The sequence below is a fragment of the Caproicibacter fermentans genome, from assembly GCF_014303955.1.
GTDB classification, from domain to species: Bacteria; Bacillota; Clostridia; order Oscillospirales; family Acutalibacteraceae; genus Caproicibacter; species Caproicibacter fermentans.
Window position 1 is genome coordinate 342,341 of sequence record NZ_CP060286.1, and the last position, 57,671, is coordinate 400,011.

Consider the following 57,671-nt stretch of genomic DNA (forward strand, 5'->3'; position numbering starts at 1 on the left):
CGGGTAATGGATATTTGCCATCAAGTAACACCAGAGCTGAAAGAGATTATGCCGGGACATTATACGGCATGCCATCTGTACGACGAGCAAAACACATCGGGGCAACAATAAATAAGAACAGCGTCCGCTTAGTTCGGACGCTGTTCTTATTTTATATAATTGGTGAGAAATAAAGGTTTTTGATTTTGGGCGCAGCTGCAATAAAACTTATTAGGATTCCGGAAGCTTCGCGTCGCGCAGGAAAGAAGAAGAGAGTATCCCCAACAGCGCCACTGCGATTCCCACTTGAAATACACGGCTGACTCCGGAAATTTCCCATCCGATCACATTTCGTGCTGTCAGGACTGTTCCAAAAAATGCGCTCCCGGTTGCCGTCCCGATATTTCGAAAAAGGGTTACGGCGGATGTCACTGAGCCGATCCGACATTTGGAGACTGAATTCTGCGCGTTGACATTTCCTACAGGCATATTCATTCCAACGCCCCAACCCATGAGAACGGCATTCAAGATCAAAACGGAGTAACCGGTTGATTTGTCCATGACGGAAAATCGCCACATGCTGAAACCGATTAAGCAAAAACCGATCAATGACCAGATGCGATACTGGTTGGTCCGGGAAATCAAACGCCCAACGATGTTTGCGGCAAGGACCAGGCTGACCATCATCGGCGCCAGCACCAGACCAGAACCGGTTGCGCTCATCTTAAGAATATTCTGTTCAAAATAAGGCAAATAAACGACTGCGCCGATTAAACTCATCTGGTTGAAGAACGATAAAGCCAGAGCCATGTTGATTCTGCGGTCGGTAAAATATTCTGAGGGAAAAATTGGGCTTTTTACCCGGTGCTGCAAAAGAATGAAGATTAGAAGCATCAGGAAGGCAAAAACCGCCATTCCAACGATCCACGGAGAGTTCCAGGGCAGCACGGTTCCGGCAAGGCTGAGGGAAGTCAGAACCGGGAATAAAATCAGAGCAAGGACAATCATGCCGGAAAGATCGGTCTTTTGTTTGATAATCTGCCGATCGTCCGGCAGTGTGAAAAACAAAGCGATAAAAGCAAAGACACCAATCGGAAGATTCAGATAAAAAATCCATCTCCAGCCGAAACGATCCGAAAGGAAGCCGCCGGTCACCGGGCCGATCAGATTAGCGAGACCGTACATGGAGGACACGATTCCCGTATATTTTCCGCGCTCTGCCGGCGGAAACAGGTCCGCGATGATCGTAAAGACTCCCGCTACGATGACGCCGCCGCCTGTTCCCTGCAAAGCACGGAATAAAATCAGTTCCGGCATGTTTCCGGACAATCCGCACAGAGAAGAGCCTGCCAGAAACAGAGCGATGCCGCATAGAAAAACCGGTTTATGTCCGCGTAGATCTGAAATAGTGCCTGAAATTGGAATTGCAATGGTTGAACACAGAAGATAAGACGTGAAAGGCCAGGCGTAATACGCTTTTCCGCCGAGATCACTCACAATATTTTTCATGGCGGTACTAAAAATGGTGGAATCCATGGCATAGATCAGCAGGCTCGCCATTAAGCCGGCAAAAATCGGACTCAGACGTTTGATCCTTGTTTGACTCAATAATTTCACTCCTATATAAGATATTAGTGTAGAGTATACTATATGGGCATAAAAAATCAGGAATTAGACTCCTTGATTTTTTGAAGATAGGCTTCGGTCCAACGGCAGAACAGCCGATACATATCCTGATATAGCCCGATAATAGCAGCCGCTTCCGGGAGATCTTCATTATGCCGGAGAGAATCATTCAGATTCGTCAGCGAATTGTTCAGGTTTTCAATCAATTCTTCCATCAGGCGTGCTGCGTCGGAGCGGTTCAGCTTATTCAGGTGAGCTACAAGGGTGGTGAAATCAATGTAGACAGTACCGGGGTTTTGAGCCAGACGTTCCATTAAGTTAAAAAAGTATTTGCGGCCTTTTTCATTGACCGTATAAATGGTTTTTTCAGGCATTTCGCCGTCCCGTACGACTTCGGCGTCAAGATATCCCCGCCGATGCAGATTGATGAGATTTTTATAGATGGCGGGTGTGCTGATTTTAGTCCAGCGACGAATATTCATGGATTCCATTTTCTTCTTCATCTCATAAGCGTTCATCGGCTCTTTGATCAGAATGCCGAGAAGCATAATATTAACGGTTGACATCTGGGCCTCTCCTTTCTACTGGTATACTTTACACTAACAGTATAAATCTTTTTGCAGAGAAGATCAACACTTTTTTGAATCATTTGATTTAAACCCTCTGTAATCCTAATTTAACGTAAATTTAACATGATTCAAATAAAATAATAATGCACTTTTATGCCCGGTTCTCATTTGGAATCGAACAATTCGGAATAAATCATCCGAAGAAAGGGTACATAAATCAGTATGGAAATAAAATTGGTTTTAAAGGATCTTAATCTGTACTACGGAGATTTTCAAGCGCTAAAAAATATTTCGCTGGAAATTCCCAAAAATCAGGTCACCGCTTTTATCGGCCCCTCCGGCTGCGGAAAATCCACCTGCCTTAAAACGATCAATCGCATGAACGATCTGGTGGAGAACTGTCGGATTGAAGGATTAGCCGCGATCGACGGCGAAGATATTTACAGTCCGCAAATGGATGTCACTTTACTTAGAAAGAGGGTTGGAATGGTATTTCAAACCCCGAACCCGTTTCCAATGACGCTGTATGACAATATTGCCTACGGCCCGAAAATTCATGGAATACGATCGAAAAGGCAGCTGGATGAAATCGTGGAACAGTCCCTTCGCAGCGCCGCGTTGTGGGATGAGGTGAAGGACCGGCTGAAAAAGTCCGCGCTGGGCCTGTCTGGCGGGCAGCAGCAGCGGCTTTGCATTGCAAGGGCCCTTGCGGTTGAGCCGGAAGTGATTTTGATGGATGAACCGACCAGCGCGCTCGACCCGATTTCAACGCTGAAAATTGAGGACCTGATGGATGATCTGAGAAAAAAATATACGGTCATTATCGTGACTCACAATATGCAGCAGGCCGCCAGAATCGCGGACAGAACCGCGTTTTTCCTGCTTGGAGAGATTGTGGAATACACCGACACGGTCGAAATGTTTAACCGGCCGAAGGATGAGCGGACGGAACGGTATATTACCGGCCGCTTCGGCTGACTTGCTTTTTTGCGGCTTTCAGTGATACTATAAGGAGGATGAACCATGCCGAGAAAAATATTTGACAGGGAATTGGAAGATCTGATCTCCAGAATGACGGAAATGGGCAATGCGGTAGACCGGAAAATAGAACAGACAATTTCCGCGTTAAAGACGATGGACCTTGAGCTTGCCGCTGAAGTTGCTGGTTCCGACAATGAAATTGACCGAATGGAGCACAGCATTGAAAAAAACTGCATGGAATTGATTGCGTTGCAGCAGCCGATCGCCGGCGACCTTCGCATTATTGCCGCCTGTCTCAAAATCTTAACGGATATTGAGCGCGAAGCCGATCAGTGCGCGGATATTTGCGAGATTCTTACAGTCGGGGAACTGAACACGAACAGCCTTGCAACTGCGCATGTGGTTCAGATGCTGGAGACGGCCAGAAAAATGTTCCGCCGGTCGATGGATGTGTTTCTCAGCCGGGAAGTTGAAGAAGCGAGAGCTGTCTGCAGGGCTGATGATGAAGTTGATTCGATGTTTTCAAAGATTATTCTTGAGGTCTGTACAATCATCACGGAGAATCCGCAGAATGTCATGCGGGAAGTCGATCTTCTTTTCATCTCAAAATACGCGGAGCGTATGGGCGACCACGCAACCAACATTGCCGAATGGGTTATTTTTATGGAAACCGGAGTCCATCCCGATCTGAATGAGGGCGAATTATAAGCGGGAGGGTACTATGTCGCTGATTTATGTTGCCGACGATGAACCAAATATCAGAAACATTGTTTCAATCGGCCTGAAGGACAGCGGATTTGAAACGGAAGAGTTTGCGGACGGGACCTCCCTACTGAACGAGGTAAGGAGAAAACGTCCGGATGCGATTGTTCTGGATTGGATGATGCCGCAGCCGGACGGATTGACGGTTTGCCGCATTTTGCGGGAAAACGAGGAAACTCATTCCGTTCCGATTTTAATGCTGACGGCAAGAGGAGAGGAAATCGACCGGGTGCTCGGGCTTGAAATCGGTGCGGATGATTATATCGTGAAACCGTTCAGTATAAAAGAACTCTGCGCTCGCGTCAAGGCGGTTTTGCGCCGAACCGGCCGCAGGGAAGAACCGCGGGATGAAGTCTTTCGCCACGGTTCTCTTGTTGTGGACGTACTGCGTCATCAGGTTTCACGCGACGGCAGGCCGATCGACCTGACCGCGAAGGAATTTGACCTTTTGGTCATGCTGATGAAAAATCGGGGCAGAGTGATGACGCGCGATTCCCTTCTGGACAAGGTCTGGGGCGTGGAATATTTCGGGGATACCCGAACGGTCGATGTTCATGTGCGCTATCTGCGCCAGAAAATAGAGGAAGACCCGGACTCTCCCGTTTGTATTCAGACAGTCCGGGGAGTCGGGTACCGATTTTCCGAGGATTGACCGGAAGGGGGCCGCAAATTGAAAAAAAGGCTGATTGCAATTAACGCGGTCATCGTGATTATCGGATTCACGGTAGCATTTGCCATTGCGGGTATGAAGATACAAGCGCAGTACCGTATGGAATTTACAAACCGTCTGGACACCGCCCTTGCAATTCTTCAGACGCGGAAAGAAGATATTTTGCAAAACCCAAAAACTGTTGCGGAGAATGTCGGCAAAGAGCTTTCTCAGTCCGGACAGCAGATTCGGATCAGCATTATCGATCCGTCGGGGAAAGTAGTAGGAGACAGTGCAAAGGAAGAAATTGACCAGAACCACTTAACAAGGCCGGAAATCCAAGCGGCTCTGCACAGTGGCAGGGGATACGATACCAGAATGAGCGCAAGTGTTCAGCAGCGGTATTATTATGAGGCAATTTATCTTCCGGGCGACTTTTATCTGCGGGCGGCGCTGCCGACGGCCGAGCTGGATGCCGCACTGAAACGCCTGTGGATGACGGCGCTGCTCAGCATGCTGCTGGGAATCGCGGTGGTTTGCGCTCTGACGGGATATTTGGTATACCGGGTGACGGAACCGCTTCAAAAGCTTTCGGCGGCTGCAAAACAGATTTCCGGCGGGGACTACTCCTGCCGGGTGGACGGCAGTTTCCGGGATGAGGTGGGGGAACTTGCCCTCTCCTTTAACCGGATGGCGGAGAGTACGGAGAACGCGGTTGCACAGCTGAAAAGCCAGCAAAAACAGCTGGAAGGCGTGCTTCAGGGAATGAACGACGGGGTGATCGCCGCCTCGAAGGATGGTATGATTCTGTTCATGAACCAGAGCGCGGGCCGGTTGCTTAAAAACCCCTCCATATCCGCGGGAAGAAAGCTGGAGGGCAGCCTGCTGATTAACCGGATCGCCGAAAGAATGAAAGCGGCCCTTCAAGGCGACTCCTTCGACAAGCAGAATATTGAGACCGAGGACGGAAAGCAGTATTCCGTTTATACGGCGGTGATTCCGGGGCAGAGAGATGCCGCCGCGCTGGCGGTAATTACGGATGAAACCAGAATCCGTAAGCTGGAGCGCCTGAGGAGCGAATTCGTCGCAAATGTCACGCACGAACTGAAAACTCCGCTGACTTCGATCCGCGGCAGCATCGAGCTCTTGAAAAGTACAAACCGGGATGAAAAAACGCGTCTTTACTTTTATGACGTTCTGGATATTGAAGCGGAACGGCTGCAGCACCTGATTGACGATATGCTGGTTTTATCACAGATTGAAAACGCGAAGGAAGATCCGTCGGCCCGCCCGTGCGTGGTGGCGAACGCAGTTGAAAAATGTGTTTCACGTTTAAGGCCGGTCGCGGAGAAATCCGGAATTGCAGTTCAGATTCAGGTGGATCCTTCTCTGATTGTATCCTGTTCACCGACCAGACTGGAGCAGCTCATCGGCAATTTGATCGAAAACGCCATTAAATATAATCGCCCGGACGGACGGGTCGATATTATTGGTGTGCGGCAGAGAAAAACAGCGGTCATTCGCGTGAAAGACACCGGAATCGGAATTGCGCCGGAGCATTTTGGAAGGCTGTTTGAACGCTTTTACCGTGTGGATGCCAGCAGATCCCGGGAAATTGGCGGAACAGGCCTCGGCCTTTCCATTGTGAAGCACCTGGCCGTTTTGTATGGCGGAGAAGTGGGCGTGGAAAGTCAGGCGGGAAAAGGAAGCACCTTTACCGTCAGACTTCCTCTTGCGCAGGATGGGTCGGAGAAAAGCGCTTTAAAGACGATATGAGACTGAAATCTAAAAAAGGGAGGGAACAGCGGCCGGCCGCTGTTCCCTCCCTTTTCTATGTATTTTCTTTGATGACACCGTTGCGATACGATTGAAGAAGCGCGGAAAGCTCCTGAATCTGAGAATTCAATTCGACTCCCGTGTCGGTATCCGCGACCGTGACGCGCTGTTTAATAGCTTCCACAACCATCACCTTCGGCGAATCCTCCCCGTAAAGAGTACCCGGTTTTAAGGGCTGATGCTCGGCAAGAGCCAAATAACGGGAATTCGCAATAAAAGTATAACCGCCGATCCCCGTCTGCTTCTGGTAGGACTTCGAAATGCCGCCGTCGATCATAAACAATCGCCCTCCGCCCTTGACCGGATTTTCGCCCTGCTTCAGTTTTACCGGTACATGGCCGTTTATAATATGCGAGTCGGCAGGATCGAGACCAAATTCCCGCAGTATTTTTTCACATGGTTCGCGCTGCTCGATAAAATGATAATACGGATTCATTTTTTCCTCATGGGTTGCCGGGGCCTCAATAAAGTATCTTTCAAAAGTGGACATTTTACTCTTTCCAAACAACGGGGATTTGACTCCACACCACAGGTACCACATCATATCCTGCGCGTTTTCTCGTTCCGGGGTGCCATCCGGGGCAAAATAGGCCTCTCTGACCACGGAGTCGAGATATTCCAGAAGCTCCCTGCCTTTTCTTTTTCGGCCGCCAAGTCCTACCGTGTCAAATTCGCCGTCTTGAGTCATGGGGATGCAACCGTGATAGAGGAGGTTTGAATTCATGCGCAGATACATGCTGCCGTGCGAATAAAGAAAGCGAATGTGCTTTTGAAGGCGCTCGCTGTGACGAAACGAATAGGTGATCGCCTTCATCAGTTCTTTTTCCTCTTTGGTCAATTCCAATGGGTTTTTGGGGTCGACCGTGGGGAACGATTTATCCCGAAGCGGGTAAACGGTTCCGTCGAGATGGATTATGCCGTTTTCAAAATCAATCTGCTTTAAAAGAAGACGGCTGCTCATTTTATATTCCGGATGCTTTTCAATCAGCTGCCCCTCCAGTTTAAACTGGATGACGGCGATTGCCTTGTGCATTTTGGCCGCAAGAGGAAGATCGACGGGATCGTAGAGATTTTCGTCCAGAATATGCGGGGTAAAATATTCGCACGGGTCGTCTCGGTAAACACGTTCTGCGAAAGCGGAGAGAGGTCTCAGATTAATCCCGTATCCATCCTCCAGAAGGTCAAACGTATTGTAGCTGATTCCCAGCCGGACAACGTTCGCCATCAGCGCTCGGTTGCCGGAGGCGGCTCCCATCCACGAGATATCGTGATTGCCCCACTGAATGTCAATGTCGCGAAAATCTCCGAGCGCGTCCAGAATGGAATCAGGGCGGGGACCGCGGTCATAAATATCGCCGATGATATGCAGCCTGTCGATCAAAAGCTGCTGGATGAGATTGCATAAAGCGGTAATAAACTCCACACTCATGCCCGTCTGCACAATCGACTTGATGATTTCACTGTAATAATGCGGCTTGTTTTTGCCGCCGTCCGCGTGCAGAAGCTCGTCAATAATATAGGCAAAGTGTTCCGGAAGCTTTTTTCGAACCTTGGAACGCGTGTATTTTGACGCCGCTTCTTTGCAGACTTCCACCAGCCGGTAGATCGTGATGCGGCACCAGTCGTCAAATCCTGATTCGCGTCTCGCGGCGCGGGCAAGTTCCGGTTCCGGATAATAAATCAGCTTGGCAAGCGCCGTGCGTTCCTCCTCGGAAATTGACTGCTCAAATAATTCGTCAATTTTTTTTCTGACGACGCCGGAAGCGCTTTTTAATTGAAACAGGAATGCCGCGTGTTCACCGTGCAGGTCGCTGAAAAAATATTCGGTTCCTTTCGGAAGGCTCATGATCGCGCGAAGATTGATAATTTCAGAAGCGGCCGCTTCGGCGTCCGGGTATTTTTTGGCAAGCAGCTTTAAATAATGTTCATCAGTCATCTGATTCTCTCCCATTCATTTTTCTCGGCTTCTTTATTCCGTACTGGAAAAGAAACATTACGGGCACTGTTTTGCACTGTGAAAACAAAGGAAAGTATGCTATACTTGAGATAATACAAACCGGGAGGCGCTAATGATTTGGGATATAAAGAAGAATTCGAAGCGATTTATTTAGAAAAAATTAAGAGGGACGGTGCGGCGGAGCTTCTTTCCTGGCTGAATTCCACGGATTTTTTCACGGCACCTGCCAGCACGAAGTTCCATTGCGCCTGTCTGGGCGGCCTTGTGCAGCACAGCGTAAGCGTTTACCGCGTGATGATGGAAAAGCATTTTGACCCCGCGGCGGACAACGAAGAAAGCTTTGCGATCTGCGCTCTGCTTCATGACGTATGCAAGGCCCAGTTTTATAAAAAAGGTACCAGAAACGTGAAAAACGAGGAAACCGGGGCATGGGAAAAACGTCCCTATTACTCAATAGAAGACAGCTACCCCTATGGGCACGGGGAAAAATCAGTCTTCTTAATCGAACGTTTTTTACGGCTGAAAACCTCCGAGGCCATCGCGATTCGCTGGCATATGGGCGGATTTGACGATTCGGCGAAAGGCGGAAGCTTTGCAATCAGTCAGGCCTATGAAAAATATCCGATTGCCGTCAAGCTTCACTTGTCCGATCTTGAGAGTACATATCTGCGGGAGAAGGGTACTTCCGCAATTCACCGCAAATGACTGCTTCGTCCGTATTTTTCAGCCGCCGATTTTTCGGCGGCTTTTTTATCTTTTCTATGCTGATTAACGGTACTATTATAACATGAAAAGATAAAAAATGTATTGACAAATCGAAAATATGCTGTATTATTGTACTATACACTTAATACAATAATACAAGGAGAAGAAAGCATGAAAGAAATTGTATTTCAGTCACGGTCGCTTGTACGGCGGTTTGGCGCTTTTACAGCTGTCGACGACATGAACGTTGAATTAAAAAAAGGCGATATCTTTGCACTGGTAGGACAGAACGGAGCGGGTAAGACAACGCTGCTCAAAATGATCTGCGGCCTTACCCCGCCGACCTCAGGCTCGATGGAGCTGTTCGGATACTCCGGTACGAAAGAGCTGGGACGCGCGCGCAGGCGCATCGGCAGCATTATTGAAACACCCGGATTTTACCCCTATCTTTCGGCATGTCAAAACCTGGAGTATTACAGAATTCAGCGGGGTATCGGCAAAAAAAACTGCGTGGAAGAGGCTTTGCATTTCGTAGGACTGGACACGGTCGGCAATAAGAAATTCAAGAGCTTTTCCCTTGGAATGAAACAGCGTTTAGGTCTTGCACTCGCAATTTTAAACGACCCTGACTTTTTAGTATTGGATGAACCGATCAACGGCTTGGATCCGGTGGGAATCCGCGAATTCCGTGAAATTTTATTGAAGCTGAATCATGAAAAAGAAACGACCATCCTGGTTTCCAGTCATATTTTGGGAGAACTGTCTCAGATCGCGACACGGTACGGGTTTATCAGCGGCGGACGTTTGGTGGAATGCCTGACCGCAGAAGAGCTTGAAATGAAATGCCGCGTTACTCTGAAGCTGGAAGTGGATAATTCCGCAAAAGCGGCGGCTGTTCTGACGGATCGTTTCTCCATGAAGCAAATCGAGATTTTGGATGAGACCACTCTCCTGCTTTCTGAAGGCCTGGATCGGCCGGAGTTTGTGGTAAAAGCTTTGGTGGAATCCGGAATTTTGGTGTCACAGGCTTATCGCACCGGAGCCAATCTGGAAAACTATTTTATTGATTTGATTGGAGGAAAACAAATTGCTTAAACAGATGCGCGCGGATCTTTACAAAGTGTTTCACCGTCCGTTCTTTTACCTTTTACTGGCCGGCATGGCTGTCCTCGCTTTTTTTGTAAATTTTTCGCTGTCAAAGGTTTCTTCCACGAATTCAGTTTATGATTCATGGATGATCGTTTTATTGTATTTTTTATCCTGGCCTGTCCTTTTGATGCCGATCCTGATCGATCTGGTCAGTGCAGAGGACTATAAAGAGCATACGCTTAAAAATACTATTTCCTATGGAATGAACCGCACCAAACTGTATTGCTCCCAAATTGCCGTGTCGACGATTCTTGGCGTTTTGGTCGGAATCGTCGCTCTCGGCACATATTGCGGAAGCTCCCTGATTTTTTTAAAAATCGATCCTTCTTTCACAACGGCGTTCACGGCTGATTTTTTCAGCAGGGTAGGCGTTAGCTGCATCGGGTACGCGGCTGCGATTCCAATCGCTGCGTTTTTTGCGATGATACTTCAAAAAAATTCGCTGTTTGTATTTGCCTTTTACGCGGTTATCTTTCTGCCACAGCTTCTTTTGAAGCTTGTTCACCTTTCCAACCTGAGCAAATATTTGCTGATGCCGCAGTTCAGTATGCTTGCGGCGGGAACCAATCGGCAAATGCTGGATTCTTCCCTGGTTTTTATTATTACAGCAATTTTCTTTATCATTTTGGGCGCGGTGTTTTTCAGAAAAAAAGATATTTGCTAAAACCCGCGATTTGCTCTTGACAGAAGCGGAAAAGTATTGTATAACTGTATTAATGTATTAGTACAATGGTTCATTCGGAGGTGAGAAAATGGCATGGGATTTAAAATCCGACAGACCGATTTATTCCCAACTGGTTGAACAAATTCAATTAATGGTGGTTTCAGGAATCTATGCGGCCGGATGCAAACTACCGTCCGTTCGCGACATGGCTGCCGAAGCTTCGGTAAATCCGAATACGATGCAGAGAGCGCTCTCAAAGCTGGAAAGCGACGGGCTTCTATATTCGCAGCGCACAAGCGGACGTTTTGTAACGGAGGATGTTCAAAGAATTATGCAGACGAAAAATGATCTTGCGGCGGATCTGATCAATGACTTTATACAGAAGATGAATCGTCTTGGGTTCGACAGAGAACAGACCGTAAGCCTGTTGAACCGAATGATTAAGGAGGAAGGGCAGAATGGATAGCATACTCGAGTGTCGCAGCCTGGTAAAATATTTTCCGGGGTGCCTTGCGCTCAATTCCGTTAACCTGACGGTTCCGAAGGGGAGAATCGTCGGCCTGCTTGGCCCGAACGGAAGCGGAAAGAGCACGTTGATTAAACTTGCCAACGGACTGTTAACCCCAAATGCCGGGCAGATTTTGGTTGGGGGTATGGCCCCCGGCGTTGAGACGAAAAAAATTGTATCTTACTTGCCGGAGCGCACTTATCTCAATGACTGGATGAGCGTTCAGACCATGATCGATTATTTCGGCGATTTTTATGAAAATTTTAACAAGTCAAAAGCTTACGATATGCTGCAAAGGCTTCACATCAATCCGGGTGACCGTTTGAAGACGATGTCGAAGGGAACCAAAGAGAAGGTTCAGCTGATTCTTGTGATGAGCCGGGAAGCCCAGCTTTATATTCTCGATGAACCGATCGGCGGCGTCGACCCCGCCGCGCGTGATTATATTCTTGACACGATAATCGGCAATTACAGTGAAAACGCCACGGTCCTCATTTCGACCCACCTGATTACCGATGTGGAGAAGGTTCTGGATGATGTTATCTTCATCAATATGGGCAACATTGTTCTGACTTCCACCGTTGACGATATCAGGGAGAAAGAGGGAAAGAGTGTCGATTCGCTTTTCAGGGAGGTGTTCAAATGTTAGGCAAACTTCTGAAATATGAATTTAAAGCGACCGCACGAACATTTCTCCCGATTTATGGATTGATTCTTGTTCTGGCCATTATTAACAAGTTGTTCTGGAATCAGAGCATTGACAATTTTGAAATTCCCCGCATGATTTCAATGTCCGTTTATATTATGCTGATTGTGGCGGCTTTTGTCATTACGCTGGTTGTCACGATCCAGCGTTTCAATAAAAATCTTCTCGGGGACGAAGGGTACCTGTCGTTCACTTTGCCTGTGAAGGCCCATTACCATATCGACTCGAAAATGATTGTCACATTAATCTGGTCTGCTCTGAGCATTATCGTTTCCGCTGTCTCCGTTTTTATTATGGTGGTAAACCCGGAGGTGCTGACCCAGTTCAGCCGCATGTGCGCCGACCTTGCGGAAGTCTATCGGCAATACGGTCTGTCCGCGCATCTGATCGCAATTGAAATAATTATACTGATCATTCTCGGCTTTCTGTCAAACATCGTCGAGATTTACGCGGCGATCGTCGTGGGAAACCTTGCGGGGCGCCATAAATTGCTGGCCGGCATCGGCGCATACCTTGGATTTGGCATTGTTGAGCAGATCGTCACATCTTTGCTTTTCAGCGGGTTTAACCGTCAGATTGAAGAATACTTTCAGTCGTTCCATTATTCAAATAACCTGTTTCCGGCGGAACCCGCTGAGGTTGCCTTATTGGTCATGATTCTGTATACGGCGGTTTTCGGCGTAGCCTTTTATTTCTTTACAAACTGGATGCTGACCAGAAAGCTGAATCTGGAGTAACAAGTGCCGCATCACCGAAATTAACGTTAATAGCTGCGAACGGATGGTCCGGCTTAGGCCGGGCCATTTTTAACGTGATTTGAAAGGAAAAGATCCGACGATGCGAAGTGCTTTCCGGCATATAAAATCAAAATGTTCCACATCCGGATACTTCCGGAATAATCCATAAAAAACCTGATCATTCGGACTTCGATTTCACAAAGTGAACACTTGTAAAAAAAGCGGTGGGATGTTATAATAAAAAAAATAAATGTTAAAATTTTAACACTGTATGCCGATTACAAATTTGAATGAGGGAATCTATGAAATTCGAGTACGATAATGAAGCCAAACAGCTGAAATTCGAGGTCTTGACAAGAGTTGCCCGATACACCTATGAAGGTACTCTGGAAGATCATCTGGAGGAGATGCCGTACGATATTATTCCGGGACCTCTTCCGACATTCCGCTGCTGTGTTTACCGGGAAAGGGAAATTATCAGGGAACGCATGGTTTCAGCCCGGGGCGGCAATCTGCCGGGCCAGGGGGAACTGAACATTATCGGCATTCTGCCGGCTGCTTGTGAAGGATGCCCGATCAGCAGGTTCCGCGTTACGGATAACTGCCAGCACTGCCTGGCTCAGAAATGCCGCGAAGCCTGTCCCTTCGGCGCAATTTCCATCACCCCGAAAGGAGCGTATATTGATCCTCAAAAATGCAGGGAATGCGGGCGTTGTGCCGCGGCATGCCCCTATAACGCCATTTCGGACACCATGCGCCCCTGCGTTCGCTCCTGCCCGGTCAGCGCGATCGGCAAGGATCAGTATAAAAGGTCCGTCATTGATTACTCCCGCTGCATCAGCTGCGGGGCTTGCATGAAGAACTGCCCTTTCGGCGCCATTACCGACAGGTCCCAGATTGTTCAGATCATCGAGGCAATAAAAAGCGGCGTGAAGGTCGTAGCCTGTTTCGCGCCGGCCGCGGAAGGCCATTTCGGCACGGCAACCGCGGGTATGCTGAAAAGCGCCCTGAGAAAACTGGGCTTTGCGGACGCGCTGGAGGTTTCCCTTGGCGCTGACGCCGTCGCGGAACACGAAGCCCGGGAATTGAAAGAGGCTTTGGAAGCGGGAAGAAAAATGACCACGTCTTGCTGCCCCGCGTTTGTCGAGCTGATTGAGAAGCATTATCCCAAGCTGAAGGGAGTCGTTTCTCATACCATATCGCCCATGACGGCTGCCGCCCGCTATCTGCGGCTTCAGGATCCGCAGACGAAAGTTGTGTTTGTCGGGCCGTGCGTCGCAAAGAAAAATGAAATACAAAAGGTTCCAGATACGGCGGACTATGTCCTCACGTTTGAAGAATTGGCAGCTATGTTTACGGCCCGCGACATCGATGTGGAATCGGAGCAGGAATCGGAGCAGGACGGCAGCCGCGCGGGAAAAGGGTTCGCACAAAGCGGCGGAGTGTCCGGCGCCGTCGGCCAGGTCTTTCAGGAAGAAGGAATCGATTTACCGTTTTCCTGCGTAACATGCAACGGCATTCAGGAATGCAAAAAAACTCTCGCAATTTTGAACGCGGGCCGCCTTCCGGAAAATTTCGTGGAGGGAATGGCCTGTGAAGGAGGTTGTATTGCGGGTCCCGCCGGGATTGAAGCCCCAATGAAGATCCGGAAAAACCGGACGGCGATCCTGGCGAAGGCGGACAGCCGCTCGATTTCGGAAAATATTAAGGTAAAACATGATTTCTCACGGATTAAAATGGAATAATTGCTGTAAATGTGATATCCTCATACTGAGGTGATTCCGGATGAGTGAGATTGCGATTCATACGCAAAAACTGGGTAAATCCTACGACGGCGCCGTTTATGCACTCCATGATCTTTCACTGGAGATTCCAACCGGTGCCGTCTTTGGCTTTCTCGGCCCAAACGGGGCGGGTAAAACCACAACGATAAAACTTCTGTCGGGACTTTTGAAGCCAACGGAAGGGTCTTGTACCGTGCTTGGAATTCAGCCGGAAAAGAAACCTTCGGAGCTGCACCGCGTCTGCGGAATCGTAACCGAGACCGCCAGAATGTACGGCCGGCTGACCGGTATGGAAAACATGATGTTTTTCGGACAGGCTCAGGGGTTGGAACGAAGAGAAAGCAGGCAGCGGGCGGAAATATTATTGAAAAGTCTGGATTTGTGGGATTCGCGCGACAAAAAACTTGCGGATGATTCCACGGGAATGGTTCAGCGCCTGTCGCTGGCCCGAGCCATGATTGCCAAACCGAAACTGCTCCTTCTGGATGAACCGACAAACGGACTCGACCGCGAATCGGTGCTTCATGTTAACTCGATGATACTGGACCTTGCCCGTCGGGAGGGCGTAACGGTTTTTCTTTGTACGCATCAGCTTCGCGATGCGCAGGAGCTGTGCGACAGCTTTGGAATTGTCAGCCGGGGTAAAATGCTTGCATGCGGCGATCTGGAGTCCCTCAGCCGCGAAGTCGGGCTTTCTCTTCAGGCACGATTTCGGCTGCGCGAGGGCAAGATCCCGGACGAGCTGCAACGGCTGGACGATGAATCGTGGGGCAGGGACATTGCCGATGAGGAAGAAATGCCGAAGCTAATAAGCGGCCTGGTTTCTTCCGGCAATGAGATCTTTGAAGCGAAGCTGGTTCGTCCGTCCCTGGAGGACATCTATTCCAGATTCGTGGAGCTGAGGGGGAACGGAAAGTGAAAATTTTGTCTCCTGCCGAAAAAGCGCTGGCCTTTAAAGATTTTGAGGATATCTGGGATAATAAAACGTCGCGGAGCATCCTCATCCTTGTTCCGCTGGTTATGGTTTTACTGTTGCCAGTCGTCTTTCTGATCTTCTTTCTGAATGTCCCGATGACCAGAATGAACGGGGTAGAACAAATGCTTCTGCTTCTGCACGCACAGGCATCCGGAATGGACGAACGCCAGGGCATGTTTTATTTGATGACGAATATGATCTGCCCGATGTTTTTTTTGATGATTCCTCTGATATCGTCCAGCGTGTCCGCGGCGTACAGCTTTGTTGGTGAAAAGGAGCACGGCACTTTGGAAACTCTTCTGCTTACCCCGCTGGGCATCCGGAAAATATTGAAAGCGAAAGTGCTTGGGTGCGTTCTTCTTTCCGCCGTTGGAACCTGCGCCTCGTTTGTCCTTTTTTCCATTGTCATTGCCGTTGGAGACCTTATGCTATCCATGCCGTTCTATTTCAACTGGAACTGGCTCGTCCTTGTTTTTCTGCTTTCTCCGGCGGTTATGATTTTCGGCGTTGTGTTTATGGTCCTGACATCTGCGAAAAGTAAAAGTTATACGGAATCGGTTCAGACCTCCGCCTATCTTGTTCTTCCCATCGTGCTGCTGTTTACGGGGCAGTTTACCGGTTTGTATCAGGTCGGCGCGGAGCTGCTGCTTTTGATATCCTGCGTCCTGCTTGCGGTTGATTTTTTGATCTGGTTCCTTACGGCCCGCCTGTTTACTCCTGAAAAACTGCTGCGTTAGTTGCCTGAATCAAAATTTCGGATTATAATAAAGGTATCTTTAGGAAATTCGAAAGGGAGTAAAGAAGGTTGGCTGCGGATTTGCACTGTCACACAAAAATGTCCGATGGTTCGGCGGGAATCGACGAGATTGTATTAATGGCGGAAAGAAGCGGGATTCCGGTGATTTCCGTAACGGATCACGACACCTTTTCCGGTTCGGTTCGGGCCGGCGTGATCGGAAAGCGTCATGGGGTTACGGTGATTCCGGGAGCGGAATTTTCTTCGACGGATCCTTCCACAGGCCGCAGGGCGCATATTCTTTGTTACTTTTGCAAGCGTCCGGACCGCCTGGAATGCCTGTGCAAGCAGATGAGGGAGGAGCGCGGCCGCGCGGCCGCGGCCATGCTGCGCCGGGTCACAGAAATTTACCCCATTTCACAGGAGATGGTGATGCGCCGCGCAAAAGGGAGCACGGCGGTTTACAAGCAGCATATTATGCATGCGCTGATGGATGCCGGTTTTGCGGGTGAAATTTACGGTGCGGTTTACAGCCGTTTGTTCAGTCCGCAAAATGGTCTTGCCTATGTACCGGTTCGTTACCCGGAAGTGCACGATGTCATCAAAAGGATTCACGAGGCGGAGGGAATCGCTGTTCTGGCCCATCCTGGCGAGTACGACAGCTACGAGCTTTTGGAACAGCTTGCCCGGGATCACGAAATTGATGGGGTGGAAGTCTGGCACCCCGGAAACAGGAAGGGCGACGAACAGCTGTTCATGGAAATCGCGCGCAAATACGATTTGATTATGACCGGCGGAACCGATTTTCACGGGATGTACAAAAAAGAAGCACAGCCGCTCGGCACCTGCGTGACTCCGGACGACCAGCTTGAAAAGCTGATGAAAATCGGGGCAAGCTTGTAAGTTAACCATGTAAGGAGAGAAAACGTTGCAATACAGATATAAAACAAGAGGAACCTGTTCCACCGAAATGATGATTGATCTGGACGGAGATACGATCCGTTCCGTTAAAATAACCGGAGGCTGCAGCGGAAACCTGCAGGGAATCTGTGCTTTGGTTCAGGGCCAAAAGGCCGAGGACGTTATTCGACTCCTTCAGGGAATCCGCTGCGGTCTGAAACCGACTTCCTGCCCCGATCAGCTGGCAAAAGCCCTCACGCTGGCCAGAGAGAAAAATCCGGAAACATAAGCTGAGGGCTGCGGATCAATGATCGCAGCCCTTTTTTGTACTTAGCAACCGCAGCCGCCGCAATTGTCGCCACAGCCGCATCCGCCGCAGCTTCCACCGCCGGCACAGCAGACCCAGATGATGAGCAGGATGATAACCCAGGTGCAACTATTGTTACCGCAGCCAAAGAAACCATTGTTACACATTATTAATTTCCTCCTTTCGGTTTACAGTATATAATATTGCAACCGAACAAATCGTGTTACAAGTTTTCTTGCGATGGACATTTAAAAAATTGGGGCCGGAATAAGGCAGTGGGGGTGATTAATCATGTTGTGTGAGTCCTGCGGGCGAAATCCGTCCGTGATTCGAGTCAAAGCGATTGTCGACGGGGAACCGGTGGAATGCGCGCTCTGCGCGGAATGTGCCCGCGAATTGGGCTATGCCAACCTGCTGTTTGTCTTGGGCTTTGAAAATGACGGCGTTTTAAACGATTTTTTCCCCGGCGAGCCAAACGAAAGCGAAGCGCTGCGATGCCGCTGCTGCGGCGCGTCTTTTCAAGATATATTACGCAGCGGAAAAGTCGGCTGTGCTCAATGTTACAGAACGTTCGCCGCCCGGCTTGCGCCTTTTATCCGAAGAATTCACGGCAGCGTTTCCCATCGGGGTAAGACGGCGGGAGGGGGAGATTTGCCGCAGGTAGCGCCCAAAGCGCAGCTTAGCGTGATGCACCAACGTCTTCGCGAAGCAATTCAAAGCGAGGATTTTGAACAGGCGGCGGTTCTGCGCGACCGGATTCACGAAATGGAGGAAGGCGAAAAATGAAAAAGTGGTATGAAGCGGCAGCGCAGGACGCCGACGTTTCATCGGGGACTTTTATCAGTCTTGCGCGTAATCTGGAGGGTGTGCCGTTTCCGTCTAGAATGAGCATGTCCGACCGCCGTTTTGTCTGGGATAAAGTTCGGGAGACGCTGCTGAAAGCGGATGGTACGGAATACGGACGCTTTACAAAAATTTCTCTTGAGACTGTTCCCAGTGTGCACGCGGTTTCTTTGGCGGAAGCCGGCTTAATCAATGCGGAGACAGTAACGGACCGGGTTGGCTGCGGTTTAATTACAGCGCAGGATGAATCTCTTTCCGCCGCTGTCAACGGGGACGACCATCTGACGATTCTGTCGAAAGCAGCAGGTTTACAGCTTCAGGAAGCCTACTCTAAAGCGGATGGGCTGGACACGTTTCTCGACAGGAATTTGTCCTTTGCCTTTGACCGCCAGCTTGGGTATTTAACGCAGAATCCGTTTCACCTTGGAACCGGAATGATCGCATCCCTGCGGCTTCATCTTCCCGCTTTGCTGGAATCCGGATCAGTGGGAAGAATCGCCCAAAATCTTGCGAAACTGGGGCTGACCCTTCGCAGCGTTTACGGTTCGGAATCAAATCCCCGCGGGGCTTTTTTTCGCCTTTCCAATCAGGTTACAATGGGCCTTTCGGAGCAGGAGGCCCTTACAAATCTTTCCAGCATGGCGAATCAAATCATCTCCCGCGAACGAAAAATGAGGGAGGACCTGATTCATCAGGTTTCCGTACAGGACACGGTGCTGCGAAATCTGGGCGTCCTTCAAAACGCTAGACTTTTGTCATTTGACGAATTTCTGGAGCGGGCCAGCGCGGTTCGGTTTGGGATTACATCCGGACTGGTCGGAGGTATTTCCGTCTGCGATATGGATACATTGATTTATAGAGTCCAACCGGCGACTTTGACTTTTGAAAGCGGCGGGGCAATGACCGAGGAAGAACGTCAAAAGCATCGCGCATGTAAAGTGCGCGATGCGCTGAAACAAGGAATGGAGGATTCCTAATGGGGTTTGGTGATACTGTAAATCCGGAACTCGCGGCCGCATTGTTTTATTTGTTGGGTGAGTCTGTTCCCCATGATCCGAAACTTGAAAAGGAGGCCGGCAGCATCTGGGATTCCTTGAACGACAGGCAGCAGCTTCTTCTTAAAATTATTGAGTTGTGCGGAGAGCCGGTTGAGCCGCGTGAGCTGTATCTGTGCGAGAAGGCATACAGCTGGCTTGGCGGAAGCTATTGCAGGCAGACAATTCAATTTGCAACTCGGTATCTGGACAGCGAAGGATGGGACGCCCTTTCCGGAAGAGCTGAAATAGTGGAAGGAATCCAGGTGGATTACGGGGAGTCAAGAAGAGCCGGTGTGCTGATTGACCTGGCCAAGGCTTTGGAGGAAACAGGCCGGTTGGAAGAGGCGTATTCAAAATATTTGGATGCGTATGATCTGGCCCCATACAACGCGATGATCGCCGTAAAGGCTGCAGAGGTGCTGTCAATCAGCAGAGGACGGAAAGAGGCTTTGAATTTTCTGCTTCAGCAACGAAGCAGCCTTTATTATGAACCGGTTAAATACAAAGACTCTGCGGGCAATGTTCACAGAAACAAAGTCTTTCAGGAACTGATTGAATCCCAGATTATTAAAATGCGGGGAAAAAGTGCCGGAATATAAGAAGCAGGCTGCCCGGTTATCGGGCAGCCTGCTTGGCTGTGTCAGCCTCAAGGGCTGTGCGTGTTAAAATCCGTTGCGATTTCCTTTTCACTGTCAGGTGGTGAATAGACAAAACGATCCAAATGATTTCCGCTGAAAAAATATTTTGGCGCGGTCGGTCGGTAAGAAAAATCGAACGTATCGATAATCACCAATTTTACTTTCATCCGTGCGGGAAGAATGCTCTTTATGTACACACTCGCCTGCTGCCCTGAAAAAACATCCTCTTTTGTCTCCGCAAGACCGGCAAGGTTGGGTGACAGCTCAACGAAAATCCCGTAGGGCTCCACAGAACGGACGATTCCGGCGACCGTCTCGCCGGCTGAGAACATCGCCACGTTTTCCTCCCAGGTTCCCAACAGCTCCTTGTGGCTTAAGGTGATACGGTTGCTTTCTGCGGATTTGATCACGGTACGGATATCCATGCCCACCGTAAAGCGTTCTCTAGGATGGTCGATGCGCGAAACGGAGATAGCATCAATCGGAAGCAGCGCGACGATTCCGCAGCCGATATCGGCAAAGGCGCCGAAGTTTTCAAGGTGGGTGATGCGGGCGTCGATGACGTCTCCGGGAATCAGATTTGATATATGTTCCTTCATGCATTTTTCCTGTGCGGCACGGCGTGAGAGAATCGCAGTAATGGTGCCGTCGGTTTTTTTTTCAAAACCCGTCACAAGAAAGCAGACAGGGCGGTTTACCCTGGAAATAATAGCAATATCTCGCGTTGTGCCCTCGCGGATTCCGAGGGCTCCCTCTTCGCGCGGAATCATTCCCTTCATACATCCCAAATCCACCAGCAGATTGTGCGAGCTGTCGCAGACCAGCGCGCGTCCTTCCAAAATCTGTCCATCCCGGCAGGCGTCGTTAACCGCGGAAATACTTTGGGTTGCCGCGCGGTTTTCGGGTGTGTCAATCAACCAACCTTCCGGATAGTACTCAAACATTTTCTTCCCTCCTTTTGATCTTCGTTTATCTATATGCGATATTTTTATGGGTAATACGTAATGAAAAAATTATTAAAATGTAAAAAGTTCATTCTGCGCTTGATTCTGCGCCGGTTCTATTATAAAATAGACAAGATAGTGATTTTCGGAAGGATTTCATAATAATGAGAAATAAGAACGGAATTTTATGTTTTGGCCTGAGCGCCGTCCTGCTTTTTTTGACCGCATGCTCCGGGGCTTCCGCGGGTTCCGACGGAAGAATCCGGCCCGACGATGGGAAAAAAATCGGGTATCAGATGGAACTCCCGCAAAAGGGAGAAGAAATCGCAGTTCTTACAACCAGCAAGGGAACAGTCAAAATCAGGCTGTTTCCGGACGCCGCGCCAAAGGCGGTCGAGAATTTCAAAGGACTGATTCAGAAGGGGTATTACAACAATCTTACGTTTCACCGTGTCATAAAGGACTTTATGATACAGACCGGAGATCCGAAGGGGGATGGCACCGGAGGAGAGAGTCTTTGGGGCAAGGAATTTGCGGATGAATTTAACGGGAACCTGTTGAATCTTCGCGGGGCGCTGGCGATGGCAAACTCTGGCGAAGACACAAATGGCAGCCAGTTTTTTATTGATCAGGCGCCCGCGTCATTGTTTTCCGGATGGGACAATTATCAGAAGGCCTATGAACTTTATCAGCAGAATCCGGAAGCGTTCATTTTGAAATACAAATCGAATTGGATCGATATGAGTAAAGTGACGCAGGAGTATAAAGCCGCATACGAGAAATACGGCGGCAATCCTTATCTGGATGGATATTATAATATCGTAAAAAAGGGTCATACAGTGTTTGGGCAGGTCTTTGACGGTATGGATACGGTCGATAAAATTGCCGCGGTTTCCACGGACAGCGAGGGCAAGCCTACGGAAGCCGTTACCATTCAAAAAGCGGAAATCGTTAAATATGAGGGGTAGGAGGTTCCGACATGGATGAAAAGGATAAAAACGAACAGAATTGCCCATATTCCGGACAGGGACAGCGCCCCGCGCCGCCGTCCGGTTATGGCAGGCCTTTTACCGGCGCTGATTGGGGGAATGCCTATCGGGATCCTTATTCCGGGGCCCCGCAGAATTGGCAGCGCAGAAATCCTGTGACCGGGCCGTCGCCTTCCAATGACGAAAAGGCGTTTTCCATTCTGGCCTACATCGGAATTCTCTGGCTTGTGGGATTACTTGCCGACCGGGAGAACAAAAACGTCATGTTTCATGTCAATCAAGGGATCATCCTCAGCATTTTTGAATTTGCGCTGACTTTTTCCCTGTCGATCATAAAAGCGATCATCCAGTCGGGATTCGGCCTCGCCTTTTCAGGAATCGGAATTTTGTCCTGGACGGGTACCGCTGTCAGCGGGCTGCTGTCGTTTACGGCATGGTGTCTTGTGGTTTCATACATTATCATCGGTGTGGTTCGCGCGGCGCAGGGAAAGAATGAGCCTTTGCCGCTGATCGGAAGCCTTTTTACCGTTGTACATTAATTTTATAAGCTTATCGCCCGTTGAATGATAAAATATGGGCGATATCATTTTTTTATTGATAAATGCGGCTAATATAGTGAAATAATATAGATAGATGATGGAGGGCAATATGGCAGCAAAGTATGTATTTGTAACAGGCGGTGTGGTTTCAGGACTTGGGAAAGGAATCACGGCGGCGTCTTTGGGGCGTCTTCTGAAATCCAGAGGACTCAGGATCACAATGCAGAAATTTGATCCTTATCTAAATGTTGACCCAGGTACGATGAATCCGTTTCAGCACGGTGAAGTTTTTGTCACCGACGACGGAGCGGAAACCGACCTTGATTTGGGCCATTACGAGCGTTTTATCGACGAAAATCTGACGCAGAACAGCAATGTGACGTCCGGACGGGTCTATTGGAGCGTGATTCAAAAGGAGCGCAACGGCGACTACGGAGGTGGCACCGTACAGGTGATTCCTCATATTACGAATGAAATCAAATCCCGCATTTACGCAGGCAAGGAAAATGTGGACGTTGCAATCATCGAAGTCGGGGGAACGGTGGGGGACATTGAAAGCCAGCCTTTTTTGGAGGCGATCCGCCAGTTTGCCACCGAAGTCGGCCGCTCCAACTGTCTGTTTATACATGTGACACTTGTTCCGTATCTTGCCTGCTCCCATGAGCATAAATCCAAACCGACCCAGCACAGCGTCAAAGAGCTCCTTTCCATCGGGATTCAGCCCGATATTATCGTGCTTCGCTCGGAAAAGGAAATCGGCGAAGACATTAAAAAGAAAATCGCCCTGTTTTGCAATGTTGCGGAAAACTGTGTGATTGAAAATCTTGATCTTCCGCTTCTGTATTCCATTCCTCTTGCGCTGCGTGAGGAGCGGCTCGACGATATTGTGTGCAAACACTTTGCCCTGGATACGCCGGGCCCGGACCTGACGGAGTGGATTTCCATGGTCAACACGGCCATGTCTTCGACAGAGAGCGTCACCATCGCGCTTGTGGGCAAATATATTGAGCTTCACGACGCTTATCTCAGCGTTGCGGAAGCGCTGACACACGGCGGATTCGGCAATAAAGTGAAGGTAAACATCAAATGGGTTGATTCCGAAACCATCAATGCGGAAAATGTGTCGGAGATTCTCTCCGATGTGGACGGCGTTTTGGTTCCGGGCGGATTCGGCCAAAGGGGGATCGAAGGGAAAATCTCCGCGATACATTATGCCCGGGTCAACGGCGTTCCGTTTTTGGGCATTTGCCTTGGCATGCAGCTCGCGTTGGTGGAGTACGCCCGCTACGTGCTCGGCCTGACGGATGCGAATTCCGCGGAGTTTGATCCGCAGAGCACCAATCACGTCATCGACTTGATGCCGGAGCAGAAGGATGTCGTTCAGCTTGGCGGAACCATGCGTCTGGGCAAATACCCGTGCAAGCTGAAGCAGGGTTCGAAGGCGTATCAACTGTATGGGGAAGCACCGCTGATTTATGAACGCCACCGCCACCGCTTTGAAGTCAATAACGATTACAGGGAGCAGTTTGAAGCGGCCGGTGTTGTATTCTGCGGCAGGTCGCCGGACGACCATATTGTTGAAATGATGGAGGTTCCGGAGCATCCGTGGTTCATGGGCTCCCAGTTCCATCCGGAATTCAGGTCCCGCCCGAATCGCCCGCATCCTTTATTCCAGGGCCTGATCGGCGCGGCTAAAAAGTACCATCAGGAGAACAATGAGCAGATGACCATTTCAGAATAGCGCTTCTCGCCGCCCCTGCCTTTAGGGGGCGGTTTTCCGTATTCCGGGTGAATGACGGATAGGATGAATCGTGCGATTTTATACAAGGAATAAAACACTGAGAGAAAAAGGGAGGAAAAAATGGAAAAACGAACTGACCCCAGAACCGGCGCAGCGGTATCCCTTTTGGGCTTCGGAACCATGAGACTTCCAAAGCGGTATGATGGGAAAGAGGACATTGATAACCAACCCCGCCGAAGCGATGATTGATGAGGCGTACCGCAGCGGCGTCAACTACTTTGATACGGCTTACCCTTACCACGAGGGAATGTCGGAAACCTTTATCGGCCGCGCTTTAAAAAAGTATCCGCGGGAAAGTTTTTTTCTTGCGGATAAAATGCCGGGATGGCTTTTGAAGCGGTCGGGCGATGGGGAACGCATCTTTCAGGAACAGCTCAAAAAGTGCCAGGTCGATTATTTCGATTTTTATCTCTGTCATTCCCTGATGAACCCGGACAATTATATCAGTCAATACGAAAAAATTGATACGATTGAATTCCTGCGCCGGCAGATGCAGGACGGCGCTATCCGCCGCCTCGGGTTTTCTTTTCACGGAACAACGGAAGATCTGCCGCGCATTCTTGACCGCGGAGATTGGGATTTCGTTCAGATACAGCTGAACTATCTGGATTGGGATATTCAGGACGCGAAGACAAAATACCGTATTCTGGAAGAGCGGGGAATTCCCTGTATCGTGATGGAACCGGTCCGGGGAGGAAACCTCTGCACGCTCTGTGAGGAATCGGTTCGCATTTTGCAGGAGGCACGGCCGGACAAAAGCGTCGCTTCTTGGGCGATTCGTTTTGCGGCCTCCCTGCCGGGCGTTCTGACGGTTTTGAGCGGCATGAGCAGCATGGACCAGGTTCGTGACAATGTTGACACCATGAATCGCTTTGAGCCGCTGAGCGGGGAGGAACGCAATGCGCTGGAGCGGTCATTGGATGAATACCTGAAAAACGGGACAATTCCATGCACCGGGTGCCGGTACTGTATGGATTGCCCGCACGGTGTCGATATCCCGGGGGTTTTCTCCGTTTACAACGAATGTGTGACCTCCATGAGAATACCGATCGCGCTTGGCTCACAGGCGGTCGGTAATCGGGAAGCGAAAGCATTTGTGAAGGCATACGAGATGCTTCCGGAAGAAAAACGGGCTGAAAACTGCGTCGCCTGCGGCGAATGTATGCAGCACTGCCCGCAATCCATTCGAATTCCGGAGCGCATGGCGGAAATCACCAAGCTGATTTCCGAGCTCAGATCCAAGATATAATTTTTAATATTAAAAAGCCGTCCCGCTTGAGGGGACGGCTTTTATTCGTTCAAGGCACGGTCTTAAAGGGACGGTTTTATCGATTGTACAATACCTTCCGCAAGGGCGTCAAGGTCCTCAAAATTGTTTTCATTCATGGAGGAATTGATCGTCAGCTGGTCGTCCAGGACCTCCATGTCTTTCATTTCGTTCTCTAAAAATTCTCTCATCAACGTTCCGGATTTACAGGCCCAAGAGCCGTTTTCCACAAGGGCGACGGTGCGTTTTTGCACGTTCAGGGCTTTCATGTCCATCAGGAAATTTTTCATCGGCGGGTAAATTCCCAAATTGTAAGTGACGGAAGCCAAAACGATATGGCTCAGGCGGAACGCTTCTGAAATCAGATAGGAAACGTCTGTTTTTGATACATCATACATCACCACGTTCGGCATGCCTTTTTCAACTATTTTTGTGGCGAGCGCACCGACGGCGCTTTCCGTATTGCCGTACATGGAGGAATAAACAATCATGACGCCCTGTTCCTCCGGTTCATAACGGCTCCATTTGTCGTATTTGTCAAGAAAATAGCCAAGATTGGAACGCCACACAGGGCCGTGAAGCGGGCAAATGATTTTGATATCGATGGTACCGGCCTTCTTTAGCAGCGCCTGGACAAAGGGACCGTATTTTCCGACAATATTGGTAAAATAGCGGCGGGCCTCATCGATCCAGTCGCGGTCGAAATTTACTTCGTCGTTAAACATTTTACCGTCCAATGCCCGAAAGGAACCGAAAGCGTCAGCCGAGAAGAGTGCGCCGTTTGTCGTATCAAATGTTACCATGGCTTCCGGCCAGTGAACCATCGGCGCGGCGACGAAAGCGACCGTGTGTTTTCCAAAGCACCGTGTGTCGCCTTCCTTAACCTCTTCCGTCCTGCCGTCCACCTGGAACCCGAACTGGTGCATGAGCATAACGGCTTTTTCGGTTGTGATAATCTTAGCTTTCGGGTAACGCAGCAGAACCTCTTCAATCGAAGCGCCGTGGTCCGGCTCCATATGATTGATGACAAGATAGTCGAGCGACCTACCGTTAAGCACATGCTCTATGTTTTGCAGAAGCTGACGGCAGGCCGACCAGTCTACTGTGTCAAACAAAACCGTCTGCTTGTCAAGCAAAAGGTAGGAATTATAAGAGACGCCGTCCGGAATCGGAAAAATATTTTCAAAAAGAGCCAGTCTGTGGTCGTTTGCGCCGACCCAGTACAGATCGTCCGTAATCTCCCTGACATTATACATAGTAAAATCCTCCCTTGTTTTTTTTGGACCATTACGCTTCGATGAAATTCGCTTTTTCTTCGCCGCAATCCGGGCAGATCCATTCCTCCGGAAGCTCTTCAAACGTGGTACCCGGGCGAACATCGCTTTCCTCGTCGCCCAAAGCGGGATCGTACTCATAGCCGCAGCCGATGCAGACGTAATGCCTCCATTGCTGCTTTACTTTCTTCACGGTAACTCGTTTCATCTTCTTCATCGGCGGCGCGGGCTGCTTCGGCCGGCCGTTGTCGAGCGCTTGGGTCAGAAGCGGAAGGACCTCCGTAACGTCGCCCACAATGCCGTAATCGCAATTCTTAAAAATCGGAGCATTGGGGTTATTGTTAATGGCGACGATGGTCGCGGCGTTTTTAATGCCCTTCAAATGTTGACCGGCTCCGGAAATTCCGCAGGCGATGTACAGATTTCCGTTAAACTTCTGACCGGACATGCCGACGTAACGGTTTAAGGGCACATAGTGCAGTGTTTCCGCAACCGGGCGGGATGAGCCGACCGATGCTCCGGCCTGAGCCGCAAGCGCGCGGACCAGTTCCATGTTTTTGCCGTCGCCGATTCCTTTCCCGGCACTGACGACGCGCTCGGATTTGGTAATCGGTGTGTCAAGATCGATTCCTACGCTAAAGTCGTAACCGTCCTTCTTCAGTGCGTTCACCAGTTCTCCGACCTGATCCTGAAGAGTTCCGTCACGGAAGATCATTTTTTTGCGCGCGCCGGTAATCGGCCCGCCGTGATGCGCTTTGGCTGCGGGAACCTCTCTTGCCATGCGGCCGATGATATGAGACGCAATCACAACTTTCTGGATTTCATTGGTTCCTTCGTAAATCGTGCAGATTTTCGCATCGCGGTAGAAACGCTCCACGTCCATTCCCTTAATATAACCGCTGCCGCCGTAAATCTGGAGGGCGTCGTTTACAATCTCCAGCCCGCAGTCGGAGGCGTATTGTTTGGCCATAGCGGCTTCCATCCCATATGGCTCGTGGTTTTGCTTAAGCTCTGCCGCACTGTATACAAGGAAACGGGAAGCGCGCAGCTTTGTCGCCATATCGGCAAGCTTGAACGCGATGTTTTGCTGCTGACAGATCAGTTTTCCGAACTGCTCGCGTTCTTTGGAATATACCAGCGCACTTTCAAAGGCGCCCTGCGCGATGCCGAGAGCCTGCGCGGCAATGCCGATGCGGCCGCCGTCCAGAGTTGACATGGCAATTTTAAAGCCGTCGCCCTCTTTTCCCAGCAGGTTTTCTTTTGGAACCTTGACGTCGTTGAACATCAGCTCCGCCGTTGCGGAGGAACGGATGCCCATTTTGTCATAGTGGTCGCCAAACTCAAATCCGGCCCATCCTTTTTCCACAATAAAGGCGCTGATTCCGTGTGTGCCGATATCCGGAGTCGTCACGGCGAACACAATGTAAGTGTCGGCTTTTCCGGCGTTTGTGATAAAAATTTTCTCGCCGTTGAGTATGTAGTGATCTCCGTCAAGAACTGCGGTCGTTTCCGTGCCGCCCGCGTCGCTGCCGGCGTTTACTTCGGTCAGGCCAAACGCGCCGAGCTTTTCACCTCTTGCCAGAGGAGCCAGATATTTTTGCTTCTGCTCTTCTGTACCGTAAGCGAAAATGGGCCACGAGCCAAGGGAAACATGAGCGGATAAGACGACACCGACGCCCCCGTCCACACGGGAAAGCTCCTCCACGGCGATTGCGTAGCTGATCATGTCAAGTCCCATACCGCCGTATTTTTTGGGATAGGGGACTCCCAGCCACCCCATTTTGCCCATCTTTCGGACCACTTCATCGGGGAATCGGTTTTCCTGGTCCAGAGTGAACGCCAGAGGTTTGATTTCCGTTTCCGCAAATTCACGGACTTTTGCTCGAAACGCTTCCTGCTCTTCCGTGGTTTTCAATAACATTGGAATTCCTCCTTATATGATGATTTTCAGCAAATTTCTTACAGGTTTTCAAGCTTTGTTCCCGGAAGTTCCATGTTTTAAACTAGATGCAATTAGTCCAGATTAATGCGGCACTGAATTCCCTTTGCACGTGCGCAAAAAAGGGGAGAAGATCAGTCTTCCGACAGGATTTTTGACAGCCGGAAAGCCTTCAACTCGTCGTCCAGCTTTCGCTGAATCTGTTGAAGATGTTGATGCACCATGCAGGGCTTGCCGTATTTTTGCCGCCATGCGCAGGGGTAACCCGGCTGAGTGCAGGCGCTGATCGACTTATCGGTTTCCATAATTTCCATTAAATCGAAAAGGCTTACCGTTTGAAGGTCCTTGATTAACCGGCAGCCGCCGTCTTTTCCGCGGGTGATGAGAACAAGCCCGGCGCGTTCCATCTTTTTGAGTATTTTATAAACAAACTGCTGCGGTAGCAATTCCTTTTTGCAAATATCCGCGGTCGTAACATGCTCTCCGCCCGACAGGGCCCGCAGAATCCGCAGGGCATAGTCCGTTTCCCGTGTAATCAGCACTTAACTTCCTCCCATTATTCGGTAACATTCATACTATATCATTCTGGATAGATGTTGTCAAGTTTTATATGATAATTATTCCTATAATTTTGTAAAAAAAAGAAGATGGCTGCCTTGCCATCCTCTAAGAAAATAGGAAATGTAACGGTTACAGGGTCCCGAAGATCCGGTCTCCCGCGTCTCCAAGGCCCGGAACGATATAACCGTGTTCATTCAGATGATCGTCAACCGCGGCGCAGTAAAGCTGAATGTCCGGATGCGCCTCGGTCACTGCTTTAATACCCTCCGGCGCAGCAATGATGCACATGAATTTGATGCTCTTCGGATTGCTTCGCTTAATAATGGTGATCGCATCGACGGAGGAGCCTCCGGTTGCAAGCATTGGGTCTAAAACGATCACGTCGCGCTGCTCGATGTCGCAGGGGAGTTTACTGTAATATTCGACGGGCTTCAACGTTTTGGGGTCGCGGTACAGTCCGATATGGCCGACCTTTGCCGCGGGTACCATTTGCAGCACGCCGTCCACCATGCCGAGGCCGGCGCGGAGAATGGGGACAAATGCCAGCTTTCTGCCTGAAATAATCTTCGTCTTGGCCAAGGCAACCGGAGTTTCCACCGTCGTTTCCTCCAAGGGAAGGTCTCGAGTAGCTTCATAGCACAGAAGCATGGCAATTTCACTCACGAGCTGACGAAAGTCCTTGGAGCCCGTTGTTTTGTCTCTGAGATAGGTCAGTTTATGCTGAATCAGCGGATGGTCCATAATAAATACCTGTTTTTCCATTTTTACATCCTCCAATCAATTTTAAAGCTCGCCCTGTTCAATTTTGGTGATTTCATCAACGCGCCGCTGATGGCGGCCGCCGTCGAACGGGGCGTTTAAGAACAGCTTTGCGAATTCTACCGCCTGCTCCTCACTGATGACTCTGCCGCCCAGACACAGAATATTGGCATTGTTATGGTGCCTTGTAATTTCGGCGCAGTAAGCGTTCGCGCAGACTGCCGCGCGAATTCCTTTTACCTTATTGGCCGCCATGCTCATGCCGATCCCGGTTCCGCAGCAAAGAATACCGAGTTCGGCGCCGCCGTCCGCGACAAAATGGGCGACCTGGGCCGCGATCGGAGCGTAATCAACCGAATTTTCGTCGAATGTTCCGAAATCCTTATACGCTGTCTTTTCGGCGTCAAGATAGTGCTTAATGGCTTCTTTCAGCGCGTATCCGCCGTGGTCGGCTCCCAATGCAATCATATTTCTTTTCCTCCAAGCTGTTTTTTTAAGGAACGCTCGGCCTGAGCCGGGCGAAGATAGAACGGCATCAATTCGGCAGGGGAGACCGTGCGGTTTTCCCGCACCGCGGCTTCGGCAGCCTTTGCAACTCCCCAGGCCCGCTGATAAATCAGCGGTTCCGGCGGCAGTATAGCGCCGAGTCTCTGAAAAGACTCGGATTTCGCGCAAAGTTTGGCTCCGTCGCCGGCAAGATAAATTGGTTCGCTCAGTTTTTCACATTCCGCCGCCAGTTCTTTCGCGGCGATAGCCCGGTCCTGCGTCAGCCTTTTCAGCGAACCTTTTTCTGCCCTGAAAAGGGCGTTGTAAACCTGACCGCACCGGGCGTCCATGACGGCGCAGACAACGCAGTCCAAGTGGCTCAGATTCTGCGCAATCGCTTCCAATGTGGAAACGCCCGCGCAGGATGTTCCAAAGGGCATTGCAAGCCCTTTGATGCTTGCGATGCCGATCCGGATGCCGGTAAAGGAACCCGGACCGGACGAAACCGCGAACAGGTCAAGTTCGGAAGGATTGATTTTGGCGCATTGCAGAACGCTTTCAATCATCGGCATCAGGGTTTCGCTGTGCGTCAATCCTGTATTCAGAAAATATTCCCCGAGTATTTTTCCGTCATCCGTGACAGCGGCGGAGGCGGTTATCGCAGAGGAATCAATCGCCAGTATTTTCATCGGTTCTCTCCTCAATGGCAATCACCCGTTCGCCGTCCGTTTCCCCGCGGTGAAGATGAATCCGGACGGCTTCCGGAGGAAGCGCATTTTCAATGTTTTCGCTCCATTCCACAACCAGAACCGCTCCGGAATCCAGGTCATCGAAAAATCCGGTGGAAGCCAGATCGTCCCAGCTTGTGACGCGGTACATATCAAAATGGTATAAGGTCACACGGCCTTTGTATTCGTGAACCAGAGCGAATGTCGGGCTGGAAACGCCTTCCGGAATTCCCAGACCGCGCGCAATCCCGCGGGTCAGGGCGGTTTTGCCCATTCCCATTCCGCCGAACAGGGCGAGAACTTCTCCGCCCTTTAAGCCGGAAGCGATTTGTTCGCCGAGGCGTTCGGTCTCCTCAGGAGACGAGGTCTTGTATTCCCGCATCGAATCACCTTCCGTGAATGCCGGCATTCTTAAAACAAGCCGGATATTTTTCCGTTTTCATCCACATCGATCCGTTCCGCCGCAGGGTGAGAGGGCAGTCCGGGCATCGTCAGAATATTCCCCGCGTATGCCACGACGAATCCGGCTCCGCTGCTCAGCTTGGCGTCCCGGATGGTAATGGTAAAGCCGGAGGGCCTGCCCAGAAGCTTTGGATCGTCCGAGAGGGAATACTGCGTCTTTGCAATGCAGACGGGCAGTTGATTCCCCCCGAGAGATTCAATTTCCCCCAGAGAGCGAAGTGCCTGCTGCGTATAGGTTACCCCGTCCGCGCCGTAAATCTCTTTCGCGACAGTTTCAATTTTGTCTGTAATGGGAGCGTCGTTCTCATAAAGAAGATGAACATCGGATTCGCGTTCCGCGGCGCCGCAGACCTTTTTGGCAAGTTCCACGCCGCCTTCGCCGCCTTTCGCAAAAACTTCTGAAAGGGCAAAGTCCGCGCCGTTTTCATGACAGTACCGTTCAATCAGAGCAAGCTCGTCCTCAGAATCGCTTTCAAACCGGTTAATTGCGACGACAACCGGAACGCCGTATTTTTTTAGGCCTGCGATATGCGCGCCCAGATTTTCCATCCCGGCTTTCAGCGCGGCGATGTTTTCTTTCGCGGTTTCCGTTTTTGGCACGCCGCCGTTGTATTTCAGGGCGCGCGCAGTCGCGACAAGAACGGCCGCGTCCGGTTTCAGACCGGAAAGACGACAGTTGATGTCCATGAATTTTTCAGCGCCTAAATCGGAACCGAAGCCCGCTTCCGTCACGCAGTAGTCGCCCAGTTTCAATGCGTAACGCGTAGCGCGAACCGTGTTGCAGCCATGCGCGATATTCGCAAACGGGCCGCCGTGAACCAGTGCCGGGGTTCCTTCCAGCGTCTGGACCAGATTCGGGTTGATCGCATCCTTTAAAAGGACCGCCATAGCACCCTCGGCTTTCAGGTTGCGCGCATAGACAGGTTCGCCGTTTTTTGTATAAGCAACCAAAATATTGCCAAGTCTTTTCTTCAGATCGCTCAGGTTTTTGGCAAGGCAAAAAATCGCCATAACTTCCGTGGCGACAGTAATGCAGAAGCCGTCTTCACGGGGAACACCGTTCGCTTTGCCGCCAAGTCCGCAGACAATCTGGCGAAGTTGGCGGTCGTTCATATCCACGCAGCGCTGAAGCAGAATCCTTCGCGGGTCTATTTGCAGGGAGTTTCCCTGTTGAATGTGATTGTCCAGCATGGCGCAGAGAAGATTGTTGGCGGAGGTGATCGCGTGAAAATCGCCGGTAAAATGCAGGTTGATTTCCTCCATCGGGATTACCTGGGAATAGCCGCCTCCCGTAGCGCCACCCTTGATCCCGAAAACAGGTCCTAGCGAAGGTTCCCGCAGCGCGATCACAACTTTTTTGCCGATTTTTGCCAGAGCGTCGCCAAGGCCGATCGCCGTGGTGGTTTTTCCCTCTCCGGCAGGCGTGGGGTTTATCGCGGTGACCAGAATCAGTTTTCCGTCTTTTCTGTCTGAAATCCTGCGGTAAAGTGAATCGTTCAGCTTGGCCTTGAATCTTCCGTAAGGTTCCAGTTCTTCATCCTGGATCTCAAGTTCCGCAGCGATCTGTCCGATCCGCTTCGGCTTTACCCGTTGTGCGATTTCGATGTCCGTGAGCATTGGCATTCTCCTAACAACGTATATTAATTAAAATTATAACACAATTCGAGCGGATAGGAAATACTGCGCGCTTAATATTCCGAACGTCTTGCAAGTTTGTGTGCGGTGTCATATAATAACGTAGGACCCGGGCATTTTATGAGGTGAAACGATGCGCGCATTAAAATCGATTGCGAATTATATAAAACGAACGGACAAGCTTTACTGGCTTCTCATGATTCTGATTTCTTCTTACAGCCTTTTGTTGATGAAAACCGTTCCCAGTCCGGAAGGGAGAACAATGGGCTATTTTACCACGATGCTTGTGGCGGTGATCGGCGGATTTGTCGGAGCATTCCTTTTTTCATTCATCGATTACAGGGAAATAACAAATTTCTGGTATGTTGTTGCGGGATTTTGTTTGTTCCTGATTATCTATACGCAGCTTTTTGGTTCTGCCGTCGTCAACAGCGGAGGCGTTAATGCCAAGGCGTGGATTTATTTGCCCGGCGGCCTGACGTTTCAGCCGAGCGAGCTGGTGAAAATAGGATTTATCCTGACATTTTCAAAACATCTTTCAGCGCTGGAAGAGCGGAGCCTTTTAAAGTCTCCTGTCCATATTGTTTTACTTGCTTTACACGCGATGGTTCCCGTCGTCCTGGTGCATTTTCAGGGGGACGACGGTACGGCTGTGATTTTTTTCTGCATGTTCCTTGCCATGTCGTTCGGAGCGGGAATTCAGCTGAGGTATTTCGCTGCGTTGATGGTATCCGTCGGTGTGGCTTTTCCGCTTGCGTGGAAGTATGTTCTCAAGGATTATCAGAAGGAGCGCCTTCTGGTTACTTATCGGCTTGATTCCGATCCAAATGCGGCTTTGCAATATGCATATCAGCAAATTCAGGGGCGGCTTTCCATCGGGAGCGGCGGACTGTGGGGACGCGGCTTGTTTCAAAGTCCCCGGGTCAATCGTTCGATCGTGCCGGTTCAGCAGAGCGACTTTGTTTTTTCAGTAGCCGGCGAACAGCTTGGCTTTATCGGCTGCACGGCAATCATGCTTCTGCTTCTGCTTTACCTCTTGCATACGCTTCGTGTTGCCCGCAAATCAACGGATCTGCTCGGCAGCTGCATTTGCATGGGCTTTTTCGGCATGATCGCGGCGCAGGCCGTTTTTAATCTGGGGATGTGCCTCGACCTTTTGCCGGTCATGGGTGTGACGCTTCCGTTTTTCAGCTATGGCGGATCTTCGGCCATTTGCCTTTACTTTGGTTTTGGGTTGGTTTTAAATGTTTATATGCATCGCGTCAACACGGATAAGGTCGTCTTAAAACGAAGAATTTGACCCTGCATGACAATGAAATGAGCTGCTTTCCGGAATATAAATCCGAAAAGCAGCTCTCTTTTTTATTTCTTCTTTTTTTTCTTTGCGAGGGTGGCTTCCCGATCAATGGTCAGCGTTCCCTCCGTATCGTCGACGATCAAAACGTCACCCGCAGAGGCGCCTTGCGGCAGCTCTGAGATTTCAATCGCATAATACTTCTGGTTTTCGTCCTCACAGATTGCATAGATCCCTTCCATGCGGCTGATTGTGATTGATTTCATAAAAGCCACTCTCCCTGATTGTGATAGATTCTTTTTATTTCTCAGTCTTTACGGAAATTGTTTTACCATCCGTAAGAAAGAGGATGGTTCCGTTGACATCCGTTCGGTAAGTTTTTATTCCGGATCGGTACAGCCGTTCCAGAACATCGTTCTTTGGCAGCTTGTTGCGGTCATACCCAACCGATATTGCAGCATAGGACGGATGAACCGCCTGCAAAAATTCGGGAGTGGTGGATGTGCTGCTGCCGTGATGACCCACTTTTAAAACGTTTGCGGACAGAGCTTCTCCCGCGTTTAAAAGGCTTTCTTCCTCTTCCTTTTCCATGTCCCCCGTAAGCAGGAACCGTATGTTCTGATAACGTAGCAACAGGACTACGGAGGAGTTGTTGGTACTCTCGCCGGGGGTAACAGGCCCTAACACACGGATGTCCATTTCGCCCAAAGAAAACTTGTCTCCGGCGTTCAGATTTTCTTGAGCCATCCCTTTCCGCTTCAGCGCATCCATTGTGTCACGGTAGGCTGAATCCTGTGGAATTAAATCCGGTTTGACTTTGGAATCAAAAAAATGCTTGACGGGAAAACTCTTCAGAATATATTTTAATCCGCCGATGTGATCTTCATCCGGATGCGTATTGACAACATATTCCAGACTTGAGGTTCCTCTTTGTTTTAAATACCGGACAACATCTTCTCCCCGTTCCGGCGTGCCGCCGTCCACCAGCATGCTTTTTCCTCCGCATTCAATCAAAATGCTGTCCGCCTTTCCAACGTCCAGGACATGGACGGAAGCGGGCCAGCCGTCGGCGCAGGAGGAAAAATCGCTGAGGCCGAAAAAAGAGAGGACTCCGGGCCACAGGGAAGAGGCGCCGAACGGAACCGCCGACGCGGCAAGAACCCCCAGAAGGAGACAAGCCAAGGCGGCGCAGCGTTTACGGCTGACAAAAAAGGAAGAAATTTTCATCTCAGGTTCCCGTTTCCGGCTCCGAGTCGGATTTCTGCATGTTCATTTCAAGATATTGCTGGTGCGTGATCAGCACCTGACGCGGCTTGGAGCCGTCCCTGGGGCCGACAACGCCCATCTGTTCCATTTCGTCGATCAGTCTTCCCGCCCGTGCGTAACCGAGCCTCAGACGGCGCTGGAGCAGAGAAGTGGAGGCCTGACCGGCTTCGACGATGCATTTGATGGCGTCAGGCATCATTGGGTCACCGCTTTCCTCCGAGCCGGAGGAAGAGGAATCGCCTTTTTCTGCGGCGGCGTTTCGCTCAATTTCCTCGGCAATGTTTTCGTTATAGTCCGCTTCCTGGGACTTTTTGACGAATCCGACGATGGATTCGATCTCACTGTCGCTGACAAAGCATCCCTGAATGCGGATCGGTTTCTGAGAACCGACGGGGGAAAACAGCATATCGCCCCGCCCCAGAAGCTTTTCGGCACCGCCCATGTCCAGGATCGTTCTGGAGTCCACCTGGGAAGATACGGCGAAAGCGATACGGCTTGGTATATTTGCCTTAATAATTCCCGTGATGACGTCGACCGACGGACGCTGCGTGGCAATGACCAGATGCATCCCCGCCGCGCGGGCCATTTGAGCAAGACGGCAGATCGAATCCTCAACCTCGTTCGGAGCTGCCATCATCAGGTCTGCAAGCTCGTCGATAATGATGACAATTTGAGGCATATGCTCCATCGGCTGACCTTCGTCGTCCTGATAGTTGCTCTGTGCGGCCAGCGAGTTATAGGCGGACAGATCCCGCACGTTCCGCGCGGCAAAGATCTTGTACCGCTTCAGCATTTCGTTGACAGCCCAGCCCAGCGCGCCCGCGGCTTTCCTCGGATCGGTCACGACGGGGACCAGCAGGTGGGGAATTCCGTTGTAAATCCCAAGCTCCACGACCTTTGGATCGATCATCAAAAATCGAACGTCTTCCGGAGAGGATTTATACAGCAGGCTGATAATCATGGAGTTGATACAAACCGATTTACCGGAGCCGGTGGCGCCGGCAATCAGCAGATGGGGCATTTTAGCAAGATCCGAGACAGCGACTCCGCCCGCGATGTCCCGCCCCAGAGCGACGGTCAAATGACTTCTTGCAACGGTGAAACTGTTGCTTTCAATCAGCTCGCGCATCCGGACAACCGTGTTTTTCTTGTTCGGAACTTCAATTCCGACCGCAGCTTTGCCCGGAATCGGCGCTTCGATTCGAAGCCCCGCGGTGGCAAGGTTCATGGAGAGGTCGTCGGATAGATTGGTGATCTTGCTGATTTTTACCCCGCTTGCGGGCTGCAGCTCATAGCGTGTGACCGCCGGGCCGCGGCTGTACCCAACAAAGGAGGTCTGAACCCCGAAGCTATTCAGCGTGTCGACTAACTGCCGACCGTTGGTTTGAATTTCACTGATTGCTTCCTGTTCGCTCAATTCGCGCGTTGTCTCCAGCATCGAAATGGGCGGAGTGTGATATTCCCCGTCCTGCGGAGGATCGGCTGCGGGAGGAGCTGCCTTGACGGAGGATTTTTCCGGAGTGCTTTTTTCCAGTTCAGGAGAGGAATCCGGTTTGACCGGCGGTTCCGCCTGTTCTCCATCGGAGGCGGATTTACACGGTTCTTGCGGCTTTTGCTCTTGTTCCGGCTGCACGGAGGGAACTCCGATTGAGAAAACCTTTTCCAGCTGTTCCAGCTTTTCATTTTTCTTGAGGGGCTTTTTATTTTGTGAGCGGACCGGGTGAAGCGGAAGCCCGTCGTCGTCGAGCGCGATGTCGATGCTCAGATTTTCGCGATTGCGTTCAATCCTCTTTTCGCGCGCCGTATCAAAGCCGTTTTTTACTATTCCGGCCGGTTTGGCGACGGTGCGGAATAATTGAATCAGGCTTGTCCCGGTCAAGACCATAATGGCGACGAAGAGCAGCAGTAAAATAACAATTTTAGATCCTAGCGGCCCGAGGGCGGCGACAATCGGGATTCCAAGAAGACCGCTGAAAAAACCGGAACCCGCGTGTTCCGTTCCTTCCGTGTAGAGAGTTACAAGGCTTGTCCAGAACGAATGGAGGGTTACGCTTTTGCTGACGGAAAAAATATAAGCCGAAGCACAGAAGAGGGCAATGATTACGATCATCAGAACCAATTTTCCGCCGGTATGGGTTCCCTGCCGTTCCAGAGCGGTTATGATGGATATGTACAAGAGCAGGATAGGCCACAGGATCGCCCAGCTGCCAAACAGGCCGAGAAGCACGTTGTGAAACCAGTGCCATATGTGGTCACCGCTGATCAGAACGAGAAAAAACATCAAAATGGAGCAGGCAAACAGAACAACGGCATAGATCTGGCTTTTTTGTTTGTTTGCCTGTGCGCTTCGCATGGCTGCGGAAGCGCCGTTTTTTGCGGAAGCCGTTTTTTTAACCGCCGGCTTTGCGGCGCGTTTTTTTCTGTTTTTTTGATTTGCCAAACGGCACACCTTCTATCCGTTAAAGTTCAGTATGGCCCCGCTTACAATGTTGATTCCCGTGCGGTGCTCCAAAAATCCAGCCACTGCGACAATGACACCCAGCACAAGCGTGTAAATCGCGAAAACCGCAAGATGACCGGAATTCACCATCCATCGCAGGAGCAGAATCGCAAGAAATCCGACCAGCGCGGCGGATACAATTCCTGACAGAATCACCCAGGCCGGTACGGATGGGGGTGCGGAAAGGGCCTCCTTCGTTTCCAGAGCGGCCGCGGCCAGAATGGAGGGAATTCCAAGAACGAAGGAGTAATCCAGCGCTGTTTTCCGGCTGATTCCGCGAATCAATCCGGTGGAAAGCGTGGAGCCGGAGCGGGATAAGCCCGGAAACAGGGCGGCCGCACACTGCATGAGCCCGACTGACAGCGCGTCGCCCGCGTTATATTCCTTTCTTCCGGAGTAAGGCCTTGAACCGGGTCTCTTTCCCTTATTATGTATTTTTGCGTCCTGCCGCGAGAAAAAAATACCGGCCGACAGCAGAAGCCCTGTCGCAATCAAAGAAAAGCCCTCCACCAGAATGTCTCCGTCGGTGGCCCATTGATCCGCGAAATCTTTCAGCCTTCGGCCGGAACCGGGAACAGGCAGAAAAAGCAGAAACAAAGGAACAAGGCTGAGGAAAAGCATCAGAAGCATCCGCCGGTCCGGACTCATTCGTTTCGCAGTAAAGTTTTTCGTGGCAAGATCGCGAATCATAGAAAAAAACTCAAGCAAAAGCCGCCAAACCAGTTTGTAATAAACGGCAAGCACCGCAGCCAGAGTACCCAGATGAAGCATTACGTCAAAGAAGAGACTCGGCTGCTGTATTCCCAGAAAATGCTGGCTCAGCGACAGATGGCCGCTGCTGGAAACGGGCAGGAATTCCGTCGCACCCTGAATGATTCCCTCAAGAATCGCCTGAAGAACCGTCATGCAAGTTCCTCCGTTATGTAAGGGCGGCACGGGGCCGTCCCGTATTTATTTGGACTGTTTCCCTCTGAGTGCTTTTTGCGGTTCTGATGATTTCCTTTTTTCTTTTTTTTTTTCTTTCTTTCGTCAATCATTTCGTAAAGGCAATCGACCGCGTCGGAAAGGCTGCCGAGAGAATCGATCAGGCCCTCTCGAACCGCGTCCATCCCTTCCAGAACCGAGCCGATGTCAAGAACAAGTTCCTGTGTGTTCATGGAAAGCTCCGTCAGGCGATCGGCGGAAATTTTGGAATGCCCGGTCACGAATTTTGTGATTCTTTTCTGCATTCTTTCAAAATAGTCCAGAGTTTGAGGAACGCCGAGCGTCAAGCCGTTCATCCGCACAGGGTGCAGCGTCATCGTCGCGCTGGGGACGATAAACGAATGCTTGGCCGCGACGGCAAGCGGAACCCCAATGGAATGCCCGCCGCCCAGAACGATCGATACAGTCGGCTTCTTCATGCCCGCAATCAGCTCCGCAAGAGCCAGTCCGGCTTCCACGTCGCCGCCGACGGTGTTGAGCATAATCAGCAGGCCGTCGATTTCCCGGTCTTCGTCAATCGCAACCAGCTGAGGAATCACATGTTCGTATTTCGTTGTCTTGTTTTGAGAAGGCAGAACGGTGTGGCCTTCAATCTGGCCGATGATGGTCATGCATTGAATCAGGTGTTTTCCATCGCCGGTAATGATGGAACCCGAATCCACAATGTGGTCCATTGACCGACTTGTTCGTTCATCCTTGTTTTCTTCTTCACTCATAATAGGCACCTCCCATAAGGCTTAGTTTGCCTTTGGAAGGGCATAACATACACGCGGGAGGTCAGCCCGCCCGCTAATTCATTGTTATTATAACATTTGTTCCCATATTCATCAACAAATTAAAAATCAAACAGAAAAATAATTCCGTTCGAAATGTTAATTGATTGACAATAATTGAATTTTAATTCATAATAGTTTTGTCTATTCAAATTTGCAACTTTTACCGTATGGATTATTCAAGATGAGGAGAGGATTCCGATATGGGTCTGACACTGGCACAGAAAATTATAAAAAGTCATCTTGTCAGCGGCACTATGGCGGTTGGCAGCGAAATCGGCCTCAAAATAGACCAGACGTTAACGCAGGATGCCACGGGTACGATGGCATATATCGAATTTGAGGCAATGGGTGTTCCAAGGGTTCGCACGGAACGCTCGGTTGCGTATGTCGATCACAATACGCTGCAAACCGGATTTGAAAACGCGGACGATCACCGTTTCATTCAGTCGGCCGCAAAAAAACACGGAATTTATTATTCAAGGCCGGGCAACGGCATTTGCCACCAGGTTCATCTGGAACGCTTCGGCATCCCGGGGAAAACCCTGATCGGTTCCGACAGCCACACTCCTACGGGCGGAGGCATCGGCATGCTGGCCATCGGGGCGGGCGGGCTGGATGTTGCCGTCGCGATGGGCGGGGGCCCATACTACATTACGATGCCGAAAATTCTGCGGGTTGTCCTTTCCGGCTCGCTTTCCCCCTGGGTCAGCGCGAAAGACGTGATTCTGGAGGTACTCCGCCGCCTGTCGGTCAAAGGCGGAGTGGGCAAAATTCTGGAATATGCCGGGAATGGAGTAAAAACGCTGACGGTCCCGGAACGGGCCACCATTACGAATATGGGCGCGGAGCTTGGCGCTACGACTTCTGTCTTCCCTTCGGATGAAGCCACATTGGACTTCTTGAAGGCACAGGGGAGGGAACAGGATTGGACGGAGCTGCACCCGGACGCGGACGCCGTCTATGACGAAACCATTGAAATCGATCTTTCGTCCATTGAACCTTTGGCGGCTTGCCCGCACAGTCCGGACTCCGTCAAACCGGTTCGGGAAATCGGACCGATTACGGTCGATCAGGTCTGCATCGGCTCCTGCACGAATTCTTCCCTGCGCGACATGATGCGTGTGGCGTCTATTCTGAAAGGCAAAACGATCAATCCCAATGTCAGTCTGTCGATTGCACCGGGTTCGCGGCAGGTGTACGGCATGCTCGCCGAAAACGGCGCGCTTGCCGACTTGATCGGCGCGGGGGCAAGAATTCTGGAATGTGCCTGCGGTCCATGCATCGGAATGGGGCAATCCCCGAAATCGGCCGGAATTTCACTGCGGACGTTCAACCGAAATTTCCTCGGGCGTTCCGGCACAGCCGACGCCCAGATCTACCTTGTCGGACCGGAAACCGCGGCAGCCTCCGCGCTTTCCGGTGTGCTGACAGACCCCAGAACCCTGGGAGAGGAGCCCGCAATCAACTTTCCGGACTGTTTTGAGATCAACGACAATATGATTATCCCGCCTGCTTCCGAGGAGGAAGCGAAGGATATTCCGATCCTCCGCGGGCCGAACATCAAAGAACTTCCGGTTGCCGGTCCCCTTTCGGAAACCATCAAAGCCAAAACCCTTTTAAAGGTTGGGGACAACATAACGACCGACCATATCATGCCTGCCGGCTCTAAAATTCTTCCGTACCGGTCGAATATTCCTTATCTTTCGCAGTTTTGCTTTGCCGTATGCGACAAGTCCTTTGCGCAGCGCTGCAGGGAAAACGGAAGCGGCATCATTGTCGGAGGCTCGAACTACGGGCAGGGGTCGTCCAGGGAACACGCTGCTCTGGTTCCGCTGTACCTCGGCGTCAAGGCCGTAATCGTTAAGAGCTTTGCAAGGATTCACTGTGCAAACCTTGTAAACGCCGGAATTCTTCCCTTGGTTTTTGAAAAGGAAAAGGATTATGATACGATCGACCAGATGGATGAACTGGAACTGAACGATGTCCGCGGCGCGGTTCAAGACGGGCGGACAATCACAATCTGCAACAGGACGAAAGGGACTTTCTTTCAGGCGAAGCCTGTGTTGAGCGAGCGCCAGCGCAGAATTGTTCTGGCGGGTGGTTTGCTGAACGACACAAGGGAACAAAACGGAAGGGCGTAAGAGAGTTGGACACGTCGGTGAAAAAACTTTCGGCAAATACAATCAAATGGATTGCGATTGCCGCAATGCTGATTGACCACGTCGCGTGGGGCTTTGTACCGACCTATTCCGCAGCCGGACAGTTGATGCATATCATCGGCAGAATCACGGCGCCGACCATGTGCTTTTTTCTGGCGGAAGGATATGCACATACGCACAATTTTCAGAAATATGCTTTCAGGCTCGGCCTGTTCGCGCTGATTTCCCATATTCCTTTCGTTCTGTTCGAAACGGGGAAGCCACTGAGTTTTTTCCCTTTCAGCGTAATCTACACCCTGTTTCTGAGCCTTCTGGCAATTCGTGCCAGCGATAAAATAGAGAATCCATTTCTCCGAACACTGGCGGTTATTGCTCTTTGTGTTCTCTCGCTCCCGGGGGACTGGATGTTCTTTGATATTCTTTTTACCCTTGCCTTCTGGCAAAATCGGGGGAATTTCCGCCTTCAGATTCAATCGTTTTCCATCATGTCAATTACAATGGTCTTGCTCAGTACATTTTCCTCAGTTACGATGGGGCGTCCGCTTTACAGCGAGCTGTTTCAGGCGGGTGTTTTCCTGTGCCTGCCGATTCTTTCGCGTTACAGCGGAGAACGCGGCGGCGGACGTTACTCCAAATGGACGTTTTATATTTTTTATCCCGCGCATTTACTGGTGCTTGGATTGACTAAGCTTTTTATTTAGGATCGGAGGATGTTGCTATGGCAGAAAAAATAAGGATGCGGACCCCTCTTGTCGAAATGGACGGGGACGAAATGACCAGAGTGATCTGGAAGCAGATCAAAGATATTTTGCTGGAGCCCTATATTGACCTGAAAACGGAGTATTATGACCTTGGACTAAAACACCGCGACGAGACGGAGGATCGTGTGACCGTTGAAGCGGCGCAGGCGATCGAAAAATTCGGCGTCGGTGTAAAATGCGCCACCATTACCCCGAACGCGGACCGGGTGAAAGAGTATGAATTGAACCAAATGTGGAAATCTCCGAATGGGACGATCCGTGCGATTCTGGACGGCACGGTTTTTCGCACTCCGATTCTGGTCAAGGGAATCACGCCGCTGGTTCCGGCTTGGAAAAAGCCGATTACGGTGGCCCGCCATGCTTACGGCGACGTATACAGAAATGTGGAAATGGCTGCCGCCGCGGGCTCAAAAGCGGAACTGGTAATTACGGATGCCGCCGGAAACGAAGAACGAATGACGATCCATGAGTTTCAGTCGTCCGGCATTGTTCAGGGAATCCACAATCTTGATGAGAGTATTTCCAATTTTGCTCACTCCTGTTTTCGGTTCGCTCTTGGTGAAAAAAAAGATATTTGGTTTTCCACAAAAGACACGATTTCCAAAACATACGATCACAGGTTTAAAGATATTTTTCAGGAGATTTTTCAAAAAGATTATGAGGAAAAATTCAAAAAGGCTGGAATCACTTATTTTTATACGCTGATCGACGATGCTGTTGCGCGCGTGATCCGCTCAGAGGGCGGGTTCATCTGGGCCTGCAAAAACTATGACGGCGATGTCATGAGCGACCTGGTTGCAACGGCGTTCGGAAGTCTGGCCATGATGACCAGCGTACTGGTTTCGCCAAAGGGAGTCTATGAATATGAAGCCGCCCATGGTACGGTTCAGCGGCATTATTACCGGCACTTAAAGGGAGAAAAAACTTCTACCAATCCGCTTGCTACTTTGTTCGCCTGGACGGGCGCACTGAAAAAGCGCGGCGAGCTTGACGGAATTTCGGAACTTTCCGATTTTGCCGAAAAACTGGAGCTTGCATCGATTCGGACGGTGGAAAGCGGAACAATGACGGGTGATCTATCGGGAATATCAACTTTGCAAAAGAAAAAAACAGTGGATACGGAAACTTTTTTGGATGCCGTTCGCAGAACTATGGATCAGCTTTAATCAGTTTCATGTTTCACTTGAATTGGAGGAATGCGTCATGTCAAGACGTGAAAAGGTTTCTATGTCGGTAATCAGGCGTCTGCCGCGTTATTACCGCTTTTTGATTCATTTAAAAGAGAAAGGCGTCACGAGGATTTCTTCGACGGAGCTTTCAACTAAGCTGGGCCTTACCGCTTCTCAGATTCGTCAGGATCTGAATTGCTTTGGCGGCTTCGGCCAGCAGGGCTATGGATATATCGTTAGTCAGCTCTGTGACGAAATCGGCAATATACTCGGTCTTTCCGGTAAATATCCCACCATTCTGTTCGGCGCCGGGAACCTTGGCCGAGCAATCGGCACCCATATGTCGTTTGAGTCGGAGGGGTTCCGACTGATTGGGATATTCGACAATTCACCGGAGCGAATTGGGATGGAGCTTGCAAACCTGAAAGTGAGGGATGTTGCGGGGCTGGAAGAATTCTGCAAAAAGGAAAAGCCGGTCATGGCGATTTTCTGTGTGCCCAGAACTGCGGCCGGCGAACTTGCCGAACAGCTCTATAATCTTGGAATTCGCAATTTCTGGAATTTCAGCCATTATGATCTTTCCATGCGGTACCCCGACGCCATTGTTGAAAATGTTCATCTGAATGACAGCCTTATGACTTTATGCTACCGTATTTCCGATCAGTCTGCCAAATAAACGGCAGAAAGCAGCCGCATATTTTTTGAGCTTTATCAGATCATAAGAAGCAGGTGAAACAGAAGGAGGTAATTCTATGGGCTGGATTCCGTTCGCAATTCTCTTGGGAATACTGCTGATCCTGGTTGTCTGGTGTGTTTCGGCTTACAACAGACTGATTTCATTTTCTGTCCGTGTTGACAACAGCTGGTCTCAGGTGGACGTACAACTGAAAAAAAGATTTGATCTGATTCCAAATCTGGTTGAAACGGTAAAGGGTTACGCAGCGCACGAAAAGTCTACCCTGTCGGAAGTGACGAAATGGCGCGGCGCGGCGATGAACGCAAGAACGCCGGAGGAAGCGATGGAGAATAACGCCAAGCTTTCAAGGGCAATCGTCAATCTTTTCGCGACCGCGGAACAGTATCCGGATCTGAAAGCAAATCAGAATTTCCTGAATCTGCAGGATCAGCTTCGCGAAATAGAAAGCAAAATTGCCGTTTCCCGCCAGTTTTATAATGATACGGCTATGAAATACAACGAATACGTCATGCGTTTTCCGTCAAATCTGATAGCGTCGGTGTTTCATTTCAACCGGAAAAAATACTTTGAAATCGAGGAAGCGGACCGGGCTGTCCCGCAGGTGAAATTTTGAAATCAATAATGAATCATAGGGAAGCCGGAAAAATTATCCCTAGATTACAGCTGCGGGCCTTTTTCCTATTAACGGCGGTCTTGTTCTGCTTTCTTCCTTTGACCGCCTGCTCGGATGATTCTGATAAAAACTCAAGGCAAGTGTTGCAGAAGCTGAACGTTTCCGCGGCTTTGATGGAAAACGGAGACATGACGGTCTCTGAAACATGGAAAATCAATTTAAAAGACCGCAACAAACCCTATCGGAACATCTATAAGTCCTTTTCTTTAAAAGCAGGCGAGTCCGCAGAAATTACAGATTTAACCGTTTATGACGAGGACCGGGGGATTCCCTATTCCTTTGCGGGCGATGTTGACCCGGAAAGTGTTTCCGGCGATGAAATGCAGGACCAATGTTACCTTTATCAAACCGGAAATCAGGTTGAAATCGGCTGGTTTATGCCTTCGATTGAAAAAGGCGTCCGGACGTTTACCTTTACTTACAGAATTAAAAATCTTGTCACTGTTTATCAGGACACGGCGGTTTTATATCATTATTTTCTTCCGAGCAATTTCAGCCTTCCCGTCACTGTGATGGACGGCACGATCCGCTTTCCGTCCGGCGGCAACAAAAAGAATGTACGCACGTGGCTGCATACGGATGTGAAAAGCAACCTGTCGATTGACTCCAACGATCAAATCAGTTTTACGGCCTCTTCTATTCCGGCGGGTCATTCGGTTGAAGTCCGCCTTTGCATGCCGCCGCAGTTGTTTCCGTCTTCTAAAAATGTCGTTTCCCAGGCGGTTTTGCCGGGGATTGAACAGGAAGAACAAAAATGGGCTGACGAATACGAGCGGAAGCTTCGAATGGAATTCCTGCTTGGCGTTCTTGATGCCGCCGGCGCGGTTCTCCTTCTGGGAATTACTCTGTTTTTCTTTTTCCGGCTCCGCAAAAAGAACAAGAGGCATGCGGTTGAGGTACCGGAATATACGAGAGAGATCCCGCAGGGAAACAGCCCGGGAGGGATTGCCAACCTTTATTATTTCTATTCCGGACTTCATGAAAAAGAAAAAAACAGGATGCTCAGCGCCACGCTTCTGAGCATGGCCAGAAAAGGATTCGTACAATTTGAAAGTACCGGAGACCGATTAACCGTTATTCTGACCGGGGATACAAAGGGAGAAGAGCTGACGGAAAGTGAGAAAGTTTTTCTTGAACTGATTACCACCGTCGGAGAGACATCGGGAAATCGATTTACCATGAGAGAATTTCAAAAATATGCGGAGTCTCATGGGGAATATGTCGGTCGTAAGCTGGAGGACTTTTCCGTTGCCACAAAAAGAGAGCTTTCTCAGCGGGGATATTACGAGGCACGGCCTGTTTTCTTCTCCGCATCCAAATGGGTCGGCGTGTTGTTGATTCTGTTTGCATTTGTACTCTTTGCGGGAACGGATATTCTGGGAGTTTTGCTGATTTATCTTCCTGTTTCCATTTTATTGTCCGGCATATTGTTGATGGTCGGCGGCTCGGTGAAAATGAAATTGAGCCAAAAAGGCGAATACGAATACGGCGTTTGGCATGGACTGAAAAAATACATGGTCGAATTTTCACGCATGAAAGAGTATGGTGTTCCCCAGCTTGAGCTTTGGGAAGAATATCTGGTTTATGCAACCATGATGGGGGTTTCCGGTGAAGTATGCAAGCAGCTCAAGATGGCATATCCTCAGCTTAGGGATGAAACGTATGTTAACGGCAATTTTGCCGGCAGCTATTTATACTTCATGTTCGGGCCGAGAATTTATTGGGGTGGGCTTGCTCCGTCGCGGGGCACTTTTGACTTTGGGGCCGCGCTGGGCAGTACATTCCGGCAAGTCGGTTCGGCAGCAACCAGATTATCCAATTCGCCCATGAACGGCGGAGGAAAATTTGGAGGCGGTTTTGGAGGCGGAGGCTTCGGCGGGGGAGGATTCTCCGGCGGAGGCGGCGGGTTCGGCGGCGGCGGAGGCGGCGGCGTCCGCTGACGGCAGTTAGAGCACTTGGGCGGTACCGGCCAGGTGCTTTTGTTTTGGAGAAATATTATGACACTGAAGCAATTAAATTACATCATTGAGGTTGTTGCCCGGGGTTCTATCAATGAGGCGGCGAATTCCCTTTTCATATCTCAGCCAAGCTTGTCAAAATCAATCCGAGACCTGGAAACGGAATTTGGAATCGAAATTTTCAACCGGTCTGCAAAGGGAATATCCCTGACTGCGGAAGGGTCGGAATTTTTGTGCTATGCCCGTCAGGTAATAGAACAAACGGAATTGCTGGAGCAGAGGTATAAAAACTTGAAACCGTCCAGACAGATGTGCTCAATTTCCACGCAGCATTATGCGTTTGCGGTCGATGCTTTTGTCAATCTGATCCAAAGGAGCGATTCGGGAGAATATGAGTTTACCTTGCGTGAGACGAGGACGCATGAGATTCTTTCTGATGTACGCGATTTACGCAGTGAAATAGGGATCCTTTATCTAAGTCCTTTTAACAGGAAGGTTTTGGAACGCTTTTTTCAGGAAAATCACTTGTTGTTCCACCCTTTGTTTCAAGCCGGTCCGCATATTTTTATCAGTAAGGAGAATCCGTTGGCTGGCCGGAAGGAAGTGTTTCCCTCAGATCTTGGGGAATTTCCGTATCTTTCATTTGAGCAGGGAGAGTATAATTCCTTTTATTTTGCAGAGGAACTTCAAAGCATAACCTACCATCGGAAAAGAATTCACGTCAGCGACCGGGCGACACTGTTTAATTTGCTGATTGGCCTGAACGGATATACGATTTCCTCCGGTGTGCTGAGCACTGCTTTGAATGGGACAAATATCGTTTCGGTTCCTCTTCGGATCGACGATTCCATGTTGATCGGCTGGATCGAAAATCAAAAGGTAAAACTCAGCGGACAGGCGAAGAAATACATTGCTCAGCTAAAACTTGTCATTCGGCAATACGGATTTGATATCGTTGAAAACTATAAACAAATATAATTTTTATATGTTACTGGATTTCGGCGCTCTGTGCTATACTGATAACGATAGAAAACCGCAGGGGGGTAATTACTATGAATCAGTGTGAAAATCTGAGCGCGAAACGAAAAAACGCACCGTTTCGATACGACGTCGTAGGAAGCTTTCTTCGCCCGGAGGCATTAAAGAAGGCCAGAAAAGATTATCGGGGTGGAATGATTTCAAAAGAGAAATTGAAAGAGGTTGAGGACAGAGAGATCTTAAAGCTTGTTCAAAAAGAGAAAGATGCGGGGCTTCAATCCGTCACCGATGGTGAATTCCGCCGCAGCTGGTGGCACTTGGATTTTATGTGGGGATTGCAGGGCGTTGAGCGAAAAAACCTGAAAAAGGGCTATTTGTTCCATGATGAAGTAACCCGTGGGGAAACCGCCTCGCTGTCCGGAAAGATCAGCGGTGAAAACCACCCGTTTCTAGAACATTATCGTTTCTTAAGAGAGGCGGCGGGCAACGATGTGCTTGCGCGTCAGACAATTCCCGCACCGGCTCAATTTTTGGCGGAGTTATACCGCGCGGAAAATAAAGATGCAACGGATCGGATTTATCCGGACATAGAGATGCTTATAAAGGATATTTCCTCTGCTTATCAAACGGTTTTGTCCGACCTTTATCAGGCGGGCTGCAGGAATGTTCAAATAGATGACTGCACGTGGGGAATGTTCTGCGATCAGAAGTATTGGCAGGCGCGTCAAGACAACAAGGTTGATCTGAAAAGCCTGGCCGATTTGTATTTAAAAGCGAATAATATGGCGTTGGAAAGCTGCCCGGCGGATCTGACGGTCAACACGCATGTCTGCCGCGGAAATTATCATTCCACATGGGCGGCGTCCGGCGGATACGAGCCGATTGCGGAAGTATTGTTTGGCGGCGAAAACGTATCGGCTTATTATTTGGAATTTGATTCTGACCGCTGCGGAGATTTCTCTCCGTTGCGCAATGTCCCCGCCGACAAGCTGGTTGTTCTTGGGTTGGTTTCCTCTAAAACGCCTCAACTGGAAGATAAAGAGACCCTGATCGCGCGAATTCGCGAGGCAGAGCGATATGTGCCACTGGAGCGCCTTTGCCTGAGCCCACAATGCGGATTTGCCTCCACAGAAGAGGGAAATCTTCTGACGGAAGCGGATCAGTGGGCCAAAATCGCTCTTGTCAGAGAAGTTGCGCAGGAAGTGTGGAAAGACTGCTGAATTGAAAAAAGAAGCATCTGTATGGATGCTTCTTTTTTTTGGCCGTTCCCTTCGTGTCTCTATTCGTATGCCGTTAACCAAGCAGTTCCTTCATCCATTTTTCTATTTCGTCTTCATTTTGAAAAGCTGGCAGGCGGTCCATTCGGTAAAGAGACAGGTTTTCAACGTGTTTGATGGTTTCTCCAGGTTTAACCTGATACAGGGGGCTTAATGAGGAGAGCTCCGCAAAATCTTCGGTCAGGTGAATTTCGCAGGTGCTTCCCGAATCCGGATAGGCTGCCTGAGGATTTGACACAAACCTTTTAACAAGAACAATGCCGTTTAAGGCATATGCGATCCAGCCCGGCAGATTGTTGGTTCCAATTCTGAGCGGGGCCTGATTTTCGGATTCATGCCGGATGACTAGAAACCGGCTCCCACAGGAGATACGTTGATCTTTCAAATCGGTACCTGGCCACAGGTTGATTGTCCTGTTCGGCCTGCCCTCCTGCGCCTGCAAATTCTGCGGAATGACGGCCATTCCGCCTCCGGCCAACATCGTTGAAGGGAAGAGGGCAAAGACCATGGTTTCCCGGGAACAATTTTTAGCCGAGTGGACAATCATAATGTCAGTGGCTTTTTCTCCCATAATAATTTCGAAAGAAAGCTGAATTTCTTCCGGCTTCAGCTTTGGCGGGGTAAAGGTAACGCCTTCGGATTGGGTGCTGTAAACAACCGGAGCGTTGTCCGGAAAGTCAACCTGCGGTGTTTGGCATATTTGCAGACGGTGTCCTCCGTAAAGCTGATAAACCGAATTTTTGGCGGGCATGGTACTTTTTTCGTCAAGCGAGGTGTATTTATGATCAAGGTCGTTATAAAAGATATTTTGCTCATGAATAAAGCCAAACCGCAAAATTCTTGGCCCCGTCTCTATTGACACGACGCAGTCGAGGATTTCGTTGGTGATCCTGATGCAGCGTCCGAAGTCTTCATATTCCAGTTCTTGTATTTCCATGAGAAGGGACACCCTTTCTAGCATTAAAGCGTGATCACTTTTTCGGTGCGGTCTATGCCGCAGGGAGCGATTTTTGGAAGGCACAGAGCATACAGATCGGCCGCTCTGCTCTCCAGATCCGCAATTCCCTTTCCTCTGTCCTCCAGACCGCAAAGGTCGGATGAGCGGGAAATAATCGGCAATTTGGAAACGGCTCCAGCCTTTTGAAGGATTTCCGGTCCTCGTCTTCCAAGTCCCAAAATTCGGATATAAGGGGGGAGGCCGGAAGAATGGAATGCTTTCAATCCTAAAAATGCCGCGAGAACAATCCTTCGGATCCGTGCAAGCGGATACCGTTTGGTTTTAGCAAGAAAATACAGTTCTTCCAGCCCGGTCGCCTGAGCGGATGCATTGAAAATTCTGTTCTCCAAGCCTTCGCTGATGTCGGGCAGAGCTGCAAAATCATCCCTCGTCATCATTCGAAGCTGTGCAAGAATCGCTCGTTCCGCAAGGAAAAGATCCGCGGGGGCTTTTCCGGCTTTCATCTCTTCACTCAAAACCGAGTAGGCGGCAGAAGGCATTAGGCGGGAGCAGTCCCGCCCGCACCGTAGCAGTCTCCGAATCTGACCGGAGGAAGCATAAGAGCCTGCCTCACGGTCTGCGTCGTGTGCCGAACCGAAACGGCTGACGGTAACCGGCGTGATGCCGGAGCCGGTCCTTTCGGCGGCTTTTATATATTCGATGCCGAGAATATTGTTGGGGTCGCGGAGCAGAGCTGCTGTTTCCGCGCCGAACAGCTGTTCCACCGCGTTTTGCCTCGCCGCCGCGAAGGTGGATCCGTTCTGAAGTGCTTTTCGCATTTCCTCCCGCAGCAATGGGGAAGACAGCGCTTTCGCCGCGGTTTTCAGCCGATCGACATTTCCGCATTCACTGCCGAACCCGATCAGGTCTGCACCGATAGCGTCAAGAAGCGCGACGCCGCCTAAAGCAAAACGCTCGGCCCCCGCAACAGACCAAGGCAGGGGAAGTTCCACAACCAGATCTGCTCCGCAGAGCAGCGCCTGCCGTGCCCTGGCCCTCTTTGAGAGAATTGCCGCGTCGCCGCGCTGCACGAAATTGCCGCTCATGACGACGACGATATGCGTCGCGCCGTATGCTTTTAACTGCTTCATTAAATATTCGTGCCCATAGTGAAAAGGATTGTATTCACAGATAATACCCGCTGTTAACATTTTATAAGATAACCTTGAAATTATACCTTTCCTGTATTATGATATACTATATTACACGATTCTAAAAGCTCTTACAATAGTTCTGCTCATGAATGCGTGAAATCTTGGAGGTAAATAATGAAGGTATTGGTCATCAACGCAGGCAGCTCTTCCCTGAAATATCAGCTGATTGATATGGAGACGGAGAAAATGCTTGCAAAAGGTCTCTGTGACAGAATCGGAGTGGACGGTGCGTTCCAGCACAAAACATCCGACGGCCGCAGCAAGAAAACCAAAACAGAAATTAAAGATCATGAGGCGGCGTTTCAGCTTGTTACAGAAGCTCTTGTCGACAAAGAAGTCGGTGTTATTTCCAGCCTGAATGAAATTTCTGCAATCGGCCACCGTGTGGTTCAGGGCGGCGCGATTTTTGATAAATCCGTTCTGGTAACAGACGAAGTCATCCGCCAGATTCAAAATCTGATTCCATTGGCTCCGCTTCACAACGGTCCTGAAGTAAACGCTATTCTTGCCTGCCAGAAAGTGTTTGGAAAGGACGAGCCGCAGTGCGTTGTTTTCGATACTTCGTTCCATGCAACCATGCCCCAAAAAGCTTATATGTATGCAATTCCCTATGAGTATTATGAAAAGTATAATGTTCGCCGCTATGGGTTTCATGGTACGTCGCATCGGTATGTAAGCAACCATTGCGCACATCTGATGCACCAGCCTCTTGAAGATATTAAAATGATTACCTGCCATATTGGCAACGGCTCTTCCATCGCAGCCATTCAAAACGGCAAAGTGATCGACACCAGTATGGGCCTGACTCCGCTGGACGGTTTTATGATGGGTACTCGTTCCGGTTCTCTGGATCCTTCCATTGTGACTTTTATTATGGAAAAGGAAGGTCTTACTCCGAAGCAGATGGATGAGATCCTGAACCGCAAATCCGGCATGTATGGCATCTGTGGCTACAGCGATGACCGCGATGTAACGAAAGCGGAAATCGGCGGCGACCCGAAAGCGATTCTTGCTCACGAAATGCTGAACTATCAGATTGCCAAACAGATCGGAGCTTATGCGGCGGCTTTGAACGGCGTGGACTGCATCGTTTTTACCGCGGGTCTCGGTGAAAATCAGCCTCCCATGCGCTATTCCATCTGCAAAAGCTTGAAATATCTTGGGGTTAAGATTGATCCGATCAAAAACGATGAGCTCGTTCTTGGCAAGGAAGGCAAGATTTCCGCTTTTGATTCCACCGTTTCCGTTTACGTCATTAACACAAATGAAGAACTCGTCATCGCCCGCGATACAAAGAATATTGTCAGCAGGCTCGAATACGCGTCGGCACCGGATAAGACCAACGTCGACCCGGAAGACGTCTGACTTGTAAACTTTCACAAACAGCCTTAATAGAAGCAGCGTTGAGTTGTTTTTTCTTTATAGTGGAACATTTTCCATTTCATAGAAAAGAGGCTTCCCGGGCGGGAAGCCTCTTTTATGCGGTTTTGCTGGCTTTTTGCCGTTTGATGATTTTCATACGCGAGAAATCTTCACGATCCTTTTCCTCCAGCGCCTCGGTGATGGTTTTCACCGTCTGCTCGAAGCGGGGTATCATGATATTTTTCAGCGCGTTTGCGCGTTTCTGCGTTTTCTTTACCGCGTTAGCCAGTCTGTAAACGCTGTTTTCGACTTCAGCCAGTTCGGCGGTCAGTTTTTTCACTTCATCGAATTTCAGATAAGCCCGGTCGAGCAGGATGTTTGTGGACATTAAGCCGAACGGAACCTGAGCCTTTTCCGCATGAAGGGATACCATGGGGATTTCAACGCCCATTACGCTGCGGTAAGCGACATTCAGCCCGTTTTCCACAGGAACGGTCTGGGAGAGCTCCTTGACAATACCGAGCGTGATGTTGGCTCGCTGAAGAGCGGCGTATGCTTCTTCGTAAGCCTTGTCGATCTTACCCTGAAGCTGATTCGCCCTGTCGATCAGCGCCATCATTTCGCGGATTAAAATGTTGCGTTTCCGGTCTAGCAGTTCAAATCCGGATCGGGAGAGCTCCAGTGACTTTTTAGTAGACAGAAGATTCCCTTTGGTGGGTACGATCTGTTCACTCATTTTCGCCGCCTCCGTTGCCGCTTTCTTCTTCAGAGTCTTCACCAATCTTGTTTACATGATCCCAGAGAACCTGAGACGCCCTGTCCTTAGCGTTGTCGGTTGACAAACGTTTCTTTGCAGGTTCGTAATACTGATCCAGCATCTGATCGTCAACGCGGTCCAACGCTCCGCGTGGAAGGGTCGCGAGCAGTTCCCAGCCAAGGTCGAGGCTTTGCTCGATGGAGCGGTTTTCGGAAGGCCCCTGATTTACAAAATGTGATTCAAACAGTTTGCCGAATTCCAGATATTTCTTGTCATCGGGAGACAGCTCTTCCTCACCGATGACGGAAGCAAGCGAACGGACATCCATTACTTTTGCGTAGGATGCGAAGAGCTGGTTGGAAAGCGCCGAATGGTCCTCACGCGTATATCCTTTTCCGATACCATCCTTCATTAAACGCGAAAGGGAGGGGAGAACGGCAACCGGAGGATAAATCCCCTGTCCGTCCAGAGAACGGTCCAGTACAATCTGTCCTTCCGTAATATATCCCGTCAAGTCCGGAACCGGGTGCGTTACATCGTCATTCGGCATGGTCAGAATCGGGAGCTGTGTGACAGAGCCGGTTTTACCCTTCACCATGCCGGCGCGTTCGTAGAGGGATGCAAGGTCGGAATAAAGATAACCAGGGTATCCCTTTCTTCCGGGAATTTCACCCTTAGAAGAACTGAATTCGCGCAGAGCTTCCGCGTAAGCGGTCATATCCGTCATAATGACGAGAATATGCATGCCCAACTCAAAAGCCAGATATTCTGCGACGGTCAGCGCACAGCGCGGAGTCAGAATCCTTTCGATGATCGGATCGTTGGCCAGGTTCTGAAACATGACGACCCGCTGCAGGATACCGGATTCACTGAACGACCGGCGGAAATAATCCGCAACGTCGTTTTTTACGCCCATTGCTGCAAAAACAATCGCGAATTCGCCGTTTTCGTCGCTGATTCTTGACTGGCGGGCAATCTGGACGGCGAGTTCATTGTGCTTCATACCGGAACCGGAAAAAATCGGAAGTTTCTGCCCGCGGATCAGCGTCATGAGCGTGTCTATCGTGGAAACGCCTGTATTGATATAGTTTTTCGGATAGATTCTTGAGACCGGGTTGATCGGAGTTCCGTTAACGTTGGCTCTTTTTACGGGGAAGATATTCCCCAAGCCGTCAATCGGCCGTCCGGAACCGTCGAAAACGCGTCCCAGCAGTTCGGGAGAGAGCGGCATTTCCATTGGACGGCCGGTCAGTCTGGTTCGCGTGTTGGTCAGGGAAATTCCGCGGGTTCCCTCAAAAACCTGAATGACGGCACGGTTTCCTTCCATTTGCACAATTCGGCCCTGTCGAATGCTGCCGTCATCCAGACGGATGCCCACAACCTCTTCGAAAAATGCGTCCTGAACGTCGTCAAGAACGATCAGGGGGCCGTTAATATCTTTTACGCCGATATAATCAAGAATCATGTGAAACCGCCTTCCAATCAATCATTTTAACAGTACGATGCCAGCGGGGAAACATGCCCGTTAAGCAGAAACGATCTTGGAGAGAGTACTGTCAATCTCTTTGATATAGTCTTCAAACATTTCCGGTTTGTTGTTCGGAATATCATATTTCATCTTGACCAGCTTGTCAAAAAGACCGGTTTGCAGAATGCCGGAAATCGGTATGCTGGCGGAAATTAAATGTTTTGCCTTTTGATAAAGATAAAGGATGACCTTCATCATCAGCTTTTGCTTTTCGAGAGGCACATAGGTATCCTCCGCATGAAAAGCGTTCTGCTGTAAAAAGCCGACGCGAATGACCCGGGCGATTTCAATAATCAGTTTTTGGTCGTCTGGAAGAACATCCGAACCGATCAGCTTTACAATTTCCATCAGTTTGTTCTCCTGCTGAAGAAGATTATTGATCCTCTTGCGGTACTGGATGAAATCATTCCCGACATGTTCCGTGTACCAAGGGTCAAGGTCGGAGAAATATTCGCTGTAGCTTTGCATCCAGTTTATCGCGGGGTAGTGACGCGCATAGGCAAGCGCTTTATCCAGCGCCCAGAAGCAGCGGGTGAAACGCTTTGTATTTTGGGTGACGGGCTCGGAGAAATCGGAGCCTTGCGGAGATACAGCCCCGATAATGGTTACCGACCCTTCCGATTCGTTCAAATTTTTTACCATGCCTGCGCGTTCGTAAAATTCGGCAAGACGGCTGGGCAAATAGGCGGGGAAGCCTTCTTCCGCGGGCATTTCCTCCAAACGGCCGGAAATTTCCCGCAGGGCTTCCGCCCAGCGGGAGGTAGAATCCGCCATCAGCGCGACATGATAACCCATATCGCGATAATATTCGCCAAGGGTAATGCCGGTATAGATGGATGCTTCACGGGCTGCCACCGGCATATTGCTTGTATTGGCAATCAACACGGTCCGGTCCGTCATCGGACGGCCGGATTTTGGGTCGGTCAAGTCTGAAAATTCCTCCAGAACCTGACTCATTTCATTGCCGCGTTCGCCGCATCCGACATAAATGATAATATCCGCGTCGCACCATTTGGCAAGCTGATGCTGCGTCATGGTTTTACCGGTGCCGAAGCCGCCAGGAATCGCCGCCGTACCGCCTTTGGAAACCGGAAACAGTGTGTCGATGACGCGCTGTCCGGTGATTAAAGGAATGTTGGGCGGTAGATGTCCCAAAACCGGACGCGGGGTCCGGATCGACCACTTCTGGCATAGGGAAAGTTCATGCATTTTGCCGAACTCATCCTTTAATTCCACAACCGTATCGTTTACATGGTATTTCCCGTTCGGTTTGACGGATGCAACCGTACCGGAAAGTCCCGGCGGCACCATGCATTTGTGGCGGATGATCGGTGTTTCCGGCAATTCGGCATAGACTTCGCCGCCCTTTAAAAGGTCCCCTTCTTTTACGGTAACCGTAACATCCCATTCGCGGCTTTCGTCAAGCGCGGCAATATTGCTGCCGCGGGCGATGAACGAACCGGATTCTTTGGCGATTTCCTTTAAGGGGCGCTCGATCCCGTCAAAAATATTATCGAGGATCCCGGGTCCAAGGGTGACATTCATCGGGCTTCCTGTACCGTAAACCGGCTCTCCGGGGCGCAGGCCGGTTGTTTCCTCATAGACCTGGATTGTGGTCAAATGGTCGGAAACACCGATCACTTCGCCGACCAGATGCTCATTTCCAACATACACCATTTCCATCATGGAAAAACTGCGGGAGTCCCTGACGGTTACTACAGGCCCGTTGATTCCGTATATCGTATCCTGATTATCCATAAATTCATCTCCGATAACACTAATCCGTTACAAAACTGCTGAAATACCGCAATGCATTCATGACGGACGGATTTTTTAGCAATTGTTCAGACAACGGCCATACCAGACTGTTCTTCGAACCATTCGCGCTGATTTTCCAGAAGGGTGTCGAGAGTTCCATCCGCCGACAGCCCCATGTTGTCGTTTCGGG

57 protein-coding genes (2 of these 57 running past the window's edge) are annotated in these 57,671 nt (G+C 50.1%); 34 read left to right on the forward strand and 23 right to left on the reverse strand.

Annotated elements, in window-relative coordinates; translation table 11 throughout:
* Positions 1-111 carry the end of an ABC transporter ATP-binding protein gene (locus tag HCR03_RS01705; RefSeq protein WP_187036405.1) on the forward strand. It extends 882 nt beyond the left edge of the window, so the window shows 111 of its 993 coding nt (coding positions 883-993); its start codon lies beyond the left edge, outside the window; it ends in the stop codon at positions 109-111.
* Positions 112-210: 99 nt separating this feature from the next.
* Here HCR03_RS01705 and HCR03_RS01710 read toward each other — a convergent pair whose 3' ends face one another.
* Positions 211-1,587, reverse strand: coding sequence for an MDR family MFS transporter (locus HCR03_RS01710; RefSeq protein WP_066643859.1), 1,377 nt, complete (start codon positions 1,585-1,587; stop codon positions 211-213).
* 56 nt (positions 1,588-1,643) lie between these two features.
* Positions 1,644-2,171, reverse strand: coding sequence for a PadR family transcriptional regulator (locus HCR03_RS01715; protein WP_066643860.1), 528 nt, complete (start codon positions 2,169-2,171; stop codon positions 1,644-1,646).
* Between the two features lie 225 nt (positions 2,172-2,396).
* Between HCR03_RS01715 and pstB the strand changes: the two genes are divergently transcribed.
* The 4 genes from pstB to HCR03_RS01735 are packed head-to-tail and all read left to right on the forward strand — an operon-like array spanning position 2,397 to position 6,342.
* Entirely contained in the window at positions 2,397-3,152 is a 756-nt protein-coding gene (pstB, locus tag HCR03_RS01720; protein ID WP_156990711.1) for a phosphate ABC transporter ATP-binding protein PstB, read from the forward strand.
* A 45-nt stretch (positions 3,153-3,197) separates the two neighbouring features.
* The gene (gene phoU, locus HCR03_RS01725; protein WP_066643862.1) at positions 3,198-3,863 is read left to right on the forward strand and encodes a phosphate signaling complex protein PhoU; all 666 of its coding nucleotides are present in this window, start codon (positions 3,198-3,200) and stop codon (positions 3,861-3,863) included.
* Between the two features lie 13 nt (positions 3,864-3,876).
* The gene (locus HCR03_RS01730; protein ID WP_066643863.1) at positions 3,877-4,569 is read left to right on the forward strand and encodes a response regulator transcription factor; all 693 of its coding nucleotides are present in this window, start codon (positions 3,877-3,879) and stop codon (positions 4,567-4,569) included.
* Positions 4,570-4,587: 18 nt separating this feature from the next.
* Positions 4,588-6,342 (forward strand): HAMP domain-containing sensor histidine kinase, encoded by a 1,755-nt coding sequence (locus HCR03_RS01735; protein ID WP_228725059.1) that lies wholly within the window; start codon positions 4,588-4,590, stop codon positions 6,340-6,342.
* Between the two features lie 55 nt (positions 6,343-6,397).
* Here HCR03_RS01735 and HCR03_RS01740 read toward each other — a convergent pair whose 3' ends face one another.
* Positions 6,398-8,338, reverse strand: coding sequence for a fructose-1,6-bisphosphatase (locus tag HCR03_RS01740; RefSeq protein ID WP_187036407.1), 1,941 nt, complete (start codon positions 8,336-8,338; stop codon positions 6,398-6,400).
* A 138-nt stretch (positions 8,339-8,476) separates the two neighbouring features.
* Here HCR03_RS01740 and HCR03_RS01745 point away from each other — a divergent pair, with 138 nt between their 5' ends.
* The 14 genes from HCR03_RS01745 (at position 8,477) to HCR03_RS01810 (ending at position 20,010) form a co-directional block, all read left to right on the forward strand.
* Entirely contained in the window at positions 8,477-9,064 is a 588-nt protein-coding gene (locus HCR03_RS01745) for a hydrolase (protein ID WP_066643866.1), read from the forward strand.
* Between the two features lie 171 nt (positions 9,065-9,235).
* A complete protein-coding gene (locus tag HCR03_RS01750; RefSeq protein WP_066643867.1) occupies positions 9,236-10,159 on the forward strand; it encodes an ABC transporter ATP-binding protein in 924 nt (307 codons plus the stop codon).
* Entirely contained in the window at positions 10,152-10,877 is a 726-nt protein-coding gene (locus tag HCR03_RS01755; RefSeq protein WP_066643868.1) for an ABC transporter permease, read from the forward strand. The genes HCR03_RS01750 and HCR03_RS01755 overlap by 8 nt, the downstream gene beginning before the upstream one ends.
* A gap of 88 nt (positions 10,878-10,965) precedes the next feature.
* Positions 10,966-11,343: a GntR family transcriptional regulator gene (locus tag HCR03_RS01760; RefSeq protein ID WP_066643869.1), complete on the forward strand. Its 378-nt coding sequence runs from the start codon at positions 10,966-10,968 to the stop codon at positions 11,341-11,343.
* Positions 11,336-12,034: an ABC transporter ATP-binding protein gene (locus HCR03_RS01765; protein WP_066643870.1), complete on the forward strand. Its 699-nt coding sequence runs from the start codon at positions 11,336-11,338 to the stop codon at positions 12,032-12,034. Before HCR03_RS01760 ends, HCR03_RS01765 begins: the two co-directional genes overlap by 8 nt.
* Entirely contained in the window at positions 12,028-12,828 is an 801-nt protein-coding gene (locus HCR03_RS01770; RefSeq protein WP_066643871.1) for a hypothetical protein, read from the forward strand. The genes HCR03_RS01765 and HCR03_RS01770 overlap by 7 nt, the downstream gene beginning before the upstream one ends.
* 302 nt (positions 12,829-13,130) lie before the next feature.
* Positions 13,131-14,573 carry a 4Fe-4S dicluster domain-containing protein gene (locus HCR03_RS01775; protein WP_066643872.1) on the forward strand — a complete coding sequence of 481 codons (1,443 nt, stop codon included), beginning with the start codon at positions 13,131-13,133 and terminating at the stop codon, positions 14,571-14,573.
* 40 nt (positions 14,574-14,613) lie between these two features.
* Entirely contained in the window at positions 14,614-15,531 is a 918-nt protein-coding gene (locus tag HCR03_RS01780) for an ABC transporter ATP-binding protein (RefSeq protein WP_187036410.1), read from the forward strand.
* Positions 15,528-16,325, forward strand: coding sequence for an ABC transporter permease subunit (locus HCR03_RS01785; RefSeq protein WP_066643874.1), 798 nt, complete (start codon positions 15,528-15,530; stop codon positions 16,323-16,325). Before HCR03_RS01780 ends, HCR03_RS01785 begins: the two co-directional genes overlap by 4 nt.
* A gap of 68 nt (positions 16,326-16,393) precedes the next feature.
* Positions 16,394-17,227 (forward strand): PHP domain-containing protein, encoded by an 834-nt coding sequence (locus HCR03_RS01790; protein WP_066643875.1) that lies wholly within the window; start codon positions 16,394-16,396, stop codon positions 17,225-17,227.
* 25 nt (positions 17,228-17,252) lie between these two features.
* Positions 17,253-17,513 (forward strand): TIGR03905 family TSCPD domain-containing protein, encoded by a 261-nt coding sequence (locus tag HCR03_RS01795; RefSeq protein ID WP_066643876.1) that lies wholly within the window; start codon positions 17,253-17,255, stop codon positions 17,511-17,513.
* Between the two features lie 309 nt (positions 17,514-17,822).
* Positions 17,823-18,317, forward strand: a complete 495-nt coding sequence (locus HCR03_RS01800) for a UvrB/UvrC motif-containing protein (RefSeq protein WP_066643877.1) — start codon at positions 17,823-17,825, stop codon at positions 18,315-18,317.
* On the forward strand, positions 18,314-19,351 hold the full coding sequence (locus tag HCR03_RS01805) for an ATP--guanido phosphotransferase (protein WP_187036412.1): 1,038 nt from the start codon (positions 18,314-18,316) through the stop codon (positions 19,349-19,351). The genes HCR03_RS01800 and HCR03_RS01805 overlap by 4 nt, the downstream gene beginning before the upstream one ends.
* Positions 19,351-20,010 (forward strand): hypothetical protein, encoded by a 660-nt coding sequence (locus HCR03_RS01810; protein ID WP_066643879.1) that lies wholly within the window; start codon positions 19,351-19,353, stop codon positions 20,008-20,010. Before HCR03_RS01805 ends, HCR03_RS01810 begins: the two co-directional genes overlap by 1 nt.
* A 47-nt stretch (positions 20,011-20,057) precedes the next feature.
* Here the strand turns inward: HCR03_RS01810 and HCR03_RS01815 are convergent, their stop codons facing one another.
* Positions 20,058-20,993 carry a S1 RNA-binding domain-containing protein gene (locus HCR03_RS01815; protein WP_066643880.1) on the reverse strand — a complete coding sequence of 312 codons (936 nt, stop codon included), beginning with the start codon at positions 20,991-20,993 and terminating at the stop codon, positions 20,058-20,060.
* Positions 20,994-21,157: 164 nt separating this feature from the next.
* Between HCR03_RS01815 and HCR03_RS01820 the strand changes: the two genes are divergently transcribed.
* From HCR03_RS01820 to HCR03_RS01835, 5 genes are all read left to right on the forward strand, one after another.
* Positions 21,158-21,961 carry a peptidylprolyl isomerase gene (locus HCR03_RS01820; protein ID WP_066643881.1) on the forward strand — a complete coding sequence of 268 codons (804 nt, stop codon included), beginning with the start codon at positions 21,158-21,160 and terminating at the stop codon, positions 21,959-21,961.
* 11 nt (positions 21,962-21,972) lie between these two features.
* Positions 21,973-22,521 (forward strand): hypothetical protein, encoded by a 549-nt coding sequence (locus HCR03_RS01825; RefSeq protein ID WP_187036414.1) that lies wholly within the window; start codon positions 21,973-21,975, stop codon positions 22,519-22,521.
* Between the two features lie 109 nt (positions 22,522-22,630).
* Positions 22,631-24,262 carry a CTP synthase gene (locus tag HCR03_RS01830; RefSeq protein ID WP_066643883.1) on the forward strand — a complete coding sequence of 544 codons (1,632 nt, stop codon included), beginning with the start codon at positions 22,631-22,633 and terminating at the stop codon, positions 24,260-24,262.
* Positions 24,263-24,382: 120 nt separating this feature from the next.
* On the forward strand, positions 24,383-24,511 hold the full coding sequence (locus HCR03_RS19990; RefSeq protein ID WP_267459206.1) for a hypothetical protein: 129 nt from the start codon (positions 24,383-24,385) through the stop codon (positions 24,509-24,511).
* Positions 24,480-25,571 carry an aldo/keto reductase gene (locus HCR03_RS01835; RefSeq protein WP_228725060.1) on the forward strand — a complete coding sequence of 364 codons (1,092 nt, stop codon included), beginning with the start codon at positions 24,480-24,482 and terminating at the stop codon, positions 25,569-25,571. The genes HCR03_RS19990 and HCR03_RS01835 overlap by 32 nt, the downstream gene beginning before the upstream one ends.
* A gap of 62 nt (positions 25,572-25,633) precedes the next feature.
* On the opposite strand, the gene HCR03_RS01840 is transcribed toward HCR03_RS01835, so the two are convergent.
* The 8 genes from HCR03_RS01840 to HCR03_RS01875 form a co-directional block, all read right to left on the reverse strand.
* The gene (locus HCR03_RS01840) at positions 25,634-26,845 is read right to left on the reverse strand and encodes an FprA family A-type flavoprotein (RefSeq protein WP_187036416.1); all 1,212 of its coding nucleotides are present in this window, start codon (positions 26,843-26,845) and stop codon (positions 25,634-25,636) included.
* Positions 26,846-26,876: 31 nt separating this feature from the next.
* Entirely contained in the window at positions 26,877-28,784 is a 1,908-nt protein-coding gene (locus tag HCR03_RS01845; RefSeq protein WP_187036418.1) for an acyl-CoA dehydrogenase family protein, read from the reverse strand.
* Positions 28,785-28,936: 152 nt separating this feature from the next.
* Positions 28,937-29,344, reverse strand: a complete 408-nt coding sequence (locus HCR03_RS01850; RefSeq protein ID WP_187036420.1) for an RrF2 family transcriptional regulator — start codon at positions 29,342-29,344, stop codon at positions 28,937-28,939.
* Between the two features lie 148 nt (positions 29,345-29,492).
* Entirely contained in the window at positions 29,493-30,125 is a 633-nt protein-coding gene (upp, locus tag HCR03_RS01855; protein ID WP_066648377.1) for a uracil phosphoribosyltransferase, read from the reverse strand.
* 21 nt (positions 30,126-30,146) lie between these two features.
* Positions 30,147-30,590, reverse strand: a complete 444-nt coding sequence (rpiB, locus tag HCR03_RS01860) for a ribose 5-phosphate isomerase B (protein WP_066648380.1) — start codon at positions 30,588-30,590, stop codon at positions 30,147-30,149.
* Positions 30,587-31,297 carry a tRNA (adenosine(37)-N6)-threonylcarbamoyltransferase complex dimerization subunit type 1 TsaB gene (tsaB, locus tag HCR03_RS01865; RefSeq protein WP_187036422.1) on the reverse strand — a complete coding sequence of 237 codons (711 nt, stop codon included), beginning with the start codon at positions 31,295-31,297 and terminating at the stop codon, positions 30,587-30,589. The genes rpiB and tsaB overlap by 4 nt, the downstream gene beginning before the upstream one ends.
* Entirely contained in the window at positions 31,278-31,718 is a 441-nt protein-coding gene (gene tsaE / locus HCR03_RS01870) for a tRNA (adenosine(37)-N6)-threonylcarbamoyltransferase complex ATPase subunit type 1 TsaE (RefSeq protein WP_066648385.1), read from the reverse strand. Before tsaE ends, tsaB begins: the two co-directional genes overlap by 20 nt.
* A gap of 29 nt (positions 31,719-31,747) precedes the next feature.
* On the reverse strand, positions 31,748-33,415 hold the full coding sequence (locus tag HCR03_RS01875) for a formate--tetrahydrofolate ligase (RefSeq protein WP_187036424.1): 1,668 nt from the start codon (positions 33,413-33,415) through the stop codon (positions 31,748-31,750).
* Between the two features lie 151 nt (positions 33,416-33,566).
* Between HCR03_RS01875 and HCR03_RS01880 the strand changes: the two genes are divergently transcribed.
* Positions 33,567-34,733 carry an FtsW/RodA/SpoVE family cell cycle protein gene (locus HCR03_RS01880; protein ID WP_066648393.1) on the forward strand — a complete coding sequence of 389 codons (1,167 nt, stop codon included), beginning with the start codon at positions 33,567-33,569 and terminating at the stop codon, positions 34,731-34,733.
* A 62-nt stretch (positions 34,734-34,795) separates the two neighbouring features.
* Here HCR03_RS01880 and HCR03_RS01885 read toward each other — a convergent pair whose 3' ends face one another.
* From HCR03_RS01885 to HCR03_RS01905, 5 genes are read right to left on the reverse strand one after another with little or no spacing between them, the layout of a single operon-like run.
* On the reverse strand, positions 34,796-34,993 hold the full coding sequence (locus HCR03_RS01885; RefSeq protein WP_066648396.1) for a DUF3006 domain-containing protein: 198 nt from the start codon (positions 34,991-34,993) through the stop codon (positions 34,796-34,798).
* 34 nt (positions 34,994-35,027) lie between these two features.
* Complete coding sequence (locus tag HCR03_RS01890; protein ID WP_187036426.1) at positions 35,028-35,954, reverse strand: ComEC/Rec2 family competence protein; 927 nt, start codon at positions 35,952-35,954, stop codon at positions 35,028-35,030.
* Position 35,955: 1 nt separating this feature from the next.
* Entirely contained in the window at positions 35,956-38,433 is a 2,478-nt protein-coding gene (locus HCR03_RS01895) for an FtsK/SpoIIIE family DNA translocase (protein ID WP_228725061.1), read from the reverse strand.
* Positions 38,434-38,445: 12 nt separating this feature from the next.
* Positions 38,446-39,399 (reverse strand): undecaprenyl-diphosphate phosphatase, encoded by a 954-nt coding sequence (locus HCR03_RS01900; RefSeq protein WP_187036428.1) that lies wholly within the window; start codon positions 39,397-39,399, stop codon positions 38,446-38,448.
* The gene (locus HCR03_RS01905; RefSeq protein WP_187036430.1) at positions 39,396-40,193 is read right to left on the reverse strand and encodes a ClpP family protease; all 798 of its coding nucleotides are present in this window, start codon (positions 40,191-40,193) and stop codon (positions 39,396-39,398) included. The genes HCR03_RS01900 and HCR03_RS01905 overlap by 4 nt, the downstream gene beginning before the upstream one ends.
* A 260-nt stretch (positions 40,194-40,453) precedes the next feature.
* Here HCR03_RS01905 and HCR03_RS01910 point away from each other — a divergent pair, with 260 nt between their 5' ends.
* The 8 genes from HCR03_RS01910 to HCR03_RS01945 all read left to right on the forward strand — a co-directional run bounded on the left by HCR03_RS01910 (position 40,454) and on the right by HCR03_RS01945 (position 49,868).
* Positions 40,454-42,394 (forward strand): aconitate hydratase, encoded by a 1,941-nt coding sequence (locus tag HCR03_RS01910; RefSeq protein WP_187036432.1) that lies wholly within the window; start codon positions 40,454-40,456, stop codon positions 42,392-42,394.
* Positions 42,395-42,399: 5 nt separating this feature from the next.
* Positions 42,400-43,113: a TraX family protein gene (locus HCR03_RS01915; protein ID WP_228725062.1), complete on the forward strand. Its 714-nt coding sequence runs from the start codon at positions 42,400-42,402 to the stop codon at positions 43,111-43,113.
* A 17-nt stretch (positions 43,114-43,130) separates the two neighbouring features.
* On the forward strand, positions 43,131-44,339 hold the full coding sequence (locus HCR03_RS01920) for an NADP-dependent isocitrate dehydrogenase (protein ID WP_187036434.1): 1,209 nt from the start codon (positions 43,131-43,133) through the stop codon (positions 44,337-44,339).
* 37 nt (positions 44,340-44,376) lie between these two features.
* On the forward strand, positions 44,377-45,018 hold the full coding sequence (locus tag HCR03_RS01925) for a redox-sensing transcriptional repressor Rex (protein WP_066650593.1): 642 nt from the start codon (positions 44,377-44,379) through the stop codon (positions 45,016-45,018).
* Between the two features lie 76 nt (positions 45,019-45,094).
* On the forward strand, positions 45,095-45,652 hold the full coding sequence (locus tag HCR03_RS01930; RefSeq protein WP_066650592.1) for a LemA family protein: 558 nt from the start codon (positions 45,095-45,097) through the stop codon (positions 45,650-45,652).
* 143 nt (positions 45,653-45,795) lie between these two features.
* Positions 45,796-47,652 (forward strand): DUF2207 domain-containing protein, encoded by a 1,857-nt coding sequence (locus HCR03_RS01935; protein ID WP_187036436.1) that lies wholly within the window; start codon positions 45,796-45,798, stop codon positions 47,650-47,652.
* A 57-nt stretch (positions 47,653-47,709) separates the two neighbouring features.
* Positions 47,710-48,648, forward strand: a complete 939-nt coding sequence (locus HCR03_RS01940) for a LysR family transcriptional regulator (RefSeq protein ID WP_156990905.1) — start codon at positions 47,710-47,712, stop codon at positions 48,646-48,648.
* Between the two features lie 74 nt (positions 48,649-48,722).
* A complete protein-coding gene (locus HCR03_RS01945; protein ID WP_066650588.1) occupies positions 48,723-49,868 on the forward strand; it encodes a 5-methyltetrahydropteroyltriglutamate--homocysteine S-methyltransferase in 1,146 nt (381 codons plus the stop codon).
* A gap of 73 nt (positions 49,869-49,941) precedes the next feature.
* Here the strand turns inward: HCR03_RS01945 and HCR03_RS01950 are convergent, their stop codons facing one another.
* The gene (locus HCR03_RS01950; RefSeq protein ID WP_187036438.1) at positions 49,942-50,862 is read right to left on the reverse strand and encodes a hypothetical protein; all 921 of its coding nucleotides are present in this window, start codon (positions 50,860-50,862) and stop codon (positions 49,942-49,944) included.
* A gap of 23 nt (positions 50,863-50,885) precedes the next feature.
* Entirely contained in the window at positions 50,886-52,073 is a 1,188-nt protein-coding gene (locus HCR03_RS01955) for a tRNA(Met) cytidine acetate ligase (protein ID WP_187036441.1), read from the reverse strand.
* 117 nt (positions 52,074-52,190) lie between these two features.
* Between HCR03_RS01955 and HCR03_RS01960 the strand changes: the two genes are divergently transcribed.
* Positions 52,191-53,441: an acetate/propionate family kinase gene (locus HCR03_RS01960; RefSeq protein ID WP_066650579.1), complete on the forward strand. Its 1,251-nt coding sequence runs from the start codon at positions 52,191-52,193 to the stop codon at positions 53,439-53,441.
* 112 nt (positions 53,442-53,553) lie between these two features.
* Here HCR03_RS01960 and HCR03_RS01965 read toward each other — a convergent pair whose 3' ends face one another.
* The 4 genes from HCR03_RS01965 to HCR03_RS01980 form a co-directional block, all read right to left on the reverse strand.
* Entirely contained in the window at positions 53,554-54,174 is a 621-nt protein-coding gene (locus HCR03_RS01965) for a V-type ATP synthase subunit D (RefSeq protein ID WP_066650578.1), read from the reverse strand.
* Complete coding sequence (locus tag HCR03_RS01970; RefSeq protein WP_156990908.1) at positions 54,167-55,660, reverse strand: V-type ATP synthase subunit B; 1,494 nt, start codon at positions 55,658-55,660, stop codon at positions 54,167-54,169. Before HCR03_RS01970 ends, HCR03_RS01965 begins: the two co-directional genes overlap by 8 nt.
* Before the next feature lie 60 nt (positions 55,661-55,720).
* Positions 55,721-57,481, reverse strand: coding sequence for a V-type ATP synthase subunit A (locus tag HCR03_RS01975; RefSeq protein ID WP_187036443.1), 1,761 nt, complete (start codon positions 57,479-57,481; stop codon positions 55,721-55,723).
* A gap of 86 nt (positions 57,482-57,567) precedes the next feature.
* Positions 57,568-57,671, reverse strand: the 3' end of a protein-coding gene (locus HCR03_RS01980) for a V-type ATP synthase subunit E (RefSeq protein WP_187036445.1). Its footprint extends 493 nt past the window's final position; 104 of the gene's 597 nt are visible here — the last part of the coding sequence; its start codon lies off the right edge, out of view; it ends in the stop codon at positions 57,568-57,570.

Coding starts and splice junctions, on each gene's coding strand:
- HCR03_RS01715 (WP_066643860.1), bottom strand. CDS start 2,171: ATGTCAACCGTTAATATTATGCTTCTCGGCATTCTGATCAAAGAGCCG.
- pstB (WP_156990711.1), top strand. CDS start 2,397: ATGGAAATAAAATTGGTTTTAAAGGATCTTAATCTGTACTACGGAGAT.
- phoU (WP_066643862.1), top strand. CDS start 3,198: ATGCCGAGAAAAATATTTGACAGGGAATTGGAAGATCTGATCTCCAGA.
- HCR03_RS01730 (WP_066643863.1), top strand. CDS start 3,877: ATGTCGCTGATTTATGTTGCCGACGATGAACCAAATATCAGAAACATT.
- HCR03_RS01740 (WP_187036407.1), bottom strand. CDS start 8,338: ATGACTGATGAACATTATTTAAAGCTGCTTGCCAAAAAATACCCGGAC.
- HCR03_RS01750 (WP_066643867.1), top strand. CDS start 9,236: ATGAAAGAAATTGTATTTCAGTCACGGTCGCTTGTACGGCGGTTTGGC.
- HCR03_RS01760 (WP_066643869.1), top strand. CDS start 10,966: ATGGCATGGGATTTAAAATCCGACAGACCGATTTATTCCCAACTGGTT.
- HCR03_RS01765 (WP_066643870.1), top strand. CDS start 11,336: ATGGATAGCATACTCGAGTGTCGCAGCCTGGTAAAATATTTTCCGGGG.
- HCR03_RS01770 (WP_066643871.1), top strand. CDS start 12,028: ATGTTAGGCAAACTTCTGAAATATGAATTTAAAGCGACCGCACGAACA.
- HCR03_RS01775 (WP_066643872.1), top strand. CDS start 13,131: ATGAAATTCGAGTACGATAATGAAGCCAAACAGCTGAAATTCGAGGTC.
- HCR03_RS01780 (WP_187036410.1), top strand. CDS start 14,614: ATGAGTGAGATTGCGATTCATACGCAAAAACTGGGTAAATCCTACGAC.
- HCR03_RS01800 (WP_066643877.1), top strand. CDS start 17,823: ATGTTGTGTGAGTCCTGCGGGCGAAATCCGTCCGTGATTCGAGTCAAA.
- HCR03_RS01805 (WP_187036412.1), top strand. CDS start 18,314: ATGAAAAAGTGGTATGAAGCGGCAGCGCAGGACGCCGACGTTTCATCG.
- HCR03_RS01810 (WP_066643879.1), top strand. CDS start 19,351: ATGGGGTTTGGTGATACTGTAAATCCGGAACTCGCGGCCGCATTGTTT.
- HCR03_RS01815 (WP_066643880.1), bottom strand. CDS start 20,993: ATGTTTGAGTACTATCCGGAAGGTTGGTTGATTGACACACCCGAAAAC.
- HCR03_RS01820 (WP_066643881.1), top strand. CDS start 21,158: ATGAGAAATAAGAACGGAATTTTATGTTTTGGCCTGAGCGCCGTCCTG.
- HCR03_RS01825 (WP_187036414.1), top strand. CDS start 21,973: ATGGATGAAAAGGATAAAAACGAACAGAATTGCCCATATTCCGGACAG.
- HCR03_RS01830 (WP_066643883.1), top strand. CDS start 22,631: ATGGCAGCAAAGTATGTATTTGTAACAGGCGGTGTGGTTTCAGGACTT.
- HCR03_RS19990 (WP_267459206.1), top strand. CDS start 24,383: ATGGAAAAACGAACTGACCCCAGAACCGGCGCAGCGGTATCCCTTTTG.
- HCR03_RS01840 (WP_187036416.1), bottom strand. CDS start 26,845: ATGTATAATGTCAGGGAGATTACGGACGATCTGTACTGGGTCGGCGCA.
- HCR03_RS01845 (WP_187036418.1), bottom strand. CDS start 28,784: ATGTTATTGAAAACCACGGAAGAGCAGGAAGCGTTTCGAGCAAAAGTC.
- upp (WP_066648377.1), bottom strand. CDS start 30,125: ATGGAAAAACAGGTATTTATTATGGACCATCCGCTGATTCAGCATAAA.
- rpiB (WP_066648380.1), bottom strand. CDS start 30,590: ATGATTGCATTGGGAGCCGACCACGGCGGATACGCGCTGAAAGAAGCC.
- tsaB (WP_187036422.1), bottom strand. CDS start 31,297: ATGAAAATACTGGCGATTGATTCCTCTGCGATAACCGCCTCCGCCGCT.
- tsaE (WP_066648385.1), bottom strand. CDS start 31,718: ATGCGGGAATACAAGACCTCGTCTCCTGAGGAGACCGAACGCCTCGGC.
- HCR03_RS01875 (WP_187036424.1), bottom strand. CDS start 33,415: ATGCTCACGGACATCGAAATCGCACAACGGGTAAAGCCGAAGCGGATC.
- HCR03_RS01880 (WP_066648393.1), top strand. CDS start 33,567: ATGCGCGCATTAAAATCGATTGCGAATTATATAAAACGAACGGACAAG.
- HCR03_RS01885 (WP_066648396.1), bottom strand. CDS start 34,993: ATGAAATCAATCACAATCAGCCGCATGGAAGGGATCTATGCAATCTGT.
- HCR03_RS01890 (WP_187036426.1), bottom strand. CDS start 35,954: ATGAAAATTTCTTCCTTTTTTGTCAGCCGTAAACGCTGCGCCGCCTTG.
- HCR03_RS01900 (WP_187036428.1), bottom strand. CDS start 39,399: ATGACGGTTCTTCAGGCGATTCTTGAGGGAATCATTCAGGGTGCGACG.
- HCR03_RS01905 (WP_187036430.1), bottom strand. CDS start 40,193: ATGAGTGAAGAAGAAAACAAGGATGAACGAACAAGTCGGTCAATGGAC.
- HCR03_RS01910 (WP_187036432.1), top strand. CDS start 40,454: ATGGGTCTGACACTGGCACAGAAAATTATAAAAAGTCATCTTGTCAGC.
- HCR03_RS01920 (WP_187036434.1), top strand. CDS start 43,131: ATGGCAGAAAAAATAAGGATGCGGACCCCTCTTGTCGAAATGGACGGG.
- HCR03_RS01925 (WP_066650593.1), top strand. CDS start 44,377: ATGTCAAGACGTGAAAAGGTTTCTATGTCGGTAATCAGGCGTCTGCCG.
- HCR03_RS01930 (WP_066650592.1), top strand. CDS start 45,095: ATGGGCTGGATTCCGTTCGCAATTCTCTTGGGAATACTGCTGATCCTG.
- HCR03_RS01940 (WP_156990905.1), top strand. CDS start 47,710: ATGACACTGAAGCAATTAAATTACATCATTGAGGTTGTTGCCCGGGGT.
- HCR03_RS01945 (WP_066650588.1), top strand. CDS start 48,723: ATGAATCAGTGTGAAAATCTGAGCGCGAAACGAAAAAACGCACCGTTT.
- HCR03_RS01950 (WP_187036438.1), bottom strand. CDS start 50,862: ATGGAAATACAAGAACTGGAATATGAAGACTTCGGACGCTGCATCAGG.
- HCR03_RS01955 (WP_187036441.1), bottom strand. CDS start 52,073: ATGTTAACAGCGGGTATTATCTGTGAATACAATCCTTTTCACTATGGG.
- HCR03_RS01960 (WP_066650579.1), top strand. CDS start 52,191: ATGAAGGTATTGGTCATCAACGCAGGCAGCTCTTCCCTGAAATATCAG.
- HCR03_RS01965 (WP_066650578.1), bottom strand. CDS start 54,174: ATGAGTGAACAGATCGTACCCACCAAAGGGAATCTTCTGTCTACTAAA.
- HCR03_RS01970 (WP_156990908.1), bottom strand. CDS start 55,660: ATGATTCTTGATTATATCGGCGTAAAAGATATTAACGGCCCCCTGATC.
- HCR03_RS01975 (WP_187036443.1), bottom strand. CDS start 57,481: ATGGATAATCAGGATACGATATACGGAATCAACGGGCCTGTAGTAACC.